At 72.6% G+C, this 45,660-nt stretch carries 41 protein-coding genes and 1 riboswitch; of the genes, 13 read left to right on the top strand and 28 right to left on the bottom strand.

All coding sequences use genetic code 11. The features are described 5' to 3' along the window. Window positions 1-171: 171 nt before the first annotated feature. The 6 genes from AMK33_RS37215 to AMK33_RS37190 all read right to left on the bottom strand — a co-directional run bounded on the left by AMK33_RS37215 (window position 172) and on the right by AMK33_RS37190 (window position 5,598). Window positions 172-1,002, bottom strand: coding sequence for a pectate lyase (locus AMK33_RS37215; protein WP_073937554.1), 831 nt, complete (start codon window positions 1,000-1,002; stop codon window positions 172-174). Window positions 1,003-1,087: 85 nt separating this feature from the next. After that, a complete protein-coding gene (locus AMK33_RS37210; protein WP_073937551.1) occupies window positions 1,088-1,948 on the bottom strand; it encodes a hypothetical protein in 861 nt (286 codons plus the stop codon). After that, window positions 1,945-2,550 (bottom strand): SigE family RNA polymerase sigma factor, encoded by a 606-nt coding sequence (locus AMK33_RS37205; protein ID WP_073937548.1) that lies wholly within the window; start codon window positions 2,548-2,550, stop codon window positions 1,945-1,947. Before AMK33_RS37205 ends, AMK33_RS37210 begins: the two co-directional genes overlap by 4 nt. Window positions 2,551-2,796: 246 nt before the next feature. Then, complete coding sequence (locus AMK33_RS37200) at window positions 2,797-4,254, bottom strand: peptidoglycan D,D-transpeptidase FtsI family protein (RefSeq protein ID WP_073937546.1); 1,458 nt, start codon at window positions 4,252-4,254, stop codon at window positions 2,797-2,799. Window positions 4,255-4,347: 93 nt separating this feature from the next. Beyond that, the gene (locus AMK33_RS37195) at window positions 4,348-4,821 is read right to left on the bottom strand and encodes a GNAT family N-acetyltransferase (protein ID WP_073937543.1); all 474 of its coding nucleotides are present in this window, start codon (window positions 4,819-4,821) and stop codon (window positions 4,348-4,350) included. Between the two features lie 3 nt (window positions 4,822-4,824). After that, the gene (locus AMK33_RS37190; RefSeq protein ID WP_030224445.1) at window positions 4,825-5,598 is read right to left on the bottom strand and encodes an IclR family transcriptional regulator; all 774 of its coding nucleotides are present in this window, start codon (window positions 5,596-5,598) and stop codon (window positions 4,825-4,827) included. Window positions 5,599-5,740: 142 nt separating this feature from the next. On the opposite strand from AMK33_RS37190, the gene AMK33_RS37185 reads away from it, so the two are divergent. Beyond that, complete coding sequence (locus AMK33_RS37185; RefSeq protein WP_073937540.1) at window positions 5,741-7,270, top strand: aldehyde dehydrogenase (NADP(+)); 1,530 nt, start codon at window positions 5,741-5,743, stop codon at window positions 7,268-7,270. A gap of 3 nt (window positions 7,271-7,273) precedes the next feature. Here the strand turns inward: AMK33_RS37185 and AMK33_RS37180 are convergent, their stop codons facing one another. Both AMK33_RS37180 and AMK33_RS37175 read right to left on the bottom strand, forming a co-directional pair. Next, a complete protein-coding gene (locus AMK33_RS37180) occupies window positions 7,274-7,936 on the bottom strand; it encodes a response regulator transcription factor (RefSeq protein WP_073937538.1) in 663 nt (220 codons plus the stop codon). A 92-nt stretch (window positions 7,937-8,028) separates the two neighbouring features. Next, complete coding sequence (locus AMK33_RS37175; protein WP_073937536.1) at window positions 8,029-9,747, bottom strand: sensor histidine kinase; 1,719 nt, start codon at window positions 9,745-9,747, stop codon at window positions 8,029-8,031. A gap of 220 nt (window positions 9,748-9,967) precedes the next feature. Here AMK33_RS37175 and AMK33_RS37170 point away from each other — a divergent pair, with 220 nt between their 5' ends. From AMK33_RS37170 to AMK33_RS37155, 4 genes are all read left to right on the top strand, one after another. Beyond that, window positions 9,968-10,564 (top strand): hypothetical protein, encoded by a 597-nt coding sequence (locus tag AMK33_RS37170; protein WP_073937534.1) that lies wholly within the window; start codon window positions 9,968-9,970, stop codon window positions 10,562-10,564. A 47-nt stretch (window positions 10,565-10,611) separates the two neighbouring features. Then, a complete protein-coding gene (locus tag AMK33_RS37165; protein WP_073937532.1) occupies window positions 10,612-11,220 on the top strand; it encodes a DUF1349 domain-containing protein in 609 nt (202 codons plus the stop codon). 82 nt (window positions 11,221-11,302) lie between these two features. Continuing rightward, window positions 11,303-12,013, top strand: coding sequence for a DsbA family oxidoreductase (locus AMK33_RS37160; protein ID WP_073937573.1), 711 nt, complete (start codon window positions 11,303-11,305; stop codon window positions 12,011-12,013). A 96-nt stretch (window positions 12,014-12,109) separates the two neighbouring features. Further along, window positions 12,110-13,162, top strand: coding sequence for an aminotransferase class V-fold PLP-dependent enzyme (locus AMK33_RS37155; RefSeq protein WP_073937530.1), 1,053 nt, complete (start codon window positions 12,110-12,112; stop codon window positions 13,160-13,162). 180 nt (window positions 13,163-13,342) lie between these two features. On the opposite strand, the gene thpD is transcribed toward AMK33_RS37155, so the two are convergent. The 5 genes from thpD to AMK33_RS37130 all read right to left on the bottom strand — a co-directional run bounded on the left by thpD (window position 13,343) and on the right by AMK33_RS37130 (window position 18,277). Further along, a complete protein-coding gene (thpD, locus tag AMK33_RS37150) occupies window positions 13,343-14,239 on the bottom strand; it encodes an ectoine hydroxylase (protein WP_073937527.1) in 897 nt (298 codons plus the stop codon). A 6-nt stretch (window positions 14,240-14,245) separates the two neighbouring features. Then, a complete protein-coding gene (locus AMK33_RS37145) occupies window positions 14,246-14,644 on the bottom strand; it encodes an ectoine synthase (protein WP_073937525.1) in 399 nt (132 codons plus the stop codon). A gap of 35 nt (window positions 14,645-14,679) precedes the next feature. Then, entirely contained in the window at window positions 14,680-15,951 is a 1,272-nt protein-coding gene (gene ectB / locus AMK33_RS37140) for a diaminobutyrate--2-oxoglutarate transaminase (RefSeq protein WP_073937522.1), read from the bottom strand. 87 nt (window positions 15,952-16,038) lie between these two features. After that, window positions 16,039-16,545, bottom strand: coding sequence for a diaminobutyrate acetyltransferase (ectA, locus tag AMK33_RS37135; protein WP_073937519.1), 507 nt, complete (start codon window positions 16,543-16,545; stop codon window positions 16,039-16,041). A gap of 631 nt (window positions 16,546-17,176) precedes the next feature. Continuing rightward, a complete protein-coding gene (locus AMK33_RS37130; RefSeq protein ID WP_073937517.1) occupies window positions 17,177-18,277 on the bottom strand; it encodes a pyridoxal-phosphate-dependent aminotransferase family protein in 1,101 nt (366 codons plus the stop codon). Window positions 18,278-18,463: 186 nt separating this feature from the next. On the opposite strand from AMK33_RS37130, the gene AMK33_RS37125 reads away from it, so the two are divergent. From AMK33_RS37125 to AMK33_RS37105, 5 genes are all read left to right on the top strand, one after another. Continuing rightward, window positions 18,464-19,315 (top strand): transporter substrate-binding domain-containing protein, encoded by an 852-nt coding sequence (locus tag AMK33_RS37125; RefSeq protein WP_073937514.1) that lies wholly within the window; start codon window positions 18,464-18,466, stop codon window positions 19,313-19,315. Between the two features lie 4 nt (window positions 19,316-19,319). Further along, complete coding sequence (locus AMK33_RS37120; protein ID WP_073937512.1) at window positions 19,320-20,156, top strand: amino acid ABC transporter permease; 837 nt, start codon at window positions 19,320-19,322, stop codon at window positions 20,154-20,156. Then, window positions 20,153-20,950, top strand: coding sequence for an amino acid ABC transporter ATP-binding protein (locus tag AMK33_RS37115; protein WP_073937509.1), 798 nt, complete (start codon window positions 20,153-20,155; stop codon window positions 20,948-20,950). Before AMK33_RS37120 ends, AMK33_RS37115 begins: the two co-directional genes overlap by 4 nt. A 21-nt stretch (window positions 20,951-20,971) precedes the next feature. Next, on the top strand, window positions 20,972-22,063 hold the full coding sequence (locus AMK33_RS37110) for an amidohydrolase family protein (protein WP_073937507.1): 1,092 nt from the start codon (window positions 20,972-20,974) through the stop codon (window positions 22,061-22,063). A gap of 198 nt (window positions 22,064-22,261) precedes the next feature. Beyond that, a complete protein-coding gene (locus tag AMK33_RS37105) occupies window positions 22,262-23,146 on the top strand; it encodes an SCO1860 family LAETG-anchored protein (RefSeq protein WP_107425334.1) in 885 nt (294 codons plus the stop codon). A gap of 168 nt (window positions 23,147-23,314) precedes the next feature. Here AMK33_RS37105 and cobC read toward each other — a convergent pair whose 3' ends face one another. The 6 genes from cobC to cobM all read right to left on the bottom strand — a co-directional run bounded on the left by cobC (window position 23,315) and on the right by cobM (window position 29,766). Beyond that, a complete protein-coding gene (cobC, locus tag AMK33_RS37100) occupies window positions 23,315-24,382 on the bottom strand; it encodes an Rv2231c family pyridoxal phosphate-dependent protein CobC (RefSeq protein ID WP_073937503.1) in 1,068 nt (355 codons plus the stop codon). Beyond that, a complete protein-coding gene (locus AMK33_RS37095; protein ID WP_073937501.1) occupies window positions 24,372-25,286 on the bottom strand; it encodes a sirohydrochlorin chelatase in 915 nt (304 codons plus the stop codon). Before AMK33_RS37095 ends, cobC begins: the two co-directional genes overlap by 11 nt. Further along, the gene (locus AMK33_RS37090; protein ID WP_073937500.1) at window positions 25,283-25,876 is read right to left on the bottom strand and encodes a precorrin-8X methylmutase; all 594 of its coding nucleotides are present in this window, start codon (window positions 25,874-25,876) and stop codon (window positions 25,283-25,285) included. The genes AMK33_RS37095 and AMK33_RS37090 overlap by 4 nt, the downstream gene beginning before the upstream one ends. Beyond that, window positions 25,873-27,555: a precorrin-3B C(17)-methyltransferase gene (gene cobJ, locus AMK33_RS37085; protein ID WP_073937498.1), complete on the bottom strand. Its 1,683-nt coding sequence runs from the start codon at window positions 27,553-27,555 to the stop codon at window positions 25,873-25,875. The genes AMK33_RS37090 and cobJ overlap by 4 nt, the downstream gene beginning before the upstream one ends. 160 nt (window positions 27,556-27,715) lie before the next feature. Then, entirely contained in the window at window positions 27,716-28,951 is a 1,236-nt protein-coding gene (locus AMK33_RS37080; protein WP_073937496.1) for a bifunctional cobalt-precorrin-7 (C(5))-methyltransferase/cobalt-precorrin-6B (C(15))-methyltransferase, read from the bottom strand. Further along, entirely contained in the window at window positions 28,948-29,766 is an 819-nt protein-coding gene (gene cobM / locus AMK33_RS37075) for a precorrin-4 C(11)-methyltransferase (RefSeq protein ID WP_073937494.1), read from the bottom strand. The genes AMK33_RS37080 and cobM overlap by 4 nt, the downstream gene beginning before the upstream one ends. 98 nt (window positions 29,767-29,864) lie before the next feature. Here cobM and AMK33_RS37070 point away from each other — a divergent pair, with 98 nt between their 5' ends. Then, window positions 29,865-30,593 carry a ZIP family metal transporter gene (locus AMK33_RS37070; RefSeq protein ID WP_073937571.1) on the top strand — a complete coding sequence of 243 codons (729 nt, stop codon included), beginning with the start codon at window positions 29,865-29,867 and terminating at the stop codon, window positions 30,591-30,593. Window positions 30,594-30,610: 17 nt separating this feature from the next. On the opposite strand, the gene cobI is transcribed toward AMK33_RS37070, so the two are convergent. The 9 genes from cobI to AMK33_RS37025 form a co-directional block, all read right to left on the bottom strand. Beyond that, on the bottom strand, window positions 30,611-31,342 hold the full coding sequence (gene cobI / locus AMK33_RS37065; RefSeq protein ID WP_107425336.1) for a precorrin-2 C(20)-methyltransferase: 732 nt from the start codon (window positions 31,340-31,342) through the stop codon (window positions 30,611-30,613). After that, window positions 31,339-32,778, bottom strand: a complete 1,440-nt coding sequence (locus AMK33_RS37060; RefSeq protein WP_073937490.1) for a cobyrinate a,c-diamide synthase — start codon at window positions 32,776-32,778, stop codon at window positions 31,339-31,341. The genes cobI and AMK33_RS37060 overlap by 4 nt, the downstream gene beginning before the upstream one ends. Beyond that, entirely contained in the window at window positions 32,772-33,371 is a 600-nt protein-coding gene (gene cobO / locus AMK33_RS37055; RefSeq protein WP_073937488.1) for a cob(I)yrinic acid a,c-diamide adenosyltransferase, read from the bottom strand. The genes AMK33_RS37060 and cobO overlap by 7 nt, the downstream gene beginning before the upstream one ends. Next, window positions 33,371-35,383: a putative cobaltochelatase gene (locus AMK33_RS37050; RefSeq protein ID WP_073937486.1), complete on the bottom strand. Its 2,013-nt coding sequence runs from the start codon at window positions 35,381-35,383 to the stop codon at window positions 33,371-33,373. Before AMK33_RS37050 ends, cobO begins: the two co-directional genes overlap by 1 nt. Continuing rightward, window positions 35,380-39,048 (bottom strand): cobaltochelatase subunit CobN, encoded by a 3,669-nt coding sequence (gene cobN, locus AMK33_RS37045; protein WP_073937484.1) that lies wholly within the window; start codon window positions 39,046-39,048, stop codon window positions 35,380-35,382. The genes AMK33_RS37050 and cobN overlap by 4 nt, the downstream gene beginning before the upstream one ends. Further along, window positions 39,045-40,556, bottom strand: coding sequence for a cobyric acid synthase (locus AMK33_RS37040; protein ID WP_073937482.1), 1,512 nt, complete (start codon window positions 40,554-40,556; stop codon window positions 39,045-39,047). Before AMK33_RS37040 ends, cobN begins: the two co-directional genes overlap by 4 nt. Next, window positions 40,553-41,494 (bottom strand): cobalamin biosynthesis protein, encoded by a 942-nt coding sequence (locus AMK33_RS37035; protein ID WP_073937480.1) that lies wholly within the window; start codon window positions 41,492-41,494, stop codon window positions 40,553-40,555. Before AMK33_RS37035 ends, AMK33_RS37040 begins: the two co-directional genes overlap by 4 nt. 122 nt (window positions 41,495-41,616) lie before the next feature. Further along, window positions 41,617-41,754: riboswitch (cobalamin riboswitch) on the bottom strand. 181 nt (window positions 41,755-41,935) lie between these two features. Then, entirely contained in the window at window positions 41,936-42,157 is a 222-nt protein-coding gene (locus AMK33_RS37030; RefSeq protein WP_073937478.1) for a hypothetical protein, read from the bottom strand. 40 nt (window positions 42,158-42,197) lie between these two features. After that, on the bottom strand, window positions 42,198-43,463 hold the full coding sequence (locus AMK33_RS37025) for an inorganic phosphate transporter (protein WP_073937476.1): 1,266 nt from the start codon (window positions 43,461-43,463) through the stop codon (window positions 42,198-42,200). A gap of 141 nt (window positions 43,464-43,604) precedes the next feature. On the opposite strand from AMK33_RS37025, the gene AMK33_RS37020 reads away from it, so the two are divergent. Both AMK33_RS37020 and AMK33_RS37015 read left to right on the top strand, forming a co-directional pair. Then, window positions 43,605-44,312 carry a class II aldolase/adducin family protein gene (locus AMK33_RS37020; RefSeq protein WP_073937474.1) on the top strand — a complete coding sequence of 236 codons (708 nt, stop codon included), beginning with the start codon at window positions 43,605-43,607 and terminating at the stop codon, window positions 44,310-44,312. Window positions 44,313-44,492: 180 nt separating this feature from the next. After that, window positions 44,493-45,620, top strand: coding sequence for an alpha/beta hydrolase (locus AMK33_RS37015; RefSeq protein ID WP_073937568.1), 1,128 nt, complete (start codon window positions 44,493-44,495; stop codon window positions 45,618-45,620). Window positions 45,621-45,660 lie beyond the last annotated feature (40 nt).

The following is a 45,660-nucleotide window of genomic DNA, read 5'->3' as shown; positions in this document are numbered from 1 at the left end:
CTTGAATTCGCCAACAGCGTCGATGTGAACCGGCGGGGCGTCCTGATCGGCGGTCCGGATGGGGGTCCGGACCGCCGGGGGGTTCCGGCCGCCCGAGGGGGGCTCGGGCGAGGCCGGTCACCGGGCCGTCGGACGTCGAGACGGCGGCCCGGGGTCATGGGCTCGGCGGGATCACTTGTAGGTGATGTCCGAGGACGAGAACTTGCAGTACTTCCCGTCGGCGCCGGAGCCGAGGTCCTTCGGCTCCTTGCCCGTGTTGTTGCCCTGGTAGCGGGTGCACGTCTTGATCTTCTTCTTGCTGTCGCCCTGGATGCGGATCTTCGACAGCGTGGCGGTGTCACCGTAGTTGGTGTTGATGCCGACGAGCGACTTGCCCGGTGCGACGACGTCGATGTCCTTCAGCACGATCGTGCGCTTGTACTGCGTCCTGCAGTTGCCGCAGGAGCGCACCAGCTTGCCGAAGTCCTCGACCCGGAAGCCGCTCACGGTCAGCGTGCCGGCGCCGTTGAACTGCAGCACCTTGTCGTCGGCCTTCTTCGCGCCGCCGCCGATCACCTTGTACTGGGCCGACGACGACTTGCCCTTGAAGCTGGCCGCGTCCTCGCCGACGTCCAGCCACCACACGTTCTGCAGCGTGCAACTGCCCTTGCAGTGCACGCCGTCGGCGGCCGGGGTGCCGATGATCACGTTCTTCAGCGTGGCGCCGTCGGCCAGCTCGAAGATCGGGTCCTGGCCCTCGTCCTGGCCGTCGCCGCCCAGGTCGCCGGTGCCGTAGAACTTCTTCATGCCGCCGTCGTACGTCCCGGAGACCGGGACGGTCTCCGACACCGGCTTGCTGCCGGTGTCGGAGGGCCAGGTCGAGGCGGCGCCCGCCGTGGACAGCATCGTCGTGGTGACGATCGCCGCCCCCGTGATGCCGAGCGCGGAGACTCCGGCGATCACGGCCCGCCGCCTGGTGGTCCGGCGGCGGTGGGAGGCGCGCTGTTCGGGTCGTGCAGTCATGCGCGATGTCCTTGCGTGGAGAGGGTCTTTGCGTCTCCTGGTCGCCGCCGCCACGGAAAGGGTTGCCGCCCCGGACGATCTTTTTTCACGAATCCTCGTCGTCCGCCGCGTCCTTGTCGTCCTGCGCCGCGAAGCCGCCGCCGACCGCGCGCTCTCCGGAGTCGGTGCCGGCCCGCGCCGTGTAGGTGTCCTCCCCGGCGTCCCGGCCGCCGCGCTCGTGGTCGTACTGCCCGGCGAAGACCCACTCGCCGGGCTCGATCGTACGGCCGTCCTTGAGCGTCCAGACGTAGACGAGGAAGCCGTCCCGCTCGGCCACCGAGAGCTCGAAGTCGTCCTCGGGCAGGGAGCGCCAGGCACCGGTGGAGGTCACCCCGCCGGTCTGCGCGATCCGCAGTTCCACGGTGAGCGCGGTCAGGCGCTCGGTGGTCTTCAGGGTGACGTTGCTCTGCGCCCAGAACTCGTTGCTGTGCGGGTCCACCGAGCCGTCCGACCACAGCGGCCCGTCCTCGACCCCGGCCGGCGGTTTCTCGGGGCTGCCGGACGAAGTCGGCGTCCCCGCGGGCGGGGTGGCCGTGTTCCGGGGCTGCTCCGAGGCGTCCGGCGAGGGGTTCACCGACGGCTCGGGCGGCCGGCTCGTCGCCTCCGGGGACGGCGTGGGCGTCGGCGAGACGGCCACCTGCCGCTGCGGCGGCGCCTCCTCGCCCCCCACCGAGGACGCGACCGCGTAACCGCCCACCGCCAGCACCCCGGCCACCGCGGCCGTCGCGCCCGCCACCCGGACCCAGCCGAACAGCGGCGGACGCGTGGCCCGGTGCTCCGGGCGGGCCGGTCCGGCCATGCCGCGCTCCACCCGGGCCAGCATCCGCTCCCGGTCGGGCTCGTGCGCCCCGGCCGCCTCGTGCAGCCGGGCGCGCAGCTCCTCGTGCACGTCCCGCCGCATCGTCATCGGTTCCTTCCCGTGGCCCCGCCGGGACGTCTCCGCACGCTCCCGGCCGTCTTCCCGCCCGCGGCGGCCGCCACCGCCGCGTGCACCTGGCGCGGTACCTCCCGCGTGCCCAGCAGCCGCTGCAGTTCGGTCATCCCCTTCGAGGTCTGGCTCTTCACCGTACCCACCGAGATGCCCAGCGCCAGCGCGGTGTCCTTCTCCGACAGGTCGAAGGCGTGTCGCAGCACCACGCACGCCCGCTTGCGGAACGGCAGCCGGCGCAGCGCCTCCTGCACGTCCACCACCCCCGGCACGTCGGGGTTCTCGATCCGTTCCTCGCGCGGCGACCAGAACAGCGCGATCCGCCGCCGCTCGCGCACCGCGCTGCGGATCCGGGTCCGGGCCAGATTGGCCACCACGCCCCGGGCGTACGCGGCCGGATGGTCGGCGGCGCGCACCCGGTCCCAGCGGTGCCACAGCGCCAGCAGCGCGTCCGCCGCCAGATCGTCGGCGGTGTCCGCCTCACCCGTCAGCAGATGGGCCAGCCGGGACAGTTCGGCGTAGTGGCGTTCGAAGAACGCGTGGAACTCCACGGAGGCGGCGTCGTCGACGACGGTGCCCACGGGCGCCCTCCCCTCACAGCGGCGTCGGGCGCCCGACGGGCACCGATGACGGTGTGTGTCATGTAAATGACACGTGAAAATCCGGAGTGACCGGCGTGAGTTCCGGAGCGTAGCAGTGATCATTCACGGACTCGTGCGGAGGGTCGAACGGTGTCTGGCCGGTCGGTATCCGAATCCGTACCACGGGCCGCCCCCCAGGGGAAGGGGACGGCCCGTGGTACGGATGACCTGTCGGCCAGTGAGATTTCAGTCCCGCAGCGCCGCTTCCATCGCCGCCTTGGCGACCGGGGCCGCCAGACCGTTGCCGCTGACCTCCGAGCGGGCCGCGTCGGACTGCTCCACCACGACCGCCACGGCGACCTCCTGGTCCGAGGAGTCCGACTTGGCGTACGAGGTGAACCAGGCGTACGGAGTCTTGCTGTTGTTCTCGCCGTGCTGCGCGGTGCCCGTCTTGCCGCCCACGGTGGCGCCGGACAGCTGCGCGTTCGACCCCGTGCCCTCCTCGACGACCGTCTCCATCGCCGACTGGAGCTGCTCGGCGGTCGAGGCGCTGACGATCCGCTCCGTACCGGTCCCGTCCTCGTAGTCCTTCAGCACGTCCCCGCCGCTGTCGGTGACGCGGCTGACCATGTGGGGCGACACCAGCTCCCCGCCGTTGGCCATCACCGCCGACACCATCGCCATCTGCAGCGGCGTCGCGGTCACGTCGAACTGGCCGATCCCGGTGAGCGCGGTCTGCGACGGCACCATGTCCGAGGGGTACACGCTGGTGTAGGCGCGCACCGGCACGTCCTGCGTCTCGTCGTTGAAGCCGAACTTCTCGGCCATCGCCCGCACCTTGTCCTGCCCCAGGGCGACGGCCGTCTTCGCGAAGACGTTGTTGCAGGAGTACTGCAGCGCGACCCGGATCGAGGCGTCCTCACAGGGCGCGTTCGGGTTCTCGTTGGTGAGGTCCGTGACCGTGCCCGGCAGCGTGTACGGGTCGGGGCTGTCGGTCTTCTCGTCCACCGACCCGTACAGCCCGTCCTCCAGCGCGGCCGCCGCGACGACCAGCTTGAACGTCGAGCCCGGCGGCAGCGGCTGGCGCAGCGCCCGGTTGGTGAGCGGCTTGTCCGGGTCCGCGGTGAGTTCCTTCCACGCCTCGCCCGCGGTGTTGGCGTCGGTCAGCGACGTCGGGTCGTACGACGGGGTCGACACCGCCGCGAGGATCCGGCCCGTCCTCGGGTCGATCGCGACCGCCGCGCCCTTCTTGTCGCCGAGCGCCTCGTACGCCGCCTTCTGCACCGCCGGATCGATGGTCGTCACCACGTTGCCCGGCTCGGCGCGCCGGTCGGTGACGGTGTCCATCACCGTCTTCAGCCGGGGATCCGTGCCGTTGAGCAGGTCCTGGTAGATGCCCTCCAGTTGCGTCGGCGCGTAGGCCTGCGAGGCGTAGCCCGTCACCGCCGCGTACAGCGGGCCGTTCTCGTACGTGCGCTTGTACGCGAGGTCGCCTCCCTTCGTCCGCGCCGAGCCGGTGATCGACTCACCGGCCACGATGATGTTCCCGAGCGGCTCCGCGTACGTCTCGATCGCGTTGCGCCGGTTGTCACTGTCGTCCGCGAGTGCCCGGCCCTCGTAGAACTGCACCCAGGTCGCCCTGATCAGCAGGGCGAACACCAGGAGCAGGGTGAAGACAGAGGCACGCCTGATCGTCTTGTTCATTCCGTTCGGACAGACGAACGGGAAGGGTCGGATCGTTCCCTTCCGCCCCGTTTCTCATCGGATGTTCATCGAGCGGCCGTGCCGGCCGGGCGGTCAGCGGTCCAGCGTGAGGACGAGTTCGTCGATCTCCGCACCCCGCGCGGGAGCGTACGCCGTGGCCCGCGCGGAGACCTCGAAGCCGCACCGCTCCAGCACCCGCCGCGACCCCGCGTTGTCGGCGGCCACGCGCGCGTACAGCGGGCGTTCGCCCACCTCCGCCAGCAGACCGCGCAGCGCGGCCGTGGCGATGCCCCGGCCCCAGTGGGCGCGGTCGACCCAGTACGTCACCTCGCGCTCGCCCGGCTCCCCGTACACCGCCGCGTGGCCCACCACGTCGCCGTCGCCCAGGACCGTGCGCGTCACGATCCCCGGCGAGCTGCGGATGCGCGCCCAGTGCGCGTCGAAGCCGGCCCGGTCGGCCGGGTCCTCGGGGGTGAAGGCCGCCATGCGCAGCGCCTCCGGGTCGTTGAGCTGCCGGTAGAAGACCGGCAGGTCGCTGTCGTGCACCGGCCGCAGGGCGATGTCCACGGGTCAGAGCCTCCGGGTGGCCAGGGTCAGCCGGTCGCGGGCGTCGAACAGGGCGTCCTTGACCATCTGCTCGTGCGCGGGCGTGAGCCGCGCCACCGGCACCGAGCAGCTGATCGCGTCCCGCGCGGGGGTGCGGTACGGGATCGCCACACCGAAGCAGCGCAGCCCCAGCGTGTTCTCCTCACGGTCCACGGCGAAGCCCTGCTCCCGCACCAGGTGCAGCTCCTCGATGAGCTTCTCCCGGTCCGTGATGGTGTGCTCGGTCAGCGCGGGCAGCGTCTCCGGGAGCATCTTGCGCACCTGCTCGTCCGGGTACGTGCTCAGCAGCGCCTTGCCCAGCGACGTCGAGTGCGCGGGCAGCCGGCGGCCGACCCGGGTGAACGGACGCAGGTAGTGCTGCGACTGGCGGGTGGCGAGGTACACCACGTTGGTGCCGTCGAGCCGGGCCAGGTGGATGGTCTCCGTGGTGTCGTCGGAGAGCCGGTCCAGGGTGGGGCGGGCCGCCGCGACGACCTCGTCGCCGTCGATGTACGACGTGCCCACCAGCAGCGCCCGCACGCCGATGCCGTACCGCGTGCCCGTCGCGTCCGTCTCCACCCAGCCGAGGTCCACGAGGGTGCGCAGCAGCATGTAGAGGCTCGACTTGGGGTAGCCGACGGCCTCCTGGACCGCCGCCAGGGAGTGCATGCCGGGGCGCCCGGCGAAGTATTCGAGCAGTTCAACGGTCCGCACCGCGGACTTGACCTGCGCCCCGCCGCCCGTCTCGCCAGCCGACATCGCCCTTGACCCCTTCGTTCGCCTGGAAATAGTCTCCGAAGCACATTCACCCACAGAGACAGTGTTCAGTATATCGAACAACGCTGTGGGGTGACGTACATACTGCGGCATTGCATGCGGCAAACAAGTGGAGGGACCCGCGGTGGCAGCAGCACCAGTCTGGAGTGTCGACCCCCGAACCGGGAAGCAGCGTGAACAGGTTGCGGTGGAGGCCACAGCCCAGGAGGTCGACGCCGCCGTCCGCGCCGCGCACGACGCGCGCGGCGCGCTGACGGACCGCGCCGTCCGCGCGGCCTTCCTGCGCACGGCCGCCGACGAGCTGGAAGCGGCCAGGGACCAGCTCGTCGAGGTCGCCGACGCGGAGACCGCGCTCGGCCCGGTCCGGCTCACCGGCGAACTCGCCCGCACCTGCTACCAGCTTCGCGCCTTCGCCGGCATCGTCGAGGAGGGCGCCTTCCTCGACGTCGTCATCAACCACCCCGACGACACCGCGACCCCGCCCGTCCCGGACCTGCGCCGCTACAAGCTCCCGCTGGGCGTCGTCGCCGTCTACTCGGCGTCCAACTTCCCCTTCGCCTTCTCCGTGGCCGGCGGCGACACCGCGAGCGCGCTCGCGGCCGGCTGCCCGGTCGTCGTCAAGGCCCACCCCGACCACCCCGGACTGTCCGAGCTGGTCGCCAAGGTGCTGCGCCGGGCCGCGGCCCGCCACGACCTCCCCGAGGGCGTGCTCGGCCTGGTGCACGGCTTCGAGGCCGGCATCGAGCTGATCAAGCACCCGCTGGTCTCGGCGGCCGGTTTCACCGGTTCCATCCGCGGGGGCCGCGCCCTCTTCGACGCGGCCGCCGCCCGGCCCGTCCCGATCCCCTTCCACGGTGAGCTGGGCTCCCTGAACCCGGTCGTGGTCACCGAGGCCGCCGCCGCCGAGCGCGGCGAGGCGATCGGCGCCGGACTGGCCGGTTCGATGACGCTGGGCGTCGGTCAGTTCTGCGTGAAGCCGGGCCTCGTCCTCGCACCGGCCGGCGCGGCCGGTGACGCGCTGGTCAAGTCCCTGACGGACGCCGTCAGCGACACCGACGCCGGCGTCCTGCTCGACCACCGCATGCGCGACAACTTCGTCGCCGGGGTCGCCGAGCGCGCCCAGCTCCCCGACGTGGAGTCCCCGGTGACCCCGGGCGCGGGCGGCGAGCACACGGTCAGCGCGGGCTTCCTCACCGTCCCGGCGAGCCGGCTGGCCCAGGAGGGCGAGCACGACCTGCTCCTGGAGGAGTGCTTCGGGCCGGTCACCGTCGTGGCCCGCTACGAGGACGAGGCCGAGGTGCGGGGGGTGCTGTCGCGGCTGCCGGGCAACCTCACGGCGACCGTGCAGCTGTCCGCCGGAGAGGCGGCCGGGGAGGGCCGCGGGGCGGAGCTGGTGCAGGAGCTGACGCCGCTGGCGGGGCGGGTCCTGGTCAACGGCTGGCCGACGGGCGTCGCGGTCGCCCCGGCCCAGCACCACGGGGGGCCGTACCCGGCGACGACCTCCACGTCCACGTCGGTGGGCGGCACGGCCATCGAGCGGTGGCTGCGGCCGGTCGTCTACCAGGGAACGCCCGAGGCGCTGCTGCCCGCGGAGCTGAAGGACGACAACCCGCTGGGGCTGCCCCGGAGGTTCAACGGCCGGCTGGAGCGCTGAGGCTCACCCCGCGCTCGGCTCCAGGCCCGCGTCGCGGGCCAGGAGCGCCGCCTGCACCCTGTTGTCGCAGTCGAGCTTGGTCAGGATGCGGCTGACGTACGTCTTCACCGTGGCCTCGCTCATGTGCAGGCGGGCGCCGGCGTCCGCGTTGGACAGGCCCTCGCCGAGCAGGGCCAGCACCTCGCGTTCGCGTCCGGTCAGCCCGGCCAGGCGGCGGCGCGCCTCCTCGCCGCGCACGGTGGCGGCCGGGGAGGCGAGGGTGTCCACCACATGCCGGGTGGCGGCCGGGGACAGGTAGGCGTTGCCGGCCGCCGCCGCGCGGACCGCGTGGATCAGCTCCTGCGGCGCGGAGTCCTTCAGCAGGAAGCCGGCGCTGCCGTGCCCGAGCGCCCGCAGGACGTTGTCGCGTTCCCCGAACGTCGTCAGGATCAGCACGCGCACCCCCGGCGCGGCGCGGCCCATCTCGGCCAGCGCGGTCAGCCCGTCCATCACGGGCATCTGGATGTCCAGCAGGGCCACGTCGACCGCGGTGCTCCGGGCGGTCTCCACCGCCTCCCGGCCGTCCCGCGCCTCGGCGACGACATCGATGTCGTCGGCCGAGGTGAGGATCATCCTGATGCCGGCCCTGATGAGCGGCTCGTCGTCGGCGACGAGGACCCGGATCACGCGGCCTCCTGCGCGGTGTCGGTAGGACAAGCGGATGGTGAAGCCCGCTCATCATGCCCGATCCGGTCGCGGGTGCGGCCACGGACCGTCGGTCATATCTTGTGCTCGTAGGACTCCTTGGAGGACAGCTTCCCGTCGCGGAAGCAGAACCGGTAGACGATGTCCTCCTCGTCGTCCACGAAGTGCTCGCAGACGGCGTCCTCGGGCAGCGGCGGGCCGTCCTTCTCCACGCCGTCGGTGAGCAGCGAGCCGCCTTCCGGGAACTTCTTCCTGAGGTCCGCCTCGGCGTCGCCGACCTGGGCCGACTCGTACACGCTCGCCGAGATGACGCCCTTCTCCACCTCGTCCACCAGTTTCGACACCCCCCACACCAGGAGGGCGCCGAGGCCCACGACGAGGACTCCGGCGGTGAGGGCGCATCCCAGGGCGACGTTCTTCTTGCTGCTCATGATGGTGGCGAACTCCTTCTGCGGATCGGTGTGTCCGATGACGACACCACCGTCGCCCGCGGAGCCCTCGCCGATCTGCCCCCGGAAGTCGTCGCCCACGGCGACGAAAGTCGCGTCGTCCGGACGGGACCGCCGCTCGCCGTCGCCGTACGGCAGTACACCGGCGAGCCGGAAACCCCCGTCGGGGGTGGGGCCGGTGTGCACCATGCCGCCGACCAGCCGGGCCCGCTCCCGCAGACCCGTCAGCCCCTGGCCGCCACTGATCGCGGGCGCCCCGGCCGGCGCCCCGGCCGGCACCGGCCCGTTGGCCACCTCGACCACCAGGCTGTCCGGTTCGTAGCGCAGCGCCACGGTGATCGGGGCGCCCGGCGCGTGCTTGTGCGCGTTGGTCAGGCCCTCCTGGGCGATGCGGTACACCGCGCGGTCGGCGGCGGGTGCGAGGGCCCGTTCGGTGCCGGACCGGTGCAGCTCCACCGTCGCGCCCGCAGCCCGCGACGACGCGACCAGCTTGTCGACGGAGGCCGCCGCGCGGTCCGTCGAAGGCCCGGCGTCCTCCGGGCCGGGCACGGACGTCTCCACGTCGTCCCGCAGGATGCCCACGGCCTCGCGCAGCTCCCGCATCGCCGACCTGGAGGCCTCCCGGAGGACGCCCACCCCCTCCCGCTGACGGCCGTTCAGCTCCGGGTCCACCTCCAGCGCCCCGGTGTGCACGGCGATCAGGGCGAGCTGGTGGCCGAGGCTGTCGTGCATGTCCTGGGCGATGCGCTGCCGTTCCAGCAGCCGGGCCTGCCGCGCCACCATCGCCTGCTCGCGCACCAGCTGGGCGTTGTGCCGGCGCAGGGCGTCGAGCAGGGCGCGGCGCTGGGCGCGGTACCGGGAGGCGAGCCCCGGTACGACCGCCATCACCAGGAACGGGCTCCCGCCCAGCACGACCGTCACCAGCGGCGACATCCAGAGCCCTTCGTCGGCCGCGACGGTGAGGGTGAGGACGAGGTAGAGCGCGAGCCCGGCCGCGTACGCGGCCAGCGCGCGCGCCGGACGCCCGATGCGGCTGCCCGCCGACCAACTGGCGTAGATCAGCAGCGCGAACGTACCGACGATCGTTCCGGCCAGGGCCGACGAGACCATCAGCACCGTCGCCGGCAGGGCGCGGCGGGCCAGGGACAGTACGGCGACGACCAGGGCCAGGGCACCGCCCCGCACCACGGATCCGGTCTCCGTGGTGTAGAGGAGGCCCGCGATCCCGGAGAGCGTCACGGCGAGTACGGCCTCCCCGGCGATCCGCTTGCGGGGCCAGGGGGAGGCGGCGGCGAGCCGGTGACGGAGCGGCAGGCCGGTGCGGGGTGTTTCGGCTACGTCCACGCGCAGACGATAGAGGCCCGCCCCCGGACGCCCGCATCCCCCCTTCGGCGCGGCCCCGGACGACGAAAGTGGACTTCCGGCCGCCAAGGGGCCTGTCATCTTTGGTCGTTGCGGGTGACGACTTACGGAGACTGCTCCGGGGCGGGGCGCACGGTGACGATGGCTCCGCCGGACGCACACGGGCGTCGGCGTGGGGACCGACGGCTCCGGGAGCGGAACAGTGGACAGTACGGGCCAGTGGACCGGCGGACGTTTCACCGTCCGGCAGGAGACCGCCCTCAAGGCATGCCGGTACACCGTGAGCGAGTTGCTGCCGGACGGTTCCGACGGCGGGGTCCTGGCCTTCGCCGAGCTGAAGCGGTTCTCGCTCGAGGAGGAGATGACCTTCTACGCCGACGCGTCCCGGACACGGGTCCTGTTCACCGTGGAGGAACGCGGACTCCGCGGCGCCGGCGGCGGTCATGACGTGTGGGACGCGGAGGGCGACCTCATCGGCGGGTTCGAGGAGAAGGCCGTCGCCTCCCTGCTGCGCTCGACGTGGGTTCTGGACCAGCCGGGCTCGCCCGCGGCCGTCGGGCGGGAGCGCAACCGGTTCGTGGCCGTGCTCCGCCGCGTCTGGGACTTCCTGCCGCTGGACCTGGTGCCGTTCCTGTGGCCGTACCACTTCGACTTCGAGACGGACGGCAAGCCGGTGATGACGGTCGACAAGAAGTTCGGGCTGCGCGACCGCTACGTGGTGGACATGGCCGCGCCCGGTCCGGACCCGCGCCTCGCCATCGCCCAGGCCGTGGCCCTGGACGCGCTCCAGGACCGCTGACCGGGGTCGCCCCACCGTCGCCGGGCCCCGCCTGGAAGAATCCCGGCATGGACCTGAAGATCCCCGAACTGCCCTTCCCTTTGCGCACCTACGGCCCCGACGGGCACTGGTCCCACGAGGACGGGGTCCTCACCGGGTGGGCCGGGCCCCGGCAGGACCGTTTCGTGCCGCCCACCGACGAGGCGCTGGAGCCGGCCTCCGACGCGCCGCGGCTGCTGGGGGCGCCCGAGGGGGACTTCCAGCTGATCGCGCGGGTCACCGTCGGGTTCGCCGGGGCCTTCGACGCCGGGGTGCTCTACGTCCATGTCGGTGAGCGGGCGTGGGCCAAGCTCTGTCTGGAGTACTCGCCGGACGTGCCCACCGTCTGCACGGTGGTCACCCGGGGGCACTCCGACGACGTCAACTCCTTCACCGTCGACGGCAGTTCCGTCTGGCTCCGGGTGAGCCGCACCGGGCGTGCCTTCGCCTTCCACGCCTCCCGTGACGGCGAGCGCTGGACCTTCGTCCGGCTCTTCACCCTCGGCGACGAGAAGGAGACCGGAGCCGCGCTGGTCGGCTTCATGACCCAGTCGCCGATGGGGGAGGGGTGCGTGGTGACGTACGACCACATCGAGTACCGGCCCCACTGGCCGAGTGACCTGCGGGACGGAAGCTGAGGGAATGAAGGCGGCTCGTTGAATGTTCACGTAGTCGCGGGAGGGAGTCTCCGTACCCGCACGACCTGGAGTGCCGATCACGATGCGCGTCGAAATCTGGTCCGATATCGCTTGCCCCTGGTGCTATGTCGGAAAAGCCCGCTTCGAGAAGGCGCTGGCCGCCTTCCCGCACCGTGAGCAGGTCGAGGTCGTGCACCGTTCCTTCGAGCTGGACCCGGGCCGCGCCAAGGACGACATCCAGCCGGTGATCACCATGCTCACCAAGAAGTACGGCATGAGCGAGGCGCAGGCCGAGGCGGGCGAGGACAACCTGGGTACCCAGGCCGCCGCCGAGGGCCTGCCCTACCGCACCCGGGGCCGCGACCACGGCAACACCTTCGACATGCACCGCCTGCTGCACCTCGCCCGTGAGCAGGGCCGCCAGGTGGAGCTGCTCGACCTGCTGTACAGGGCGAACTTCGCCGAGGAGCGGTCCGTCTTCAACGACGACGAACGGCTCGTCGAGCTCGCCGGCGCCGCCGGACTCGACACCGGCGCGGTGCGCGCGGTCCTCGCAGACCCGAAGGCGTACGCCGACGAGGTGCGCGCCGACGAGCGGGAGGCGGCGGAGCTCGGCGCGAACGGTGTGCCGTTCTTCGTGCTGGACCGCAAGTACGGCGTCTCCGGCGCCCAGCCCGCCGAGGTGTTCACCCAGGCGCTGACCCAGGCCTGGGGCGAGCGCCCGCCGCTGACCCTGATCGACGGCGACGCGGAGGCCTGTGGCCCGGACGGATGCGCGGTGCCGCAGCAGTAGAACGCGCAGGTCAGCGCGTACGCATAAGGCTTCCTTCGCGATATCGCGCAGAATTCGGCAATGGACGGGGGGATCCCGGGACCGCACAGTGGTCCCATGGAGACCTTCGAGAACCTCGTCCGTGCCGAGTTCGCCCCGAAGAACACCTACCTGAACACCGCGAGCAACGCTCTCCTGCCCGCCCGTACCGTGGCCGCGCTCCAGGAAGCCGTACGGCTGCGCGCGGAGGGCCGTGCGCTGGATCCGCTCTTCGCCGACGTCGAGGCCTGCCGTGCCGCGTACGCCCGGCTGGCCGGCGTCCCGGCCGAGCGCGTGGCGGCCGGGGCCACGGTCGCGCTGTACACCTCGCTGGTCGCGGCCTCGCTGCCGCCGGGCGCCGAAGTCCTCACGGCGGAGGGCGACTTCAGCTCCGTACTGAACCCCTTCCACGCGCGCGGCGACCTCAAGGTGCGGGCCGTGCCGCTGGAGCGGCTCACCGAATCCGTCCGGCCGGGCACCGCGCTGGTCGCGGTCAGCGCCGTGCAGTCCGCCGACGGCCGGATCGCCGATCTCGCCGCGCTGCGCGAGGCGGCCCGCGGCCACGGGGCGCGCACCTACGTCGACTTCTCCCAGGCGGCCGGCTGGCTCCCGATGGCGGCCGACGCCTGCGACTACGGTGTCTCCATCACCTTCAAGTGGCTGCTCGGCCCGCACGGCGCGGCCTTCCTCGTCGTCCCCGAGGACTTCGGCGACCTGACGCCGGTGCAGGCGGGCTGGGTCGCGGGGGAGAACCCCTGGGAAAGCTGCTACGGACCCGTCCCCGAACTCGCCCGCTCCGCCCGGCGGTTCGACTCCAGCCCCGCCCTGTTCGACTACGCGGGACTGCGTGCCTCCCTCGAACTCGTCGAGGAGCTGGGTGTGGACACCGTCCGCGCCCACGACCTGTCCCTCGCCGACCGCTTCCGCGCGGGGCTCGACAGTCTGGGCCACACGCCCGTGCCCTCGCCCGGTTCACCGATCGTGTCCGTGCCCGGACTCGGCCGGCTCCAGCCGGAGTTGGCCGAGGCGGGCATCGCGGTGTCGAACCGCGCGGGCAACCTGCGGGCGTCCTTCCACCTCTACAACACGGCCGCCGACGTGGACCGGCTGCTGGACGCGCTGTCCGGCTGACCCCTTCGCCGGACACACGGCAGCGGGCCGGTGCCTCCTTGTCCCACACGAGGAGGCCCGGCCCGCAGTCTTGTGGCGCGGCTGCTTCACCGTCGTAGCGCCTACTTCACCGGAGTGGAGTCCCGAGCGCCAATGCTGTGACATCCGGGGGCGACCCCCGGACCCCCGCCCGGATCCGGCTCACCGGACGGGAGTGAAGTCCCGCGCCCCGATGAACTCCGGCCGCCGGATCGGTGCCGCGAACGGCTCGACCGCCGCGTTCTCCACGCTGTTGAACACGATGAACACGTTGCTGCGCGGGAACGGCGTGATGTTGTCGCCGGAGCCGTGCATGGCGTTGCAGTCGAACCAGGTCGCCGAGCCGGCCTTGCCGGTGAACAGCTTGATGCCGTACTCCGACGCCATCGTCGTCAGCGCCTCGTCGGACGGCGTCCCCGCGTCCTGCATCTGCAGGGACTTCTTGTAGTTGTCCTTCGGCGTGGCCCCCGCGCATCCGAGGAACGTCTTGTGCGACCCCGGCATGATCATCAGACCGCCGTTGGTGTCGTAGTTCTCGGTGAGCGCGATCGAGACCGAGATGGTGCGCATGTTCGGCAGGCCGTCCTCGGCGTGCCAGGTCTCGAAGTCCGAGTGCCAGTAGAAGCCGCTGGCGCCGAAGCCGGGCTTGACGTTGATCCGCGACTGGTGGACGTAGACGTCCGAGCCGAGGATCTGCCGGGCGCGCCCGACCACCCGCTCGTCGCGCACCAGCTTCGCGAAGACCTCGCTGATCTTGTGCACCTCGAAGACCGACCGGATCTCCTTGGACTGCGGCTCCACGATGGAGCGTTCGTCCGCGCGGATCGCCGGGTCGGTGGTGAGCCGCTCCAGCTCGCGCTGGTACTCGCCCACCTCGTCCGGTCCGATGAGCTGGTCGATGGCGAGGAAGCCGTCGCGGTCCAGAGCCTGGAGGTCACCGGCCGAGACGGGACCGGGCGTGTCCGGGGAGCCCCAGACGACCGGGTCCTGCCGGGGAGTCGCCACCTCGGTGGCGCCGCGGGTGGGATAGAGATCGGTGACGTTCGTGGTCGTGGTCACGGTGACTCACACCTCCTCGGTGAGCAGCGGGTAGACGCCGTTCTCGTCGTGGTCCTCCCGTCCGGTGACGGGCGGGTTGAAGACACAGATGCAGTGGAAGTCCTCCTTGACCTTGAGCGTGTGCCGCTCGTGGCCGTTCAGGAGGTACATGGTGCCGGGCGTGATGGTGTACGTCTGCCCGGTCTCGCGGTCGGTCAGTTCGGCCTCGCCCTTGGTGCAGACGACGGCCTCGATGTGGTTCGCGTACCACATCGACGTCTCCGTACCCGCGTACAGGATCGTCTCGTGCAGGGAGAAGCCGACCTTCTCCTTGGCGAGGACGATGCGCTTGCTCTCCCAGGTGCCGGACGCCGATTTCACGTGCCGGTCGGTGCCTTCGAGCTCCTTGAACGAACGGACGATCACGGTGTTGCGATGCCTCCTCGGCTCGGATGTGTGTTTCAGGCGGTTTCCCGGACGGCGCGGGCGAGGGTCCTGAGACCCTCGTCCAGCTCGTCCGGGGTGATGGTCAGGGACGGCAGCAGCTTGACGACCTCGCTCTCGGGGCCGGACGTCTCGATGAGCAGCCCGAGTTCGAAGGCGCGCCGGGCGATGCGGCCCGCGCGCTCCTTGTCGTGGAACTCCATGCCCCATACCAGGCCGCGGCCGCGGTACTCCTTGACGTCGGCGAGGTTCTCCTCGGTGACGGCGATCAGCGCCTGCTCGACCTGCTCGCCGCGCGCACGGGTCTGCTTCTCCATCGCGGAGCCGTCGGCCCAGTACGCCTCCAGGGCCGCGGTGGCCGTGACGAAGGCGGGGTTGTTGCCGCGGAAGGTGCCGTTGTGCTCGCCCGGCTCCCAGACGTCCAGTTCGGGCTTGAACAGGGTCAGCGCCATCGGCAGCCCGTAGCCGCTGATCGACTTGGAGACGGTGACGATGTCGGGCGTGATGCCGGCCTCCTCGAAGGAGAAGAAGGCGCCGGTACGGCCGCAGCCCATCTGGATGTCGTCGACGATCAGCAGCATGTCCTGGCGTTCGCACAGGTCGGCCAGGGCGCGCAGCCACTCGGGCCGGGCGACGTTGATGCCGCCCTCGCCCTGCACGGTCTCGACGATCACGGCGGCGGGCTTGTTGAGGCCGGAGCCCTGGTCCTCCAGGAGCCGCTCGAACCAGAGGAAGTCCTCGACCTTGCCGTCGAAGTAGTTGTCGAACGGCATCGGCGTGCCGTGCACCAGCGGGATGCCGGCGCCGGCCCGCTTGAAGGCGTTGCCGGTCACCGCGAGCGAGCCCAGCGACATGCCGTGGAAGGCGTTGGTGAACGACACGATCGCCTCGCGCCCCTTCACCTTCCGCGCCAGCTTCAGCGCGGACTCCACGGCGTTGGTGCCCGTCGGGCCCGGGAACATGACCTTGTACGGCAGGTCGCGCGGGCGCAGGATCCAGTTCTGGAAGGACTCCAGGAACGCGCGCTTGGCCGTCGTCGACATGTCGAGGCCGTGCGTGACGCCGTCCCGCTCCAGGTAGTCGATGAGGGCCCGTTTCAGCACGGGGTTGTTGTGCCCGTAGTTGAGTGAGCCGGCTCCGGCGAAGAAGTCGAGGTACTCGTGGCCGTCCTCGTCGTACATGCGGCTGCCGTGCGCACGGTCGAAGACGGCGGGCCAGCCGCGGCAGTAGCTGCGTACCTCGGACTCGAGGGTCTCGAAGACGCTGAGGTCGGGCTGGGTGATGGTCACGACGAATCGCTCCTCGGTGGCGTGGGAGGTCAGAGGGAGTCGGAAGAAGTCGGAAGAGGCCGGAAGGCCAGGGGCCGGGCCGCGCGGTCAGCGCGTGAGCGGCCCGATGCGGTACAGCACCTCGGGGTCGTGCGGCCCGTCGGGGAACTGGCCGGCGTCGAACAGCACCTCGCGCTCCAGCAGGGCGCCGTGACGCTCCGCGAACGCGGTGAACAGGCGCTCGGAGGCGGTGTTCCCCGGGGCGATGGTGGTCTCCACGGTGTCCACCGCGTGCTCCTCGGCGGTCCGGGCGGCCAGCCCGTCGAGCATCGCCGCGGCGAGGCCGCGGCCGCGGTACGACGCGTCGACCGCGACCTGCCAGACGAGCAGGGTGCGCGGGCTGTCCGGCCGCAGGTATCCGCTGACGAAGCCGATCGGCTCTCCGCGCTCGTCGCGAGCGACGGCCGAGGTGGCGGCGAAGTCACGGCACCACAGCAGATAGCTGTACGACGAGTTCAGGTCGAGGACCTTCGAGTCCCTTGCTATCCGCCACAGCACGGCTCCGTCCGCCACGGTGGGGCGGTCGATTTGCAGGTCTGCTTGTGCGGCAGTCATGTGAATTCAACTTACCCAGGTAAATTCAAAATTGCATCGCCTGTCGGGGTTACGTGCCGGCTCGATCTGTGTTATCGCGCGTACGGGTGTGGTCGCGCGAGAGCCCGGCGATATGCCCGGATTTGAGCGGTACATATGGAGCAAAGCGGGCGCGATGTGGAACCGGTCACAAGTGTGTAACTCCCGTGACGGCGCCCGGAAAGCTCGCGAAATCGTGTCGTTTAGGTCCGAGGAAACCGGGCAGAAGAAGACGGGAAGCTGCTCCGGAAGGTAATCGGGAAATAAGCGAAAGAATGTCTGGGGAGAATCTGTGCGAGGGATTCCGATAATCCCACGGAATTCACGGTCCGGTTACTCCGTCGATACGCTCCCGCGGGCGGCCGGCGTGGCCGTTGTCCGCCTCCTCGACAACGTGCCCGCGTTCGTCGCCCCCGCCGCCCCTTCCCGTCCCGACCTGGGGCTCCGCCCCAGACCCCGCTCCTCAAACGCCGGAGGGGCTGGAAGTCAGCCCGTCCGGCGATTGAGGACGAGGCCCGTTCAGGGCCGAAGGGGGTCTGGGGGCGCAGCCCCCAGGGACGGGACGGGAAGGGGCGGCGGGGGCGAAGGAAGAGCGGACGGCCCCGGCCCGCGCTCAGCGCCAGGCCGCTTCCGCGGCCCGCAGGGCCCCCTCCGTGTCCACGTCCAGCCCCTGCTCACCGAGCGCCGCCCCCAACGCCGCCAGACTCGCCCGCACCGCCCCCGGCGTCGCCTCGGGACCATAGTGGTTGACCCGGATCATCTCCTTGGCGAGCGCACCCCCGCCCGCGGCCAGCGGAAGCGCCGGATCGGCGGCCAGCGCGCGGGCCACCAGCTCCGACGCCACCGTGCCGGACGGCGCCCGCAGGGTCGTGGCGACCGGCGCCGCATCCGCCGCGTCACGCACGTACGGCTCAAGACCTCCACCCAGCGCGACCGCCCCCGCCCGTGTCGCCGCCGCGGCCGACGCGTGCCGCGCCATCACCGCGGCCGGCCCCGCCGCCTCGATCCGCTCCACGCACGCTTCCAGCGCCAGCATCTCCAGCTGCGCGGGAGCGTGCAGCAGCGCCTTGCGCCCGCCGTCGATCCAGCGCTCCTTCCAGTCCAGCAGCGACAGATACGACCGGCGCGGCGCCCGGGGGTTCGCCGCCATCCGCGCCCACGCCCGCTCGCTCACCGACACCGCCGACACCCCGGCCGGACCGCCCATCGCCTTCTGCGCCCCGATCACGCACAGGTCCACGCCCCACGCGTCCGGCAGCACCGGCTCCGCCCCGATCGACGCCACCGCGTCCAGGTAGAACAGCGCCCCGTGCGCCCGCACCACCTCGCCGATCTCCGCGACCGGGTTGGTGTTCCCGGTCGCCGCCTCCGCGTGCACCAGGGACACGAAGTCGATCTCCGGGTGCTCGGCGAACGCGGCCCGCACCTGCTCGGCCGTCACCGCCGTGTGGAAGGGCACCGTCAGGTCGATCACGGTGGCGCCGCAGTCCCGCAGCCAGTCGCCGAAGGTCTGCCCGTAGGGGCCGGTGATGACGTTCAGCGCGGTCGTGCCGGGACCGGCGGTCGCGCGGATCGCGCCCTCCAGCGGCAGCAGCGCCTCGCCCTGCATGATCACGACGTCCTGCCGGGTGCTCAGCAGCCGTGCCACCCGGTCCTCGATCGACGCGAAGTGCGCGGCGCTCAGCGGGGGCAGATCGAGGAGAAGGTGGGTCACGGCGGTGCTCTCTTTGCTCGGCGGCTGCGCGGGTACGTATGACGAGGTCGAGGGTAAACCTTCGCCCGGAGGGGAGCCCGACCGCACGGTTCGCAGGCCGGACGCCCTCGTGACCATCGGTTTGGTTTGAGGCCCTCAAACCCGTCCTTATAATCGGAACCCACAGTTCCCTGACAGGAGGCTCCCGTGAAGACGCTCCCCGGCCGCCGGACCCGTGTGCTGGCCGCCACCATCGCGACGGCCGGGCTGGTTCTCCTGACCGCCTGCACCTCCAGCGACGACTCAGGCAGCGGCTCCAAGACCGCCGCCGGCGGTGTCGAGCTCGTCAAGGCGGGGCAGCTCACCACCTGCACCCACCTCCCGTACCCGCCCTTCCAGTCGGAGATCGACGGCAAGGTGCAGGGCTTCGACGTCGCGCTGATCGACCTGGTCGCCGAGGACCTGGGCGTGAAGCAGGAGATCCTCGACACGCCCTTCGAGAACTTCAAGACCGGCGCCTTCCTCAACTCCGGCGAGTGCGACCTGGCCGCGGCCGGTATGACCATCACCGAGGAGCGGAAGAAGAACGTCGACTTCTCCGACCCGTACTTCAACGCCACCCAGGCCGTCCTCGTCGACAAGGACAGCGGGGTCACCTCCCTCGCCGACGTGAAGTCGAAGAACGTCAAGCTCGGCGCGCAGGCGCAGACCACCGGCGAGGACCACGTCAAGAAGGAGGGCTTCGACCCGGTCTCCTTCGAGTCCTCCGACGCCGTCCTCAACGGCCTGCGCACCGGCCAGGTCAAGGCCGTCGTCATCGACTACCCCGTCGTCCAGGGCTGGCTGAAGGACCAGGCCAACGCCGACGCCTTCGAGGTCGCCGAGCAGATCGACACCGGCGAGCAGTACGGCGTCACGGTGAAGAAGGGCAACACCAAGCTGCGCGAGGCCATCAACAAGGCGTTCGCGGACGCCAAGGCCGACGGCACGTACAAGGAGCTGTACGAGAAGTGGATCGGCCCGTACGACGAGTCCGCCGCCTCGCCGGCCGCGTCCTGATCCCATGGCCGACACGGAGAAACTCCCCCTCCAGCCGAAGAAGAAGGGCCTGACCAGGCGCCAGAAGCGGAGCCTGTCGCGCGGCGCCCAGTACGCCGTCTTCGTCGCGGCCGTGATCGCCTTCGCGGTCACGGCCGACTGGGGCAGGCTGCAGAACCAGTTCGCGCAGGCCGACATCGCCGAGCGGATGTTCCCCGACGTCATCACGCTGGCGCTGAAGAACACCGTGCTCTACACGGTCACCGGCTTCGCCGTCGGGCTCGCCCTCGGCATGGTGATCGCGCTGATGCGGCTGTCGTCCGTCGGCCCGTACCGCTGGCTGGCCGGCATCTACATCGAGATCTTCCGGGGCCTGCCCGCCCTGCTGATCTTCATCTTCATCGGCGTCGCCGTACCGCTCGCCTTCCCCGGCACGGAGATCATCGGCGGTACGTACGGCAAGGTCGCCCTCGCCCTCGGCCTGGTGGCCGCCGCGTACATGGCGGAGACGATCCGCGCCGGCATCCAGGCCGTGCCCAAGGGACAGATGGAGGCGGCCCGTTCGCTGGGCTTCTCGCCCGCCCGCGCCATGGTCTCCATCATCATCCCGCAGGCGTTCCGCATCATCCTGCCGCCGCTCACCAACGAACTCGTCCTGCTCTTCAAGGACTCCTCGCTGGTGCTGTTCCTCGGTGTCACCCTGGAGGAGCGCGAACTGTCCAAGTACGGCCGTGACCTGGCCAGCCAGACCGCCAACTCCACCCCCATCCTGGTGGCCGGCCTGTGCTACCTGCTGATCACCGTCCCGCTCGGCTTCGTCGTGCGCCGTATGGAGGCCAAGGCCCAGGAGGCCGTGAAATGACCCCGAGCCGACCGGAGATCCGCGTCAGCGGTCTGCACAAGTCCTTCGGCGACAACCAGGTGCTGCGCGGCATCGACCTGGAGATCGGCCAGGGCGAGGTCGTCTGCGTCATCGGCCCGTCCGGGTCGGGCAAGTCGACCCTGCTGCGGTGCGTGAACCTCCTGGAGGAACCCACCGAGGGCCAGGTCTTCGTCGGCGGTACGGAACTCACCGACCCGGATGTCGACATCGACGCCGTACGCCGCCGTATCGGCATGGTCTTCCAGCAGTTCAACCTCTTCCCGCACCTCACCGTGACCGAGAACCTCACGCTGCCGCAGCGCAGGGTGCTGCGCAGGGGCAAGGCGGAGGCCGCGAAGACCGCCGCGGAGAACCTGGGGCGCGTGGGCCTCGCGGAGAAGGCGGACGCCTACCCGTCCTCCCTCTCCGGTGGCCAGCAGCAGCGCGTCGCCATCGCCCGCGCGCTGGCCATGGGCCCCGAGGTGATGCTGTTCGACGAGCCGACCTCGGCGCTCGACCCCGAGCTGGTCGGCGACGTCCTCGCCGTCATGCGGATGCTCGCGAACGAGGGCATGACGATGATGGTCGTCACCCACGAGATGACCTTCGCCCGCGAGGTCGCCGACCGGGTCGTCTTCATGGACGGCGGAGTGATCGTCGAGGACGGCGCCCCCGAGCAGGTCATCGGCCACCCCCGCCACGAACGCACCCGCCACTTCCTCTCCCGCCTCCTCGACCCCGCCATGGCGGACGTGGAGGAGGAGACCTCGGACCAGGTGGGCAAGCCCGAGTAGCGGCTGACTAGGGTGCCGGGTATGAGCGAACGCGCGGTGCTGCACGTGAAGGGGCGGATCCTCGTCGGCCCGGACGAGGTCCGCGACGAGCTGTGGGTCGTCGGCGGCCGTATCTCCTACGACCGTCCCGCCGGCGCCCGCGACATCCGCACCGTCGACGGCTGGGCACTGCCCGGCCTGGTCGACGCCCACTGCCACGTGGGCCTGGACCAGCACGGTGCCGTCCCCGACGAGGTCGCCGAGAAGCAGGCGCTCACCGACCGCGACGCCGGCGCCCTGCTGCTGCGCGACGCGGGCTCGCCCTCCGACACCCGGTGGATCGACGACCGCGACGACCTCCCGAAGATCATCCGGGCCGGGCGGCACATCGCCCGCACCCGCCGCTACATCCGGAACTACGCCTGGGAGGTCGAGCCCGACGACCTCGTCGCCTACGTCGCGCAGGAGGCCCGGCGCGGCGACGGCTGGGTGAAGCTGGTGGGCGACTGGATCGACCGCGACCTGGGCGATCTGTCGGCCTGCTGGCCGCGCGGCGCGGTCGAGGCGGCGATCGCCGAGGCGCACCGGCTGGGTGCCCGCGTCACCGCCCACTGCTTCGCCGAGGACTCCCTGCGGGACCTGGTCGAGGCCGGCATCGACTGCGTCGAGCACGCGACCGGCCTGACCGACGACACCATCCCGCTCTTCGCCGAACGGGGCGTCGCGATCGTCCCCACCCTCGTCAACATCGCCACCTTCCCCGCACTCGCCGACGGCGGCGAGTCCAAGTTCCCCCGCTGGTCGGCCCATATGCGCCGGCTCCACGAACGCCGCTACGACACCGTGCGCTCCGCGCACGACGCCGGCATCCCCGTCTTCGTCGGTACGGACGCCGGCGGCACCCTTCCGCACGGCCTGGCGGCCGACGAGGTCGCGGAGCTGGCCAGGGCCGGCATTCCGCCGGTCGAGGCGCTCGCGGCCGGGACCTGGGCGGCCAGGAAGTGGCTCGGCCGGCCGGGCCTGGAGGAGGGCGCGCCGGCGGACCTGGTGGTCTACGGCTCCGACCCGCGCGCGGACGTCCGCGTACTGACGGATCCGCGCCGGGTGGTGCTGAACGGGCGCGTGGTCGGATAAGGCGGATGCCCTGCGGGGCGCACGAGGGGGACGGCGGGGAACAGCCGTGCCCCGGTAATCGAAAGCATTCGCTGACTCGCCACGATGGAGTGAAGAGTCACCGGAACGCTGACGGCCCGCCGTCCGTGCGGACATTCTTTCCGGGTCCCAGTCATGTCTCATGGGGGTCCCACCACCTTGAACAGCACCAACTTCCGTATGCCCGCACGCCGTTGGGCCGCCGCCGCCACGGCCTGCGCGCTCGCCGCCGGTCCCGCGGCGCTGGCCGGAGCGGGCTCCGCGCACGCCACCGAGGGCCACGGCACGGCGAGCGCCGCCGTGCTGCGCACCGGGCTCGACGTGTCCCTGCTCAACAAGACGGTGAACGCCCCGCTCACCGTCTCCCTCAACGAGGTCCGGGCACCGCAGAGCGCGCGGAAGACGGCCCTCACCGCCAGCCTCGACGGCGTCGACGGCGGCAAGCCCTTCAGCGTGCTGCGGGCGGAGGTGGCCGACGCGGAGGCGACGGTGAACGGCGACCGGGCCGAGGCGTCCACCACCCTCTCCGGGGCGCGGCTCCACGTGCCCGGTCTGCCGCTGCTGTCGGTCGTCGAGCTCGAGGCGGTGAGCTCCAAGGCGGTCTGCGAGGCCGGGAAGACCCCGCACGCCTCGGTGACGCTGCCCGCCTCGGTGAGGGTCCTCGGCAAACGCGTCAGGCTGACGGCCGGGGGGCCCACCCATGTCGAGGTGCCGGGTGTCGGTGAGGTCCGGCTGGACCTGTCGAAGACCGGGACCACGTCGACCACGGCCGCGGCGACCGCGCTGCGGCTGGAGGTCTCCGTCAATCCGCTGAAGCTGAACGTCGCCGAGGTCGAGGGCACGATCACTCTGGCCGAGGCGATGTGTGAGGCTCCGGCCGCTCCTGCCGCTCCTGCGGCTCAGGAGGGGGCCGCCGGTGTTCAGCCGCAGGGGGCGCGGGCGGAGGCCAATCTGGCCGAGACGGGTGGTGACTCGATGACGCCGTATGTCGCGGGGGGTGCGGTCGCCCTGCTGGCGGCGGGGGGTGGAGCGGTGGTGCTGGCCCGTCGGGGGCGCGGGAACTGACGTTTTTCGCCCCCGCCGCCCCTTCCCTTCCCGACCTGGGGCTCCGCCCCAGACCCCGCTCCTCAAACGCTGGAGGGGCTGACATCCAGCCCCTCCGGCGTTTGAGGAGCGGGGGTCCGGGGGCAGCGCCCCCGGAGGACGGGAACGGGAAGGGGCGGCGGGGGCGAATCAGACTGTTCTCAGCACCTGCCCCAGCGCGCCCAGAAACCCGTCCACCGTCCCCCGCCCCCGCACCGCCAGCCGCAGCCACTCCTCATCCAGCCCCGGAAACGTATCCCCACGCCGCACCGCGTAGCCGACCGCCCGCAACCGTCGCCGTACCACCGCCGCACGCGGCAGCCGGACCAGGACGAAGGGCCCCTCGGCGGGCTCCACGACCCGCAGACCGCGGTCGGCGAACTCCCGCAGCCCCGAGACCAGATGAGCACGGTCCGCCGCGATGCGCCGCGCCGCGTCGGCCGCCTCCGCGAGGGCCCGGGGCCCCACACACGCCTCCGCCGCCGCCAACGCGGGCGTGGACACCGGCCACAACGGCTGCGCACGCTCCAGCTTCGCGACGACCTCCGGAGCCGCCAGGACGTAACCGATCCGCAGCCCCGCGAGCCCCCACGTCTTGGTGAGACTGCGCAGGACGACGAGACCGGGAACGTCCGTACGCCCGGCCAGCGCCTCGCGCTCACCCGGTACCGCGTCCATGAACGCCTCGTCCACCACCAGCGTCCGCCCCGGCCGGGCGAGCCGGGCGACCGACGCGGCCGGGTGCAGCACCGACGTCGGGTTCGTCGGGTTGCCGATCACCACCAGGTCCGCGTCCTCCGGCACCGCCGCCGGGTCCAGCCGGAAGCCGTCCGCCTCCCGCAGCAGCACCCGGTCCACCGTGTGCCCGGCGTCCCGCAGCGCCGCCTCCGGCTCCGTGAACTGCGGATGCACCACCACCGGCCGGCGTACCTTCAGCGCCCGCGCCAGCAGCACGAACGCCTCCGCCGCACCGGCAGTCAGCAGCACCCGCTCCACCGGCAGCCCGTGCCGCGCCGCCACCGCCGCCCGCGCGGCCCGCCCGTCCGGGTAGGCGGCCAGCCCCGACAGCGACCCGGCGATGTGCTCCCGCAGCCACGGTGGCGGCGTGTCCGCGCGGACGTTCACCGCGAGGTCGACCAGCGCGACGCCGTCGTCACGGACCTCGGCGTCCCCGTGGTGCCGCAGATCGTGCCCGCCGGCCGTCGGCTCAGTGCGCATGGGAGTGCGCGTGGCCGTGCCCGTGGTGATGCCCGTGGTGGTGGCCGTCGTCGTCCGGGTGGAAGTGCGGCTGCTGCGGCTGCCCCACCTTGTCCTCGAAGCCCGGCAGCGCGATCCGGTACACGCACGAGTCGCAGTTCATCCGCAGATCACCCCGCACGGCCTCCTCGTACCGCTCCCACACCAGATCCAGCAGCTCCGGCTCCGGACCGATGACGTCCGCCGACCGCACCTCGGTCTCCGGGTGCGCCGCCGCCCACTCCTCGGTCTGCAGCCGCACCCGGTCCGGCAGGATCCCGGTGAACAGGAAGTACGGCAGGACCACGACCCTGCGCGCCCCCAGCCGCGCGCAGCGGTCCAGCCCGCTCGGCACGTCCGGCGCCGCCAGCGACACGAACGCCGTCTCCACGCCCGCGTACCCGCGCCCCTCCCACAGCAGCCGCGCCGCCTTGAACACCTCGGCGTTGGCGTCCGGGTCCGTCGACCCGCGCCCCACCAGGAGCACGGTCACCTCGGAGGGGTCCCAGGACGGGTCCACCGCCTGGGCGAGCCGCCGCTCCAGCACGCTCAGCAGCGCGGGGTGCGGGCCCAGCGGACGGCCGTACGTGTACGAGATCCCGGAGTGCCGTTCCTTCTCACGGGCCAGCGCCGCCGGGATGTCCCCCTTGGCGTGTCCGGCGGACACCAGCATCAGCGGCACGGCGGCGAACCGCCGCGCCCCCCGCTCCACCAGCTCGGCGACGGCCTCGCCCAGCGGCGGCGGGGACAGCTCGATGAACCCCCCGGCGACGGGCAGTTCGGGGTGGCGGCGCCCCAGCTCCCGCACGAAGTCACGGAACGCCTCCGCTCCGGCGTCGTCCCGGGTGCCGTGGCCGGCGATGAGCAGGGCGGGCGGGGTGGTCACAGGTTCTCCTCGGATTCAGGCGAAGCGGGGTGGTACAGCAGGGCGTTGAGCGCGGCGGCGGCGACCGCCGACCCGCCCTTCTCGGACACGTTGCTCACGGCGGGCAGCCCGCTCTCCCGCAACGCGGCCTTGGACTCGGCCGCCCCGACGAAACCGACGGGCAGACCGATGACGAGCGCGGGGGAGGCGTCCAGGGTCAGCAGCTCCTCCAGGGCGGTCGGCGCACAGCCGATCACCCACAGGGCGCCGGGCCCGACCTCCTCGTACGCCAGCCGCACGGCGTGCGCGGAACGCGTCAGACCGGGACCGGCGACGGCGTCCTTCAGCCGGCACACGGTCGGCCGGCGGGTGATCCCGGCCGCGACCATCTCCACGTCCACCACGACCGGCGCCCCGGTGTGCAGCGCTGCATGGGCCTTCGCCAGCTCGCCCTCGTCCATGACGAGATCGGAGGCGTACTCCAGGTCGGCCGCGGAGTGGATGACCCGCTCCACCACCGCCCGGGTCAGCGGCGGGAAGCGCGAGGTGTCGAGGCGGGCCCGCAGCCGCCGGAAGGACTCCTGCTCGATGGGGTGCACCACGCGGTTCACCGCGCCTCCTCCTGCCAGCGGTAGCCGCGCGGGGTGACCATGCGCCCCGCGATCTCACGGGTCGCCGTGTTGCCCACGGTCACGACCGTCATCATGTCGACCGTCGCCGGGTCCAGCGCGGCCAGCGTGGTCAGCCGGCTCGACTCGTCCGCGCGGGACGCGTTGCGCACGATCCCGACCGGTGTCGCCGGCTCCCGGTGCTCCGCGAGGATCGCGAGGGCCTTCGGGAGCTGCCAGTCACGGCCCCGGCTGCGCGGGTTGTAGAACGTCACCACGATGTCCGCCTCGGCCGCCGCCCGCACCCGCCGCTCGATGACCTCCCACGGCGTGTGCAGGTCGGACAGGCTGATCGACACATGGTCGTGGCCCAGCGGCGCCCCCAGGATCGCCCCGGCCGCCAGCGCCGCCGTCACGCCCGGCACCCCGACCACGTCGATGTCGTCGGACGCCTCCGCGAGCGCGGGGGAGGCCATGGCGTACACGCCCGCGTCCCCGCTGCCGATGAGCGCGACCGCCTGCCCGCGCCGGGCCTCGGCGACGGCCGTCCGCGCCCGCTCCTCCTCCGCCCCGAGACCGGACTCCAGCACCCGCGTGCCCGGCCGCAGCAGATCGCGGATCTGGTCGACGTACTGGTCGAGCCCCACCAGCACGGAGGCACGCCGCAGTTCGGCCTTCGCCCGCGGGGTGAGCAGGTCCCGGGCGCCCGGCCCGAGCCCGACCACCGCGAGCCGCCCGCGCCCCGGCCGCCGTACGACGGCACAGGTCACCATCGCGGGCAGCGCCGCCGACTTCCGCTTCGGCACGAGGAGTTCGCCCCCGCCGACCAGCGCGGCGGCCTCCGCGACCGACGGAGTGCCGACGGCGGCCAGCGGCGCGTCGGACGGGTTGGGCACCTCGACGCGCGCCAACTTCCCGGCGGCGTACGTCACCAGGGGCACCCCGAACAGCCGCGCCGCCTCCACGATGCCCTCCTCCCCGGCCTTGGCGTCCACGGTGGCCAGCTCGGCGACCGACGCCGCCGACAGCCCCGCCTCGCGCAGGGTGTCCTCGACCAGGCCGAGCACCTCGTCCACGGGGGCGCCCTTCGAGGCCCCGACGCCGACGACGAGGGTCGGCGGCCGGAGCACGGCCTCCCGCTCGCCCGGCTCGACCAGCCGGTCCGTGACCCGGATCGTGTACGACCCCTCGTCCGCGACCGGGAGCGGCGGCAGCGGCCAGCCCACCTCGGCGCGCAACGCCACCGCCTCACCGTCCAGCAGGGCCCGGGACACGGCGGCGACGTTCCCCTCCACCGGCAGACCGAGGGTGTCCAGGCCCGGCAGACCGGCCGCGTCGGTCGCCGTCGTCACCACCGGCTCGGCGCCCAGCGCCTCACCGACCGCGCGGGCCAGCTCGTTCGCCCCGCCGCCGTGCCCGCCGACCAGCGACACGGCGAACCGTCCGCCCTCGTCGACACAGACGACCCCCGGATCGCTCGCCTTGTCGTGCAGCAGCGGCGCCACCAGACGCACCACGGCTCCCGTGGCCAGGAAGCACACGAGCTGCTCGCACTCGGCGAACGCGGCCCGTACGGCATCCGGCACGGGACCCTCGTACACGCGCGTACGGTCCGGCCACACGGCGGCCAGCCGGTCCCGCGCGGCCGCTCCGGCCGCCGTGGCGGCAATGAGACCGATCACCGGGTACCCCCTACCGGTGACCGGTGCGGGCGCGCATCGCTGAGCGAGAACCAAGCCGGCACAGCAGTAACCTCCAACAACTTCATGGACCGGGCTGGTTCCAGCCCGGCTGGTGTCGATCGCGTCGGACTCAGCGGCTCACGCTCGTGGAGGAGAGGATTCAACCGTCGACTCCTTCTTCGCGCGCCGGGAGCCGGACGCCCCACAGCAGGAAAACGGGATTGGTCGCCGCCAGCCGGGTCACGTCACCCGGCAGCGGCGCGAGGCGTGAGGACTGCAACAGCACCCCGTCGCAGGAGAAACCGGCGCCCGTCAGCGCCGCACGGGCCGCCGGAACCCGGTCGAGCGCGGCCATGGCGACCACGACCGTCCGCCGCGCCCGTCGCGCGCACGCGGTGACGACCGCCGGCAGTTCACGCCCCCCGCCGCCGACGAACACGGCGTCGGGGTCCTCGTCGAGCCCGGCCAGCACATCCGGCGCCGACCCGTGCACCACGCGCACGTCGACCCCGTGCGCGGCGGCGTTGGCGCGGACCCGCTCCACCCCGTCCGGCGTCTTCTCGACGGCGGTGACGGCGGCCCCGAGCCGCGCGCACTCCACGGCCACGGACCCCGACCCCGCGCCGACGTCCCACACCAGTTCACCGGGGCGCGGCCCCAGCCGGGCCAGAGCCAGGGCCCGCACCTCGAACTTGGTGATCATGGAGTCGCGGTGGTCGAACTCCGCCTCGTCCAACGCCCAGTCGGCGGGCTGCTCGAACCCGCCCGCGACGGTCCGTACCGGCCCGAGAGCCCGCGCCTCGTCCAGGCACAGCACCACACTCACCGCCGCCCCCCAGTCCCGCCCGGCGGCCTCGGCGGGCGTCACCCGCTCCACCCGCTCCTCGGCGGAACCCAGCGCGGAGGCGACGACCAGCACACGCGCATCGCCCCGCAACGCGGCCCCCAGCTCGGCCGGACCGGCCCCGGGCCCCGTCAGCACGGCGACCTTCGGATGGGCCCGGCACAGATTCACCGCCGTACGCGGATCCCGCCCGTGCGCGCTCACCACCACGGCGTCGTCCCACGTCAGCCCGGTCCGCGCGAACGCGGCGGCGACGGAGGAGACACCGGGCCGCACGTCGAGCCGCTCCGGCCCGAACCGTTCGGCCAGCGCCCGCACGATCCCGAAGAACCCCGGGTCTCCGGACGCCAGCACCACGACCGGCCGCTCCTCGGCGACGTACTTCCCGATGGTGTCGAGCGCGGGCGCCAGCGGCCCGAGCACGATCCGCTCGGCCCCCTCCGGCAGCCGCACGGCGTCCAGATGCCGCCGCCCGCCGACCACCAGCTCCGCCCCCGCCGTCACCTGGGCGTCGACCGGCTCCCCGGTCCCCGTACCGACGACGGTGATCACGTGCTCGCACCCCGCGAACGCAATGCCCGGCGAGCCTCCGGGTCGGCCTTGCGGAAGCCGTGGAAGTGACCGGGGTGGTACAGGTGCGAGCGGGTGCCGTGCGCGTCGAGGGCAGGGCCGACCAGGAACAGCGTGTGCTTCCACAGCTTGTGCTCCTTGACCGTCTCCTCCAGCGTGCCGATCGTGCACTTCACGACCAGCTCCTCCGGCCAGGTCGCCTGATACGCGACGACGACCGGCGTGGACGTCGGATAGCCGCCCTCCAGCAGCTCCCGCACCAGCTGCCCGCTGCGGGCGGCCGACAGGAAGACCGCCATGGTGGTGCCGTGCCGCGCGAACTCGCGGACCTCCTCACCCGGCGGCATCGGCGTCTTGCCGCCGCCGAGCCGGGTCAGCACGACGGACTGCGCCACCTCGGGAACGGTCAGCTCGCGCTGCGCGAGCGCCGCGACGGCCGAGAAGGACGACACGCCGGGCACGATCTCGGTCGCGATGCCGAGCTCCGCACACCGGTCGACCTGCTCCTGGGTGCCGCCCCACAGCGCGGGGTCGCCGGAATGGATCCTCGCGACCTTCAGCCCGTCCGCGCGGGCCCGCGCGTAGACGGCCACGACGTCCTCCAGGGACATCGTCGCCGAGTCGAGGATCTCCGCGCCCTCACGCGCGTGCTGGAGAACCTCCTCCTGCACCAGGCTGGCGGCCCAGATCACGACATCGGCATCGGCGATGGCACGCGCGGCACGGAACGTCAGCAGATCGGCGGCGCCGGGGCCGGCCCCGACGAAGGTCACCTTGCCGGTGGGGGCGTCGGCCATGGGATGTGGTCCTCTCCTACGAGTCACGGGATCAAGAAGTGAGCGGTGAGCGGCTGTCACGCGTGCGCGGACGGGCGCCGATCGGATACGAAGAACACATGGCGGTCCTCGTCGCGCTCGGCGCGTTCCTGATGACGCTGGCCGGCGGCTGGTCGGCACACCGCGTGACCGACCGCCGCCACCTGGTGCTGGGCCTGGCCGGTGGCCTGATGCTCGGCGTCGTCGGCCTCGAACTCCTCCCGGAGTCCCTGGAGGCGGCCGGCACCGAGGTGTACGGCGTCCCCGCGGCCCTGCTGCTCTTCGTCGCCGGCTTCCTCCTGGCCCACCTGGTGGAACGCCTCCTGGCCCACCGCCAGGCCGCACACGGCGCCGAGGAGACGAACGGCCGCACGCCCGAGGTGGGCCTCACCGCCGCAGCCGCGATGGTCGGCCACAGCGCCATGGACGGCGTGGCGATCGGCGCCGCCTTCCAGGTCGGCGGCGGCATGGGCGCCGCCGTCGCGGTGGCCGTGATCGCCCACGACTTCGCGGACGGCTTCAACACCTACACGCTCACGCGCGTCTACGGGAACGCCCGCCGCCGCGCGCTGATGATGCTGTTCGCGGACGCGGCGGCACCGGTCGCCGGCGCCGCGTCCACGCTGTTCTTCACCATCCCGGAACCGCTGCTCGGCGGCTACCTCGGCCTGTTCGGCGGCGCCCTGCTCTACCTCGCGGCGGCCGAGATCCTGCCCGAGGCCCACCACGAACACCCGGCCCGCTCCACCCTGCTGTGCACGGTCGCGGGCGCGCTGTTCATCTGGCTGGTGGTGGGCGCCGCGCACTGAGGACGATCCGGCCCGGCTCACAACTTGCCGCCCCGCCCGCTGTCACGCCGCGGCGGCGCGATGAGCGTCGACAGATACGGCAGCGGCGTCCCGTCCAGCTCGGCGGCCGGCCGCACCGACTCCTCCGGCAGCCCGAGCGCCGACCCCCACACCGCGTCACCGATCCGCCCGGTCTCCCGCAGCGCCTCGGCGACCTCACCGGCCTGCCGCCCGAACTTGTACGCGACGACGGTCCCGGGCCCGGCCAGGGCGTCCTTGAGCACGGCGGCCCCCGCGGTCACCGGAACCAGCGTGAGCGGCTCGGTCCCCTCGGTCAGCACGGCCCCGGAACGCGCCGCGAGGTCCTGCATGGCGGTGATCCCCGGAACGGTCTCGACGACGACGTCCGGCACCGCCTCCACCAGGGTCTGGGCGAGATACGTGAACGTCGAGTACACATTGGGGTCCCCGATGGTCGCGAAGGCGACGACCCCGTGCTCCCGCAACAACCCGGCGACCCGCTCACCGGCGGCGTCCCAGGCCGCCTCGCGCCGCGCCCGGTCGGTCCGCTCGTTCAGCGCGAACACCACCCGGACGACCTTCTCGCCGGGCACGTAGTGCAGCACGGTCGCCTCGGCCCGCCCCCGCTCACCGCTGTCCATCACCGGTACGACGACGACGTCCGCGGCCCGCAGCGCGTTGACCCCCTTGACGGTCACCAGCTCCGGATCCCCGGGCCCGACCCCGACCCCGATCAGCCTGCTGCTCATGACGTGCGGCACCTCTCCACGAACCGACGGGCGACACCGGGCTCGGACGCCCAGTGCGTGTGCAGATAGCTCGCGTGCACACCGCGCTGTACAAAACCCTCGACACGCCGCTCGGGCGCCCGCATCCCCCAGGCGGGGGCGTCCCCCGCCCCCGGTTCGACAACGGTCCGGTGGAACTCGTGCCCCCGCATCCGCGTACCGGCGCCGGCCAGCGCACTGTCGCTCACGGCCACGGCGTCCCGGTACCCCAGCGTCAACCGCTCCGACATCCGCGCGGAGGCGTCCAGCACCCCGCACATGGGCAGCCCGTCCAGCTCCCGGCTCAGATACAGCAACCCGGCACACTCGGCCGCGACGGGAGCACCGCTCAGGGCCAGCTCGGCAACGGCCTTCCGCAACGACTCGTTGGCGGACAGCTCGGAGGCGTACACCTCGGGGAAACCCCCGCCGATGACCAGCCCTTGAGTCCCCTTGGGCAACGTCTCGTCCCGCAGGGGATCAAACGTGACCACCTCGGCTCCCGCAGCGGCCAGCAACTCGCCATGCTCGGCGTAGGAGAACGTGAACGCAGCCCCACCGGCAACAGCCACAACCAGCCCGTCCGGCGCTTGAGGACGAGGCCCGGCCAGGGCCGAAAGGGGGTCCGGGGGCAGAGCCCCCAGGGACGGGACGGGAAGGGGCGGCGGGGGCGAAGAAACCAAAGCCCCACCCGCATCCCAAGCCGCACAGGGCAACGCCCCCGCACTCCGCGCAAGCGCGACCAACGCCGACAGGTCACACCCGGAGGCCACCTGCGCGGCCATCGCCGAAACGGCCTCGACAGCCACAGAGCCCCGCTCGGCAACAGGCACCAACCCCAGATGCCGAGACGGCGTCTCCACCTGAGCAGCCCGCCGCAGGACACCGAGCACCGGCACCCCGACGGACTCCAACGCCTCCCGCAACAACCCCTCATGCCGATCCGAGGCGACCTTGTTCAGGATCACACCCCCGACCCGCACCTCCGGATCCCAGCTCACGAACCCGTGCACCAACGCCGCCACCGACCGGGACTGCGACGACGCGTCGACGACCAGCACGACCGGCGCCCGAAGCAGCTTCGCCACCTGCGCGGTGGACGCCAGCTCCCCTTCCCCCGCGGCCCCGTCGTACAGCCCCATCACCCCCTCGACGACGGCGACGTCACACCCCCGCGCCCCGTGCGCGAACAGCGGAGCCACCAGCTCAGGACCGCACAGATACGCGTCGAGGTTCCGGCCCACCCGCCCGGTGGCCAGCGAGTGGTACCCGGGATCGATGTAGTCGGGCCCCACCTTGTGCGGAGACACGGCGAACCCCCGCGCGGACAGCGCGGCCATCAACCCCGTGGCAACGGTGGTCTTGCCGCTCCCCGACGAGGGCGCGGCGATCACCAGCCGTGGGACGGAGCTCACCACTCGATGCCCCTCTGCCCCTTCTGCCCGACGTCCATGGGGTGCTTCACCTTGGACATGTCGGTCACGAGATCGGCGAACCCGACCAGCTTCTCCGGCGCGTTCCGCCCCGTGATCACCACGTGCTGCGTCCCCGGCCGCTCCCGCAGCACGGACACGACCTCATCGGTGTCCACCCACCCCCAGTGCATCGGATAGGCGAACTCGTCCAGCACGTACAGCTTGTACGTCTCGGCGGCGAGGTCCCGCTTGACCTGCTCCCAGCCCTCGCGGGCCTTCTCCTCGTTGTCCATCTGCTGATCGCGCTGCACCCACGACCAGCCCTCACCCATCTTGTGCCAGTCGACGGACCCGCCCTCACCGGAGGCACCGAGCACCCGCAGCGCGTTCTCCTCGCCGACCTTCCACTTCGCCGACTTGACGAACTGGAACACCCCGATCGGCCACCCCTGGTTCCAGGCCCGCAGGGCGAGCCCGAAAGCAGCGGTCGACTTGCCCTTCCCGATGCCCGTGTGCACGACGACCAGCGGCCGATTACGCCGCTGTCGCGTCGTCAGCCCGTCGTCCGGTACGACGCTCGGCTGTCCCTTCGGCATTACGCGGCCCTCCTCTGCACGTCCTTCACCAGCCCGGCGATGCTGTCCGCCCGCAGCTCGTCCAGCGTCACGGCACTGCCGCCCAGCTCACCGGCCAGCCGCCCGGCGAGCCCCAGCCGCACCGGCCCCGACTCGCAGTCCACGACCACGGAGGCGACCCCGTCGGCGGCGAACAACCGCGCCGCACGCGAGGCCAGCGCGACCGGCTCAGGCCCACCGGTCGCCCGCCCGTCGGTCACCACCACGACCAGCGCCCGCCGTGCCGGGTCCCGCAACCGCTCCACCCGCAGCACGTCGTGCGCCTTGAGCAGCCCCGCCGCCAGCGGGGTCCGCCCACCGGTCGGCAGCGACTCCAGCCGCGCCGCCGCGGCGTCCACCGACGACGTCGGCGGCAGCGCCACATCGGCCGCCGACCCCCGGAAGGTCACAAGACCCACCTTGTCCCGCCGCTGATAGGCGTCGAGCAGCAGCGACACCACGGCACCCTTCACGGCACTCATCCGCTGCCGCGCGGCCATGGACCCGGAGGCGTCGACAACGAACAGCACGAGGTTCGACTCACGACCTTCGCGCGTGGCCTGCCGCAGATCGTCCCGCCGCACCACCAGCCCCGGCCCGGACCGCCCCCGCGCCCGCTGGTGCGGAGCCGCCGCCCGCACGGTCGCCGCCAGGTGCAACTTGGTCAGCGCACCGCCGGGCCGCCGCGCGCCCGTCGTCCGCCCGTGCTCGGTCCGCGCCCGCGACCGCCGCCCGGCGGCACCCTCGCCGATGCCGGGCACGCTCAGCACCTTGGTACGGAACGGCTCGGCGGCACCCACGGGCGACCGCTCGCCGGAGCCGGCACCCGCAGGCTGCGGCTCCCCCGACTCCCTGGACTCCCCGGCCTCGGGCGACGTCCCCGTGTCACCGCCCTCGGGACCATCGGCAGGCGGCTGCCCGCCACCCCCGTCCGGCCCGTCCGGCCCGTCCGGCCCGTCCGGATCGGTGTCGGGATCGTCGTCGCCCCCGAACTCCTCCAGCGTCTCGTCGAGCTTGTCCTCGTCGAGCCCCGGCGCGTCGAAGGGATTCCGCCTGCGCCGGTGGGGGAGGGCCAGCAGCGCCGCCTGCCGCACGTCCTCGGCCAGCACATCCGTCCGCCCGGCCCAGGCGGCCAGCGCGGTCGCCGTACGCGCCATCACGATGTCGGCCCGCATGCCGTCCACCTCGAACGCGGCACAGGTCGCCGCGATCTGCCGCAGCGCCCCGTCCCCGAGCCGCACCGACGGCAACAGCTCCCGCGCCGCCACGATCCGCGCCCGTACGGCGGCCTCCTCCTCGGCCCACCGCGCGGCGAACCCGGCGGGGTCGTCGTCGTACGCGAGCCGCCGCCGTACGACCTCCACCCGCTGGTCGGGTTCGCGCGAGGCGGCCACCTCGACGGTCAGCCCGAACCGGTCGAGGAGCTGCGGCCGCAGCTCGCCCTCCTCGGGATTCATGGTCCCGACGAGCAGGAACCGCGCCGCGTGCCGTACGGAGACACCCTCGCGCTCGACGTACGAGGCACCCATCGCCGCCGCGTCCAGCAGCAGGTCGACCAGGTGGTCATGGAGAAGATTGACCTCGTCGACGTACAGGATCCCCCGGTGCGCGTCGGCCAGCAGTCCCGGCTCGAACGCCTTCACGCCCTCGGCCAGCGCCCGTTCGATGTCGAGCGCGCCGACCAGCCGGTCCTCGGAGGCGCCGACGGGCAGTTCGACCATGCGGGCGGGGCGCGCGGCACCGCCGCCGCTCTCGTGCGGACCGTCCGGACACGCGGGGTCCGGGGCCGAGGGGGCACAGGAGAACCGGCAGCCGGGCACCACGGCGACCTCCGGCAGCAGCGCAGAAAGGGCCCGCACCGCCGTCGACTTGGCCGTGCCCTTCTCACCGCGCACCAGCACCCCGCCGACCGCCGGGGAGACGGCGTTCAGCAGCAGCGCGAGCCGCAGGTCGTCCTGGCCGACGACGGCCGTGAACGGAAAGGGGGTGGTCACTGGTCGTCGCCCTCCAGATCGCCTTCGAGTTCCAGATAGGTGGCGCGCAGCCGCTCCAGGGTGTCCGCGTCCGGCTCGGCCCACAGCCCCCGGTCGGCGGCCTCCAGCAGCCGCTCGGTGATGCCGCGCAGCGCCCAGGGGTTGGACTTCTTCATGAAGTCCCGGTTCTCCGCGTCGAAGACGTACTCCGCGCTGAGCTTCTCGTACATCCAGTCGTCCACGACCCCGGCCGTGGCGTCGTAGCCGAAGAGGTAGTCGACGGTCGCCGCCATCTCGAAGGCACCCTTGTAGCCGTGCCGCCGCATCGCCGCCATCCAGCGCGGGTTGACCACCCGGGCCCGGAAGACCCGGTGCGTCTCCTCACCGAGCGTCCGCGTCTTCACCTGGTCCGGTACGGCGGAGTCGCCGACGTACGCCTCCGGACTCTCGCCCGTCAGGTGGCGCACCATCGCGACCATGCCGCCGTGGTACTGGAAGTAGTCGTCGGCGTCGACCAGGTCGTGCTCGCGCGTGTCGACGTTCTTCGCCGCGACGGCGATCCGCTTGAACGCCGTCTCCATGTCCCCGCGCGCCGCCCGCCCGTCGAGCCCGCGCCCGTAGGCGTAGCCGCCCCACACCGCGTACACCTCGGCGAGGTCCGCGTCCGACCGCCAGTTCCGCGCGTCGATCAGCGGCAGCAGCCCCGCCCCGTACGCCCCCGGCTTCGAGCCGAAGACGCGGGCCGTGGCCCGCCGCCGGTCGCCGTGCTCGGCGGTGTCCTCGTCGGCGTGGGCGCGTACGTAGTTCCGGTCGGCCGGTTCGTCCAGCTCCGCCACCGCCCGCACCGCGTCGTCGATCAGCCCCACGACATGCGGGAACGCGTCCCGGAAGAACCCGGAGATGCGGACCGTGACGTCGATGCGCGGCCGGCCCAGCTCCTCCAGGCCGACCACCTCGAACCCGGTCACCCGCCTCGACGCGTCGTCCCACACCGGACGGCACCCCAGCAGTGCCAGGATCTCGGCGATGTCGTCACCCTGGGTGCGCATCGCGGACGTACCCCACACCGTCAGGCCGACGGACTTCGGATACTCGCCCGTGTCCTGCAGATACCGCTGCACCAGCGAGTCGGCGAGGGACTGCCCGACCTCCCAACTCAGCCGCGACGGAATCGCCTTGGGGTCGACGGAGTAGAAGTTGCGTCCGGTCGGGAGCACGTTGACCAGCCCGCGCGTGGGCGAACCCGACGGTCCCGCCGGGACGTAACCGCCGTCCAGCGCCCGCAGGATGTGCCCGATCTCGTCCGTCGTACGGGCCAGCCGGGGCACGACCTCCTCGCACGCGAACCGCACCACGGCCACCGCGTCGGGGAGTTCCGTGCCCAGCACCTCGCGCACCAGCGCGGGGACCGCGTCGGCCGACCAGCCGCGCTCCTCCATCCCCTCCGCGAACCGCCGGCACAGCTGCTCCAGCAGGTCGATCGCGTCGGCACCCGTGCGCGCCGGGCCGTCCACCAGGTCCGTCAGCTCCACCGGCACCTTCACGGGCGCCCCCGGCTCGGCCAGCAGCTCCTTCTCCACCAGCCCGAAGTGCGTGGCCAGCGCGGCCCGCAGACCCGGCAGCGCGTTCGCCCGCCCGCCCCACACCTGCGAGGCGCGCAGCACCGCCAGTACGAGGTTCACGCGCGGCTCGCCGACCGGGCCGCCGCCGAGAATGTGCAGGCCGTCGCGGATCTGCACGTCCTTGATCTCGCACAGATAGCCGTCGATGTGCATGACGAACTCGTCGAAGTCGTCGTCGTCCGGCTGGTCGTCCACATGCAGGTCGTGGTGCAGCTCGGCGGCCTTCACCAGCGTCCAGATCTGCGCACGGACCGCCGGTGCCTTCGTCGGGTCCAGGTCGGAGACCAGCGCGTACTCGTCGAGCAGCTGCTCCAGCTTCGCGAGATCGCCGTACGTGTCGGCCCGCGCCATCGGCGGCACCAGGTGGTCGACGACCGTCGCGTGCCCGCGCCGCTTGGCCTGCGTGCCCTCACCGGGGTCGTTGACGATGAACGGGTAGATCAGCGGCAGGTCACCCAGCACCGCGTCCGGCGCGCACCCGGCGCTCAGCCCCAGCCCCTTGCCCGGCAGCCACTCCATCGTGCCGTGCTTGCCCATGTGCACGATCGCGTCGGCGCCGAAGCCCCCCTCCGATGCCGCAGCCTCCAGCCAGCGGTAGGCCGCCATGTAGTGGTGCGACGGCGGCATGTCGGGGTCGTGGTAGATCGCGATCGGGTTCTCCCCGAAGCCGCGCGGCGGCTGGATCATCACCACGACGTTCCCGAACTGAAGCGACGCGAGGACGATGTCCTCCCCGTCGACGTACAGCGACCCCGGCGGCTCGCCCCACGCCTCCCGCATCCCGTCCCGCAGCTCCGGGTCCAGCTTCTCGAACCAGGCCCGGTAGTCCGCCAACGGCACCCGCGCGGGCGCGGCGGCCAACTGCTCCTCGGTCAGCCACTCGACGTCGTGGCCACCGGCCTCGATCAGCCGGTGGATCAACTCGTCGCCGTTGTCCGGATATCCGGTCAGGGCGTAGCCCGCCTCCCGCAGCGCGTCCAGCACCCGTACCGCCGAGGCCGGGGTGTCGAGCCCCACCGCGTTGCCGACGCGCGAGTGCTTCGTCGGGTACGCGGTGAAGACCAGCGCGAGCTTCTTCTCGGCGTTCGGCTTGTGCCCCAGCCGGGCGTGCCGTACGGCGATCCCGGCCACCCGCGCGGCCCGCTCCGGGTCGGCGACGTACACCGGGACGTCGTCGGGGCCCTGCTCCTTGAAGGAGAACGGAACCGTGATCAGCCGGCCGTCGAACTCCGGGATGGCGACCTGCATCGCCGCGTCCATGGGGGACAGGGCGGCGTCGGACTCCTCCCACGCGGCGCGCGAGGACGTCAGACACAGTCCTTGCAGCACCGGCACGTCCAGGTCGGCGAGCGCCCCGATGTCCCAGGCCTCCTCGTCGCCGCCCGCCGAAGCCTGCGAGGCGTGCGTGCCCCCGGCCGCGAGCACGGTGGCGACGAGGGTGTCGGCCTTCGACAACAGGGCGTACAGCTCGGGATCAGCGCCGCGCAGCGAACCGCAGTAGACGGGAAGGGCGTTGGCGCCCCGCGCCTCGATCGCGTCGCACAGCGTGTCCACGAAGGCGGTGTTGCCGCTCAGTTCGTGTGCCCGGTAGAAGAGCACGCCGACCGTCGGGCGGCCCTGTTCCAGGGGGCGTTCGCCGTGGACGCCGTACTCCGGCATCTTGCGCGGCTCCTCGAACCCCTCGCCGGTCAGCAGCACGGTGTCCGACAGGAACCGGGCCAGTTCGGTGAGGTTGTCCGGGCCGCCCTCGACGAGGTACCGCAGCGCCTCCGCCACCACACCGGCCGGGACCGTCGACTCGGCCATGAGTTCCGCGTCCGGCACGGCCTCCCCGCCGAGCAGCACCGCCGGGATCCCGGACGCCTTCAGTGCCGCGAGCCCGTCCTCCCAGGCGCGCTTGCCGCCCAGCAGCCGTACGACGGCGAGGTCCGCCCCGTCCAGCAGCGCGGGCAGCTCGTCCGCCACGTCCACGCGGGTCGGGTTGCCGATCCGGTAGGAGGCGCCGGAGGCACGGGCCGCCAGCAGGTCAGTGTCGGCGGTCGACAACAACAACACAGTGCTCATGCGGGCGCTCCCGGTGGAATGAAAGGCAGTCCTTGTGGCGCGCCGGACTCGATGAGCCGCCACAGCGCGTCCGTGTCCGCGTGCTGTTCGATCAGGTCGCCGAGCCGGTCGAGCTGCTCCTCGCGCAGCGCGGCGAACGAGGTGTCGGGGGCCGGTACGAAGCGGCGCCCCGCGGCCCGCGCCACCTCGCGCAGGAAGGCCCGCCGGAAACCGTCCGACTCCAGCGAGCCGTGCCAGTGCGTGCCCCAGGTCTGCCCGACGCGGCAGCCGTCCAAGAAGGGTTCGCCCGCTGTGACCTCGGCGACCCCGTGATGGATCTCGTACCCCTCGACGGGCTCCCCGAGGGCCTGTCCGACGGGCCGGGTGAGCGTCTTCTCGCGGGCGAACCGCACCCGCACGGGCAGGATGCCGAGCCCGTCCACGTGCCCCGCGCGGCTCTCGACGTCGTCCTCGATGTGCTCCCCGAGGACCTGGAAGCCGCCGCAGATCCCGAGCACGGGCCGCCCCTCGGCCGCCCGTCGCCGCAGCGCGTCCGCGAGCCCGCGCTCCCGCAGCCACTCCAGCGCCCGTACGGTCCCGCGCGTGCCCGGTACGACCACGAGGTCGGCGTCGGCCAGCTCCTCGGGACGGTCCACGAACCGCACCACGACACCCGGTTCGGCGGCGAGCGCGTCCACGTCGGTGAAGTTGGACATCAGCGGCACCGCGCACACGGCGACCCGCAGCACGTCCTCGCCGACCGGCGCGGCGACCACGGACTCCCGCACGGTGCCCCGCAAGGACACCCGCAGCCCGTCCTCCTCGTCGATGCCGAGACCGTGCCGGAAGGGCAGCACGCCGTACGTCCGCCGCCCGGTCAGGCCGTGCAGCATCTCCAGGCCCGGCTCCAGCAGCGACACGTCGCCCCGGAACTTGTTCACCAGGAACCCGGCGACCAGCTCCTGGTCCTCGGGGGAGAGCAGGGCGACGGTGCCGAAGAAGGACGCGAAGACGCCGCCCCGGTCGATGTCGCCGACCACGAGAACCGGCAGCCGGGCGCCCCGGGCGATCCCCATGTTGACGATGTCGGTGCGGCGCAGATTGATCTCGGCCGGGCTGCCGGCCCCCTCACAGATCACCGCGTCATACGTGCCCCGCAACTGCTCCAGACAGTCCAGCACCGTGCCGAGCAGCCGCTGCTGCCGCCCTCCGTGGTACCCGCGGGCGCTCATCTCCCCGACGGGCCTGCCCAGCAGCACCACCTGGCTGGACCGCTCGCCGCCCGGCTTGAGCAGCACCGGGTTCATCAGCGCGGTCGGCTCGACCCGGCAGGCCTGGGCCTGCATGGCCTGCGCCCGCCCGATCTCGGCGCCCTCCCGGGTCACGAACGAGTTCAGCGACATGTTCTGCGCCTTGAACGGCGCGACCTTCACACCCTGCCGCACCAGCCACCGGCAGATCCCGGCGGTCACGACGCTCTTGCCGGCGTCCGAGGTGGTCCCGGCGACCAGCAGACCCCCACCGCTCACGATGCACGTCCCTTCATGACGCTCCGCGCGGCGGCGCCGGCCGCGAGCGCGAGCCAGCCGACCCGCCGCGAGAGCCGTACCGCCCGGTCGATGTCGGACACGGCGACGGCCCGCCCGCCGCCGTTGAGCACGGGCCGGTGCTCGACCCGCCCGCCGTAGGAGAGGGTCCCGCCGAGCCGTACGCCGAGCGCGCCCGCGAAGGACGCCTCGACGGGCCCGGCGTTGGGGCTGGGGTGCTTCGCCGCGTCCGCGCGCCACGCCCGCACGGCCCCGCGCGGGTCCGGTCCCGCGAGCGCGGCGAGGACGGCGGTCAGCCGCGCCCCGGGCCACCCGGCGACGTCGTCGAGGCGGGCGGAGGCCCAGCCGTAGCGGAGGTGGCGGGGGGACTTGTGGCCGACCATCGCGTCCAGCGTGTTGACGGCCCGGAACCCGAGCAGGCCCGGCACCCCGGCGACGGCACCCCACACCAGCGCGCCCACCACGGCGTCGGAGGTGTTCTCGGCGACGGACTCGACCACCGCGCGGGCGATCCCGTCGGCGTCCAGGGCCTGCGGGTCCCGGCCGCACAGGTGCGGCAGCCGCGCCCGCGCCGCCTCGACGTCCCCGGCCTCCAGCGCCCGCCCGATGGTGCGGGCCTCCCGGGCCAGCGAGGTCCCGCCGACGACGGCCCAGGTGGCGACACCGGTCAGGGCGGCGGAAGCGGCGGGGGAGGAGCGTACGCAGCGGGAGGCGAGGGTGCCCAGCGCGACGGTCCCGCCGACGCACACGGCGGTGTGCACCGCGCCCCGGCCGCGGTCGTCCCGCCACAGCACCCGTTCCACGGCAGCCGCGGCCCGCCCGAAAGCGGCGACCGGATGCCCTCGGCGGGGATCGCCGAACAGCAGGTCGCCGAGGAGGCCGGCGGCGGCGCCGTACGCGAACACGCGATCGGCACCCATGGGGTCAGCCGGTGACGGATCCGGCGGGAGTGGCCCCGGAGCGGGGCGGTGTGTCGCTGATCGACCTCGGCAGGCAGCCGCGCATGGCGTTATGTCCTCACTCAGGGTGTCCACGCCCTGGTTCGACGAGACCGGCGGTGAGAGTTCCTGGCTCCCGGGGTGTTCACCCCGGTGACAGTGGCGGGACCGCGCCGGAATCGCACCGGCTTCCTCTCCTGCCGCCGTAGTGGCTGAGGCAGTCCACCACGGCCCCGGAAGGGCCGTCAACTTGCCGTTGACCTGCGAGGCTGAAGTGTGCTGAGGCCCACAGAGGGGCTCCGGTGGGTGAACCCGCGAGCGGGGGTGCGGGGGCGCGGGGGTGCGCACACGCGAGCGGGCGGTGCGGGAGCCGTGGCCCCCGCACCGCCCGCTCGTATGCGCTCGTACGGGTGCGGCCCGCGATCAGGCCATGATCAGGTAGATGCCGTACCCCACCGCCGCCGCGCACGCCGCGAAGCAGACGTAGGCGCCGGTGACCGCCAGGGCCGCGGACTGGCCCTGGGCGGCGGCCCGCTCGCGGCGGGACAGGCCGTTGATGCCGAGGGTGAACAGGCCCACCAGGGCCACGGTGACCACGAGGCTGACGCCGAAGACGGAACCGAGGGCCGCCCAGTCGATCTTCATGGTGCTCTTCTTCCTTCGTACCGGGTCTACCGGGTCGCGGTCAGACGGTGGTCGCGGCCGGCGGGGCCGAGGGGGCCGCCGGATCGGTGGGGACCGGCGCCGGGATGGTGGCCGAGAGGTCGTCGGTCACGGTGCCCGCCGGGGGCGGGGTCACCGCGGCCATCGCCTGCGTCACCACGCCGGAAGGCTCCTCGTCCGGCCCCCCGTCGTGGTCGTTGACGTTGGTGTGGTCGACGACCTCGCGCCGGGAGATCTTCCAGATGGCGGCGCTGGAGGCGACCAGGAAGACGGCCACGAGGGCGGTGCCCCAGTCACCGAAGCCGCAGACCCACTCGGCGAGCGCCGCGACCAGGGCCGCCGCCGGCAGGGTCAGGCCCCAGGCGACGAACATCCGGGTGGCCGTCGACCAGCGGACGACACCCCCCTTGCGGCCCAGGCCCGCGCCCATCACGGAACCGGAAACGGAATGCGTGGTGGAGAGGGAGAAGCCGAGGTGCGAGGAGGCCAGGATGACCGTCGCGGCACTGGTCTGGGCGGCGAAGCCCTGCTGCGGCTGGAGGTCGGTCAGGCCCTTGCCCATGGTGCGGATGATGCGCCAGCCGCCGAGGTAGGTGCCCATCGCGATGGCGATGCCCGCGGAGAGGATGACCCACAGCGGCGGGTCGGAGTCGGGGGCGAGCGAGCCGCCGGCGACCAGGGCGAGGGTGATGATGCCCATCGTCTTCTGGGCGTCGTTGGTGCCGTGGGCCAGGGAGACCAGGCCGGCGGAGGCGATCTGCCCGGCGCGGTAGCCCTTCTCGGAGGCCTTGCCGTCGGCCTTCCGGCCCAGGCGGTAGGTCAGCCGGGTGGCGAACATGGCGGCGAGGCCGGCCACCAGCGGGGCGGCGATCGCGGGGAGCAGGACCTTGGTGACGAGGACGTCGCCGTGGACCGCGCCGAGGCCGGCGGAGGCGACGGCGGCGCCGATCAGACCGCCCATGAGGGCGTGCGAGGAGCTGGACGGCAGACCGACCAGCCAGGTCAGGAGGTTCCAGAGGATCGCGCCGACCAACGCGGCGAAGATGACCTCGGGACGGATGCCGGACTCGTCGACGAGTCCTTTGGAGATCGTGTTGGCGACCTCCACCGAGAGGAAGGCGCCCACAAGGTTCAGCACGGCGGACATGGCCACCGCGACCTTGGGTTTGAGAGCACCGGTCGAAATGGTCGTTGCCATCGCGTTCGCGGTGTCGTGGAAACCGTTCGTGAAATCGAACGCGAGTGCGGTCACCACCACAATCGCGAGGATCAGCGAGAAGCTTTCCATTTACCCAGGCAATCGTTCGAGGTCATTGGCTGGTCGAACGTAGGTAACCAGGGTGAACGGAAGATGAACTGGAACGGGCATCGTGGTGACCGTAAGAGGGGGTGGGCCCTCCGCCGGATGGCCGCCTGGCAGGATCGCGGCATGACTGAGCAGCCAGGGGACGGGCGGGAAGCAGGGGGCACCCGGGGCGTGCGCGAGGAGGAGGCGCGTGCCTGGGCGGAACTCGTCGGGGCCGCGCGCCGGACCGTCGCCGACGGACTCGTCGTCGGCACCTCCGGCAACGTCTCGGTACGGGTCGGCGAGACCGTCCTCGTCACACCGTCGGGAGTGCCGTACGACCGGCTGACGCCGGACGACGTGACCGGCGTCGACCTCGCCGGCCGGCAGGTCCTCGGCACGCTCGTCCCCACCAGCGAGCTGCCCATGCACCTGGCCGTCTACCGCAGCACCGGCGCGCGCGCCGTCGTGCACACGCACGCCGTGCACGCCACGGCCGTCTCCACGCTCGTCGACGAGCTGCCGCTGATCCACTACATGGCGGCGGCGCTGGGCGGCCCCGTCCGGGTCGCCCGCTACGCGACGTACGGCACGGACGAACTGGCCGAGAACATGCTCCGCGCCCTCGACGGCCGCACCGGCTGCCTCCTGCAGAACCACGGCACCATCACCCACGGCACCACCCTCACCCAGGCCTACGACCGCACGGCCCAACTGGAATGGATGTGCCACCTCTGGCTCACCGCGTCATCGATCCCGGGCCTGTCCCCCCACCTGCTGACCCCGGAGCAGCTGACGGAGGTGGGGGCCCGCCTACGAGGCTACGGACAACACAGCCCGTCCGGCGTTTGAGGACGAGGCCCGTTCAGGGCCGAAGGGGGGGGCTGGGGGCACAGCCCCCAGGGACGGGATGGGAAGGGGCGGCGGGGGCGAAACAACCCTGATGGCTCCCACGGCGGAAAAAGCACGGGCGCAGCCCGACTGTGCGGCGCCCACTGGCCGGGTACCCGTCCCGACATGACACTGGAGAACGTGCGCACTGCCAGAGCGACGGCCGCAGCCGTCACCGCCGTGATAGGGGCCGCCGCCACCGCGGTGGCCGCCGGCCGGCTCGCCAGCGACGCCGCGCTCAGAATGCCCCCCGGCGGCCCCCTCCCCACCGAACCCGGACTCACCGTCCACGCCACCGCCGCCGGCCGGATCACCCTCACCAGGGACTTCGCCACGCTCCGCCCCGGACGCCACGGTCTCACCGGCGACGGCTTCCACGCGGTCGTCGGTCCCGTACTGCCCGACGCCCCGGACTCCGCCGACACCGTCGTACGCCGCCTCGAACGCGTCACGTACGGCACCCCGGAGCCCGGCGACCGGGCCAGGCTCACCCCGAACCTGTACGTCGGCGACCCGGGCGGCGCCCTCGGCCTGGACCACACCGACCTCGACATTCCCGGCGAGATCGGCCCCCTGCCCGCGTGGTTCGTGCCGGGTGCCCGGGAGACCTGGGTGATCGCCGTCCACGGCCTCGGCACCACCCGGGGACACACCATGAACCTCATGGAGTTCCTGCACCGTCACCGCTTCCCGGTGCTCGCCCCCGCGTACCGGGGCGACCCCGGCGCGCCGCGCTCCCCGGACGGCCTCAACCACCTCGGCGAGACCGAGTGGCGCGATCTCGACGCGGTGCTCCACCACGCCGTGGACTCCGGCGCCCGGCGGGTCGTCCTGTACGGCTGGTCCACCGGCGCGACCATGGCGCTGCGCGCCGCCGCCCGCTCCGAGGTGCGCGCACGTGTCGCCGGTCTGGTCCTGGACTCCCCGGTGCTCAGCTGGGAGGCGACCCTGCGCGCCCTCGCCGCGGCCCGGCACACCCCGGGCGCGCTGCTGCCGCTCGCGGTCCGCGCCGCCCAGGGACGCACCGGCCTGTACGGCGACCGCGGGCCCGGCGCCCTCCACCTGGACCGGATCGCGGTCCCCACGCAGATCTTCCACGGCCCCGACGACACGGTGGCCCCCTGGCGGTTCTCCCGCCGCCTCGCCGCCGACCACCCCGACACCATCGCCCTGCACACCGTCAGGGGCGCCCCGCACGGCGCGATGTGGAACGCCGACCCGGAGGCCTACGAAGAGGCGCTGCGGCGCTTCCTCACACCCCTGATGTGACCGCGCGGAGGAAGCGCCGGACAGCCGGTGCCGAGGATTC

Source organism: Streptomyces sp. CB02400 (genome assembly GCF_001905725.1).
Taxonomy (GTDB): Bacteria; Actinomycetota; Actinomycetes; order Streptomycetales; family Streptomycetaceae; genus Streptomyces; species Streptomyces atrovirens.
This window is presented reverse-complemented; position numbering and strand designations above follow the sequence as displayed.

Excerpts from the sequence above, each read along its gene's own strand:
- AMK33_RS37120 (WP_073937512.1), top strand. The coding sequence starts at position 19,320 with ATGGCCGACACGGAGAAACTCCCCCTCCAGCCGAAGAAGAAGGGCCTG.
- AMK33_RS37160 (WP_073937573.1), top strand. The coding sequence starts at position 11,303 with ATGCGCGTCGAAATCTGGTCCGATATCGCTTGCCCCTGGTGCTATGTC.
- AMK33_RS37020 (WP_073937474.1), top strand. The coding sequence starts at position 43,605 with ATGACTGAGCAGCCAGGGGACGGGCGGGAAGCAGGGGGCACCCGGGGC.
- AMK33_RS37105 (WP_107425334.1), top strand. The coding sequence starts at position 22,262 with ATGCCCGCACGCCGTTGGGCCGCCGCCGCCACGGCCTGCGCGCTCGCC.
- AMK33_RS37210 (WP_073937551.1), bottom strand. The coding sequence starts at position 1,948 with ATGACGATGCGGCGGGACGTGCACGAGGAGCTGCGCGCCCGGCTGCAC.
- AMK33_RS37190 (WP_030224445.1), bottom strand. The coding sequence starts at position 5,598 with ATGTCGGCTGGCGAGACGGGCGGCGGGGCGCAGGTCAAGTCCGCGGTG.
- AMK33_RS37035 (WP_073937480.1), bottom strand. The coding sequence starts at position 41,494 with ATGGGTGCCGATCGCGTGTTCGCGTACGGCGCCGCCGCCGGCCTCCTC.
- cobO (WP_073937488.1), bottom strand. The coding sequence starts at position 33,371 with ATGCCGAAGGGACAGCCGAGCGTCGTACCGGACGACGGGCTGACGACG.
- AMK33_RS37110 (WP_073937507.1), top strand. The coding sequence starts at position 20,972 with ATGAGCGAACGCGCGGTGCTGCACGTGAAGGGGCGGATCCTCGTCGGC.
- AMK33_RS37155 (WP_073937530.1), top strand. The coding sequence starts at position 12,110 with ATGGAGACCTTCGAGAACCTCGTCCGTGCCGAGTTCGCCCCGAAGAAC.
- cobN (WP_073937484.1), bottom strand. The coding sequence starts at position 39,048 with ATGAGCACTGTGTTGTTGTTGTCGACCGCCGACACTGACCTGCTGGCG.
- AMK33_RS37070 (WP_073937571.1), top strand. The coding sequence starts at position 29,865 with ATGGCGGTCCTCGTCGCGCTCGGCGCGTTCCTGATGACGCTGGCCGGC.
- AMK33_RS37165 (WP_073937532.1), top strand. The coding sequence starts at position 10,612 with ATGGACCTGAAGATCCCCGAACTGCCCTTCCCTTTGCGCACCTACGGC.
- AMK33_RS37030 (WP_073937478.1), bottom strand. The coding sequence starts at position 42,157 with ATGAAGATCGACTGGGCGGCCCTCGGTTCCGTCTTCGGCGTCAGCCTC.
- cobC (WP_073937503.1), bottom strand. The coding sequence starts at position 24,382 with ATGCGCACTGAGCCGACGGCCGGCGGGCACGATCTGCGGCACCACGGG.
- AMK33_RS37025 (WP_073937476.1), bottom strand. The coding sequence starts at position 43,463 with ATGGAAAGCTTCTCGCTGATCCTCGCGATTGTGGTGGTGACCGCACTC.
- cobM (WP_073937494.1), bottom strand. The coding sequence starts at position 29,766 with ATGGCCGACGCCCCCACCGGCAAGGTGACCTTCGTCGGGGCCGGCCCC.
- AMK33_RS37215 (WP_073937554.1), bottom strand. The coding sequence starts at position 1,002 with ATGACTGCACGACCCGAACAGCGCGCCTCCCACCGCCGCCGGACCACC.
- AMK33_RS37200 (WP_073937546.1), bottom strand. The coding sequence starts at position 4,254 with ATGAACAAGACGATCAGGCGTGCCTCTGTCTTCACCCTGCTCCTGGTG.
- ectA (WP_073937519.1), bottom strand. The coding sequence starts at position 16,545 with ATGACTGCCGCACAAGCAGACCTGCAAATCGACCGCCCCACCGTGGCG.
- cobI (WP_107425336.1), bottom strand. The coding sequence starts at position 31,342 with ATGAGCAGCAGGCTGATCGGGGTCGGGGTCGGGCCCGGGGATCCGGAG.
- AMK33_RS37115 (WP_073937509.1), top strand. The coding sequence starts at position 20,153 with ATGACCCCGAGCCGACCGGAGATCCGCGTCAGCGGTCTGCACAAGTCC.